We start from the raw sequence: 57671 nt of genomic DNA on the forward strand, positions 1-57671 counted from the left end.
GTGCGCGGGCCCGCGTGGTGGGACCCCGCACGACGATGGCGAACCCCACAACCCGCACTCACCCACGCGCTCACCGGGTAGCACCCGTCCATGCGGTGTGCGGAGTCACGCGAGCGAGGCGGCAGGACCCGGAACCGACCGACAACCGGGCACCGACCGACAACCGGGCACCGACAGGCGACTGGGTGCCGGCACGCGACTCGGGTCGCCACGCGACCGGCGGCCGACACGCGACCGGGGCCGACTGAGGGCTGCGGACCGACTGAGGGCTGCGGGCCGACTGGAGATCGGGGATCGACAGGGCAGCGGCCGCAGCGTCAGAGGGTGAATCCGACCTTCAGACCGTGGTCGCCGTGCCCGTCGTCATGTTCGCAGCCGACCGGCCACGGGTGCGACCCGATGTGTCATGCTAGGGGCCGACCCGGGGGGATCGACACATCATGACCAGGCCGCTGGCAGGACCACAGACACTGTTGCGCACGCTGAACGGCCGCGCAATCCTCGAGGCGCTCGCGCGCAGCGGTCCTCGCACCCGCGCCGAGCTCATGTCGGCGACCGGGCTGTCCCGCACCGCGGTCACGCAGGTGCTGCGGATGCTCGAGACGGCGGGAGCAGTCGCACCCGCCGGCGTCGACCGCGACACTCGAGGACCAGCGGCCGTCCGCGTCGCGCTGCATCCGCACCTCGGGTACGCGGCAGCGATCCACGTCGATCATCACGCGGCACACGTCGTGCTCGTCGATGCCACCGGGACCGTCCGCGCTGAGGCGCACGGAGACTTCAGGACGAACGACGACCGAGTCGCCTGCATCGCCGGCCTCGTCGACGAATGCCGTCGCGCAGCCAAGGGGCCGGTGCACATGGCGGTCGTCGCCGTGCCCGGTGCTGTGACGACCGACGGCGGCATCCGCAACGATGAGGGCCCCGACGGCGGGCAGTTCCACACCGCGCTCACCGCGACCCTCGGCTGCGAGGTGCGCATCGAGAACGACGTCAACCTCGCCGCCCTCGCCGAACTCACCGAGAGCACAGCCGGGTCGCTGTCGAGCTTCGCGCTCCTGCTTCTGGTCGACGACGGGCTCGGCGCCGGAATCGTCATCGACGGTGCACTGCACCGTGGCGCATCCGGTCTCGCCGGAGAGGTCATGTACCTGCCGCAGAGTCCGTTGCCGATCGGCGCTCCGGTCGTGAGCGATGTCGTAGTCAGCGACCTCGCCCTGGCCAACGATCGCGATCCGCGTGCCGCGCTCGGTGACCACCTCGAGGCTGCGGCCGCGGGCGACGAGGCCGCCCTGAAGATCGTCGCCGAGGTCGCCAGGAGGCTGGTGCTGATCGCCGGCACCATGACGCTCGTGCTCGACCCCGAAGCATTCATCCTCAGCGGTGACGCCGCGCACCCAGTGCTCGCGGAGGCGATGGTGCGGGTCGCAGAGGAGTTCGCGCCACTGCTCACCGTGCGCTTCCTCGTCGCCTCCTTCGGCGTGGAAGCGCCGCTCGTCGGTGCCGTGCGCGAAGCCGCCTCCGGCCTCCGTGCCATGCTCTTCACCCGCGTGCTCGCCGCATGACCGGGGCGCCGGCCCGAACCGGCGCTTCGCGGCGCAGCATCCACCCCGCAGACAGGAGTCGACGATGACCGAACCCTCCGACCTCACCGACCGCCTCGGGCTCGCCCCCGGCGCCAGGGCGATCATCCTCAACGCCGACGACTTCGGCATGTGCCACGCGGCGAACACCGCGATCATCGAGCTGTTGGATGCCGGGCACATCGACTCGACAACGGTCATGGTGCCGTGCTCCTGGTCGCCAGAGGCGCTCGCCTTCGCCGCCGCTCGCACCGAGCTCGACGTCGGCGTGCACCTGGTGCTCACGAGCGAATGGTCCCGCTACCGCTGGCGGCCGCTGACCGGCGGCGCCAGCAGCCTGGTCGACCCAGCCGGATACTTCCCGATCGACGTCGTCGCGGTCGAGCAGCGCGCCGACGCCGGCGAGGTCGCCGCGGAACTCGCCGCGCAGCTGCAGACCGCGCTCGATGCGGGTGTCGACGTGACGCACCTCGACAACCACATGGGGTCGGTCTACGGACTCGCCACCGGCCGCGACTTCCTCGACGAGGTCTTCACGCTCGCAGCCCGCCACGGTCTGCCCTTCCGCCTGCCGCGTCGCATGGACGGTATCGGAGCCGACCCGACCATGCAGGCGACGCTCGACCGGGCGTCGGCCGCGGCGGCAGCGCTCGGCGTCGAGATCATCGACCGACTCTGGTCGCACCCCTTCGAGCTGGTCGGCGAGGGGACGCCCGACGAGGAGACCTACGAGCAGGTGCGCGACGGATTCGTCGCATTGCTGCGTGCGGTGCCCGCCGGAGTCACCGAGATCTACCTGCATCCGATGGTCGACGGGGACGAGCTGCAGGCTGCCGTCGACTACGGCTCGGCCAAGCGCGGGTACGAACTGCGACTGCTCGCCGACCCGGTCGTGCAGCAGGCGATCGAGGATGAGGCGCTGGTGCGCATCGGCTGGCGCGACCTCCGCGACCTGCAACGGGCCGGCGGCTCCAGGTGACCTCGCTCACCACGCGCATCCGCGACCGCCGCCTCGACGCGGCGCCGACCCTGCAGCAGTCCATCGCGTTCGGAGCATCCGGATTCCCGACGCAGCTGATGGCGCAGACCTTCTCGGCCTTCATCGTCTACTTCTACGTCTCGCACCTCGCGGTGCCGGCCGGCTGGGTGGCGGTCGCGATGATCGCGCACGGCATCCTGAATGCGCTGCTGAACCCTGTCGTCGGTGCACTGTCCGATCGGATCCGAACGCCGTGGGGCCGACGCATCCCGTGGATAGGGATCGGCATCGTGCCGCTCGTCGTCGCGTTCGCGTTGATCTGGATGCCGCCGGAGCTGCCCGTCGGCGGACTCATCGCCTGGTTCCTCATCGTCGTCGCGGTCTACGACATCGCCTTCGTCGTGGTCGTGCTGAACATCTCCGCCCTGTTCCCCGAGATCTTCCGCACCACCGCCGAGCGCTCGCGCGGCAACGTCCCGCGGCAGATCTTCGCGATCCTCGGCATGGTGCTCGGCACCGCCGGTGCGCCTGCGCTGTACGACTCGATCGGGTGGGCTGGGATGGCGCTCGTGCTGTCGGCAGTGTGCCTGGCGCTGCTGGTCTGGTCGTTCTTCGGCGGCATGATCGAGCGACGGGTGCCCGAGGCGGCATCCGAGGCCATGCGCTTCCGCGACCAGCTGACGTACACCTTCGCGAACCGGGCCTTCGTGCCATACGTGCTCGGATCGCTGTTCGTCCAGACGTCGATCGCGGTGATCCTCGCGTCGGTCCCGTTCTACGTGCGGTACTCGCTGCATGCCGCCGAGGGTGAGAGCAGCCTGCTGCTCGGCGCGATCTTCATCACCGCGATCCCCTCGATCCTGCTGTGGAGCGCCGTCGTGCGCCGCACCAGCCCCCGCACCGCCGTGCTGTGGAGCGTCGCCGTGTTCGGGATCGCCGTGCTCGGCTACCTGATCCCGTCGAGCGTGCTCGGCGCCGCATTGGTGGGCGTCGGGGTCGGGGTGGGCGTCGGCGGTCTGCTGCAGCTGCTCGAGGTCATGCTCGCGCAGATCATCGACGACGATGCCGTCCGCACCGGGCACCGCCGCGAGGGCGCGTACTTCGGCGTGAACGGCTTCGTCGTGCGCGGCTCCGTCGTGCTGCAGGCGATCGTCGCCGCGGTGGTGCTCACGGCATCCGGTTTCGATGCCGCCCTCGAGGATGCGCAGCCGGAGAGCGTCGACGGCGGCATCCGCTTGATGCTCGCCGTCATCCCGCTGGGGTTCACGGCGCTCGCCTGGCTCTGCTTCTGGCTCTACCCGATCCGCGCGCGCGACCTCTGAAGGTCAACCGGCGTTGCGCCGAGCCTCCCAGCCCGTGCGCACCATCTCGTCGACCGTGTAGCGCATCGTCCAGTCGAGGTCGCGGGCGGCGAGCTCGCCGGTCGCGACGATCCGGTCGGGGTCGCCGGGGCGACGCGGACCGATCTCGGGGGTGAAGTCGATGCCGGTCACGCGGGCGACGGCGTCCATGATCTGCTTCACGCTGAGCCCGTCGCCGGAACCCAGGTTGTAGGCGGCCTCGATCGGCTCGCCGGCCGACAGACGCTTCGCCGCGGCCACGTGCGCCGCCGCGATGTCGCCGACGTGCACGTAGTCGCGCACGTTCGTGCCGTCCTCCGTCGCGTAGTCGTCGCCGAAGATCTTCGGGGTGTTGCCCGCGATCAGCGCCTCGAACACGATCGGGAACAGGTTGTGCGGGCTCACGTCGTAGACGGTCGGGTCGGCCGAGCCGACCACGTTGAAGTACCGCAGCGAGGTGTGGCGCAGCGGTGCGGCCGAGTCGGCGGTCGCGATCGCCTGGTCGCGCAGCAGCCATTCGCCGATCAGCTTGGACTCGCCGTACGGGCTCGCGGGCTTCTTGGCGGTCTCCTCGACGACCAGCGCGACATCGGGCGTGCCGAACACGGCAGCGGATGACGAGAACACGATGTTCGTGACGCCGGCCGCGTCCATCGCCTCGAGGATGACGCGGGTGCCCTCGACGTTCTGCGCGTAGGTGTGCAGCGGACGCTGCACCGAGACGCCGGCGTACTTGTACCCGGCGACGTGGATCACACCGTCGGCGTCGTGCTCGCGGAGCGTCTGCTCGACGAGCTCGCGGTCGAGGATGCTGCCCTGCACGAAGGCGACGCCCTCTGGGACGAACGACGCGACGCCGCTGGAGAGGTCGTCGAGCACGACCGGGGTGAGCCCGGCATCCGCGAGCGCGCGGACGACGTGGGCACCGATGTAGCCGGCGCCGCCGGTGACGATCCAGGACATTGCGTTCCTCTCCTGCCGCGCTCAGGCGCGGACCGGTCCATTCTCTCAGGCGTCACGCTGTGCGCCCGCTGAGGGCACGACAGTGAACAGGTGCGGGGCCGCGAAGCCGCGCTCGGTGAATGCCGCGGCCACGGCATCCGACACCGCATCCACCGAGTCCTGCTCGATCAGTGCGATCGCCGCGCCGCCGAAGCCGCCGCCCGTCATCCGCGCGCCGATCGCACCCGCTGCGAGCGCCGCCTCGACGGCGGTGTCGAGCTCGGGCACCGAGATCTCGAAGTCGTCGCGCATGGATGCGTGCGACGCCACCAGCAGATCGCCGATGCCTCTGGCGCCCTGCTCGCGCAGCACCCGCACGGTGTCGAGCACGCGCTGGTTCTCGGTCACGATGTGCCGCACCCGGCGGAAGGTGACGTCGTCCATGAGCTCTTCGGCGCGGCCGAGGTCGGCGACCGAGACGTCGCGCAGGCTCGGCACGCCCATGATCGCGGCACCTCGCTCGCACGATGCCCGGCGTTCGCGATAGCCGCCGGTGGAGTGCGCGTGCTGCACCTGCGTGTCTATCACCAGGATGGCCAGGCCAGCCGGGGCGGCGCCGACCACGACCGGCAGCGCCTCGAGCGAGCGGCAGTCGAGGAAGATCGCCGCATCCGGCTCGCCGAGCATCGACGCCATCTGGTCCATGATGCCGGTGGGCGCGCCGACCGCCTCGTTCTCGGCTCGGCGGCCGATGCGGGCGAGGGCCACTCGGTCGAGACCGGCACCCCAGATGTCGTTCAGTGCGGATGCCGCCGCGCCCTCGATCGCGGCGGACGAGGAGAGTCCTGCGCCGACCGCTACATCGGAGGCGATCGCGATGTCGACCCCGGATGCTGAGGCGCCGGCCTGCTGCAGCGCCCAGGCGACGCCGAGCGGATATGCGGCCCACTCCGGGACGGCCGGCTGCTGCGCGTCGCCGGATCCCTGAGCCCGTCGAACGGTCGGGAACAACGACTCGAGTTCGTCGATGCCGACCTCGACCGCGTCGGGCGCGAACGTCGAAGCCACGCGGATGCGGTCGTCGTCGCGTCGGCCGACCGCGGCGACCGTGCGGTGCGGGATCGCGAAGGGCAGCACGAAGCCCTCGTTGTAGTCCGTGTGCTCGCCGATCAGGTTGACCCTGCCCGGCGCCGACCAGAGCCCGTCGGGGGCATGCCCGGCGAGCGTCTCGTAGAGGGCGCGAGCGTCCTGCTGGGCGGCGGTCTGCTGTGTCTGCTGCTCGGTCATGCGTTGGCCTCCGGACCCTCCGACGGGCTCAGGGCCCCGTCCTCCTCGGCGCGGGCGATCGCCTCGCGGATGCGTGCTGCCCCCAGTTCGGGGGGGACTTCGGCGGCCCAGGCCCACATCGCGGCTTCGGAGCCTGCGAGGAATTTGAGCTTGTCCGCTGCGCGCCGAGGGCTCGTGAGCTGCAGGTGCAGACGAACGGTGTCGCGACCCACGTGCACGGGAGCCTGGTGCCACGCGGCGATGTAGGGGGTCGGGGTGTCGTAGAGCGCATCGACGCCGCGGAGCAGTCGCAGGTAGAGCGGCGCGAGCTCGTCGCGCTCGGCGTCGCTCGTCGCGGCGAAGTCGGGCACGTGGCGGTGCGGCATCAGGTGCACCTCGAGCGGCCAGCGCGCGGCGAACGGCACGAAGGCCGTCCAGTACTCGCCGCGGAACACGACGCGCTCCGACGCCTGCTCGAACTCGAGCACCCGCTGGAACAGGTCGGGTGCGGTGCGGTCGATCGAGTCGAGCAGCCGGGTCGTGCGCGGCGTCACGTACGGGTAGGCGTACAGCTGGCCGTGCGGATGCGGCAGCGTCACGCCGATCGCCTCGCCGCGGTTCTCGAACGGGAAGACCTGCTCGACGCCCGGCAACTGCGACAGCGCAGCCGTGCGGTCTGCCCATGCTTCGATCACGGTGCGCGCACGGACCACCGACTGGGTGCCGAACGAGCCGGTGTGCTCGGGACTGAAGCACACGACCTCGCAGCGGCCGACAGAGGTGCGGCTGCGCCCGAGCCCGAGGGCGTCGAGGTCGTCGAGGCCGCGCGGAGGATTGGATGCCGCCGGCGCGGTGCCGAGCGCCTCTGCGAGGGCGGGGCCGAACGCGGGGGAGCGGTTCTCGAACACGGCGACGTCGTACATCGACGGCACTTCCGATGGGTTCGTCGGCGTCTGCGGGGCGAGCGGATCGGCATCGGCACCGGGCATCATGACGCGGTTCTGCCGGTTCGCGGCGACCGTGATCCAGTCGCCGGTGAGCACGTCGAGCCGCATCGACGCCGTGTCGGGGCGGGGATCGAGCTCGCGCGCGTCGACGGCACGATCCGGGCCAAGCGCGGTGTCGGGGTCGTCGTAGTAGATGATGTCGCGGCCGTCGGCGAGGACGGTCGAGCGCTTGACGATGCCGGCGCTGAGGGCTTCGGTGCGCAACTCAGGAGATTCAGGCGTGTTCACGTAAACATGGTACGCACATCGCCGTGATAACGTCAACATTGCCGCGTACTGCACGCGCTGAGTTCTGAAACCTGCTGAGGTGTGAACGCCGCTGAGCGGCGAACGGAGGATGCCGGTGCCCGAGGAGTCGTCTCCCACGTCACCCGATCCGCGGCGCGGGCGCCCCGCGAGCGGCCGCATCTCGATGGCTGCCGTCGCCGCACTCGCCGGCGTCTCCGGGCAAACCGTCTCACGCGTCGTGAACGACAGCCCTCGCGTCGATCCGGCCACTCGGGAACGCGTCGAGCGCGCGATGGCGGAGCTCGGCTACCGGCCGAATCGAGCGGCGCGAGCGCTGCGCACCGGTCGGTCGCAGACCATCGGGCTGGTCGTCACGACGCTCGCCACCGTCGGCAACTCGCGCATGCTGCAGGCCACTGCGGAAGCAGCGGCCGAACGGGGCTACGCCCTCACGCTCGTCACGGCCGCATCCGGCGTGGCCGACGCGTTCGAGCGCCTCGCCGAGCAGGAGGTCGACGGCGCGATCGTGCTGAACGAGGCCTCGGCCCAGGTGTCCGCTGCCGAGCGTCCGCCAGGGCTCCGCCTGGTCGTGGTCGATGCGCCGACGGACGCCGGTGTCGTCGCCGTGCACAGCGACCACCGCGGTGGTGCCGCAGCCGCGACCACCCACCTGCTCGGACTCGGCCACCCCACGGTGCACCACCTCGCCGGGCCGGCCGACTCGTTCGCCGCGATCGAGCGCGAGGACGGCTGGCGCGAGGCCCTCGCCGCCGCCGGTGTCGAGGCTCCGGAGGTCGTGCGCGGGGACTGGAGTGCGGACGCCGGGTTCGCCGCCGGAGGGGCGCTGGCCACAGCATCCGCCGTCTTCTGCGCCAACGACCAGATGGCGCTCGGTCTGCTCCGCGCGCTCTCCGAGGCTGGCCGCCGGGTCCCCGGGGATGTCAGCGTGGTCGGCTTCGACGATGTGCCGGATGCCGCGAACTACCGTCCGCCGCTGACGACGATCCGGCAGGACTTCACGGCCCTCGCGCACCGTGCCGTCGGGGCGCTGGTGGCGGAGATCGAGGGAGCCGACGGCACGGACGCGTCGGCATCCGTCATCCCCACCGTGCTGATCGAGCGCGCCAGCAGCGCCGGACGCTAGCCCGGATCGAGACTCGTGTTTGCACTCGATCGATCTCTCTGCGATGATCTCGGAAAGCGCTTACCCGAACGGGAAGCGCAGACCGCACGACAGGACGGACGACAGATGTCACAGGCGACGACCCGCGAGATCGGGATCATCATGAACGGCGTCTCCGGACGCATGGGCTATCGGCAGCACCTGGTGCGCTCGATCCTCGCGATCCGCGAGCAGGGCGGCATCGAGCTCGCAGACGGATCCCGCGTCACGGTGAAGCCGATCCTGGTCGGGCGCAACGAGGCCAAGCTCGCCGAGCTCGCAGCACTGCACGGCATCGAGGACTACACGACCGATCTCGACGCGGCGCTGGCAGATCCGGCGTGGGAGATCTACGCCGACTTCCTCGTGACCAAGGCCCGTGCGTCCGCGATCCGCAAGGCGATCGCCGCCGGCAAGGCCATCTACACCGAGAAGCCCACCGCCGAGTCGCTCGACGAGGCGCTCGAACTCGCGCGGCTCGCCCAGGCGGCCGGCGTGAAGACCGGCGTCGTGCACGACAAGCTCTACCTGCCGGGTCTGCAGAAGCTCAAGCGCCTGATCGACTCCGGCTTCTTCGGCCGGATCCTGTCGGTCCGCGGCGAGTTCGGATACTGGGTCTTCGAGGGTGACTGGCAGCCGGCGCAGCGCCCGAGCTGGAACTACCGCACGGAGGACGGCGGCGGCATCATCAGCGACATGTTCCCGCACTGGAACTACGTGCTGGAGAACCTGTTCGGCGAGGTGAAGAGCGTGTACGCGCAGGCCGCGACGCACATTCCGGAGCGCTGGGACGAGCAGAACGAGAAGTACACCGCGACCGCTGAGGACGCGGCCTACGGCATCTTCGAGATCGAGGGCGGCATCATCGCCGAGATCAACTCGAGCTGGACCGTGCGCGTGAACCGCGACGAGCTCGTCGAGTTCCAGGTCGACGGCACGCACGGCTCGGCCGTGGTCGGACTCTTCGGCGCGAAGATCCAGCCGCGCAACGCCACTCCGAAGCCGGTGTGGAACCCCGACCTCGAAGACACCCGCGACTACGACGCCGACTGGCAGCAGGTGCCGACGAACGACGTGTTCCTCAACGGGTTCCGTCAGCAGTGGGAGGAGTACCTCGCCTCCTACGTCGCGGGCACCGACTACCCGTTCGATCTGCTCGCCGGTGCCCGCGGGGTGCAGTTCGCCGAGGCCGGTCTCACCTCGAGTGTCGAGGGCCGGAAGATCGCCCTGTCGGCGCTGAGCCTGGACTGATCCGATGAGCACGCTCCGACTCCTCGCCGCAGACGGGGCGGTGACGGATGCCGCGCTGCACGAGGGCGGCTCGTTCACGCGCCCGACCTCCGCGCTGCGCAGCCGCGTCGCCTACGCAGCGGCGCACGTCGTGCCGAAGGTGCACGCGGACAACACCCCCGGGCAGCCGGCCGACATCGACTGGGACTCCACCCTGGCGTTCCGACGCAACGTCTACTCCTGGGGGCTCGGCGTCGCCGACGCGATGGACACCGCCCAACGGAACATGGGGCTGGATGCCGCCGCCACGCGCGAGCTGATCACCCGCAGCGCCGAGGTGGCGCGCGAGGAGGGCGGCTCCGTCGTGGTGGGCGTCAACACCGACCACGTCGACGAGACGCACATCTCGCTCGACCGGGTGATCGACGCCTACACGCAGCAGCTGCACTTCACGGAGGAGCAGGGCGCAGGCCCGGTGCTGATGGCGTCGCGTCATCTCGCGAGGGTGGCGACGGATGCCGCGGACTACCGCCGCGTCTACCGCGAGGTGCTGTCGCGGGCGACTGCCCCGGTCGTGCTGCACTGGCTGGGCACTGCCTTCGATCCGGAGCTGGCCGGCTACTTCGGGGCGCCCGACTGGCAGGCGGCCTCCGAGGTGCTGCTCGAGGTCATCGGGGAGAACCCCGGCAAGGTCGCGGGCGTGAAGATGAGTCTGCTGAACGCCGAGTCCGAGATCTCCGTGCGCGAGCGCCTTCCGGAGGGTGTGCGCATGTTCACCGGCGACGACTTCAACTACGTGCGTCTGATCGGCGGCGACGGCACCGATGGGCCAGGTGGCGCGTACTCGGACGCGCTGCTCGGCGCCTTCGCGGCGATCACCCCCGTCGCGTCGGCGGCGATCCAGGCACTCGATGCCGGCGATCACGCGCGCTACCTCGAGATCCTCGGACCGACCGAGGAACTGAGCCGCCAGGTGTTCGCCGCGCCGACGTTCTACTACAAGACGGGCGTGGCGTTCCTGTCGTGGCTGAACGGACACCAGCCGGCGTTCCAGATGGTCGGCGGTCTGCACTCTGCTCGCAGCCTGCCGCACCTCAGCCGCATCGTCGAGCTCGCGAACGCCTCGCTCGCGCTCGAAGCGCCGGAGCTCGCCCGCGAACGCTGGCACGGGCTGCTGCGCCTGAACGGAGTCGACGCATGACTGTCGAACGGGTCCCTGAGCCTGTCGAAGGGCCTGACTCCCGCGGATGGGTTCCTGAGCCTGTCGAAGGGCCCGATCCCCGCCTCTCGATCAACCAGGCGACCATCAAGCATGCGGACCTCGCGACCGCGCTGCGGGTCACCGCGGATGCCGGCATCCAGGCCATCGGACTCTGGCGGGAGCCGGTGAACGACGTCGGCCTCGACGTCGCCGCGCGGATGCTGTCGGACTCCGGGCTGCGTGTCACGACGCACTGCCGGGGCGGGTTCTTCACCCTTCCGGCGGGCCGGACGCGAGACGCCGCGCTCGACGACAACCGCCGGGCGATCGAGGAGACCGCGACGCTCGCGGCGGCCGGGGCTGCCGGGTCGACCGCCGTGCTCGTGCTCGTCGCCGGTGGGCTGCCCGATGGCTCGCGCGACCTGATCGGCGCGCGCGAACGCGTGCGCGATGCGATCGGAGTGCTCGCGCCCGAGGCGAAGGCCGCCGGTGTGACGCTCGCGATCGAACCGTTGCATCCGATGTACGCGTCGGACCGTGCCGTCGTGTCGACGCTCGGCCAGGCACTCGACATCGCCGCCGACTTCGAGGCAGACGTGGTCGGCGCTGCGGTCGACACCTTCCACATCTGGTGGGACCCGCAGGTGCTCGAGCAGATCGCCCGTGCCGGTCGCGCAGGGCGCATCGCGACGTATCAGGTGTGCGACTGGAAGACCCCGCTCGCCGCCGATGCGCTGCTCTCGCGGCACTACACGGGCGATGGCGTGATCGACTTCGGTTCGCTCACCCGCGCTGTGATCGACACCGGATACGACCGAGACATCGAGGTCGAGATCTTCAACGCCGACATCTGGGCGGATGCTCCGGAGCGCGTCGTCCGCCGCACCGCGGCGAGCTTCGGCGCCGCGGTGTCGCCGCACCTGCGCTGAGCCGCAGGCGGGTCGCTGCGCCGCAGGGAGCCAGGGTGTGACGGGCTCAGAGCCCAGGCGTCGCAGGAACCCGAGCACCGGTCGCAGCGGATTGAGAGGATGAACGCATGACGACGATCAGGCCGGGCCTCTGCTCGGTGACCTTCCGCGCCCTGCGGCCGCAGCGCATCGTGGAGCTGGCGGCGGATGCCGGACTCGCGGCCATCGAGTGGGGCAGCGATGAGCACGTCCCTCCGGGTGACGAAGCCTACGCCGAGTACGTGGCTCGGCTGACCACGGATGCCGGGCTCGAAGTCGCCTCCTACGGCTCGTACTTCCGGTGCGGCGTCGACGAGCAGATCACGCCGGTCCTCGACAGTGCCCAGGCGCTCGGCGCCGATCGGGTGCGCGTCTGGGCCGGGGCGCTCGGCTCCAACGAGGCTGCCCCGCAGGACTGGGGCGCCGTCGTCGAACGGCTGCAGGCGGCGGCATCCGAAGCATCACAGCGGGGGATCGGTCTCGCACTCGAGTTCCACTCCGGCACGCTCGCCGACACGGCGCCGACGACACGGCGGCTGCTCGCCGACGTCGGGAGCCCCGCACTGTCGACGTACTGGCAGCCGACGGTCGGAGCATCCGTCGACGCCGTGCTCGAGGAGTACCGGGCGATCGCGGCGCACACGAGCGCAGCGCACGTGTTCTCCTGGTGGCCGGCGCACGAACGGTTGCCGCTGCGGGCGCGCGATGCGCTGTGGACACGGTTCTTCGCCGAGGCGCTGACCGCGGACGCTCCGCCGCGCGACGCGATGCTGGAGTTCGTCCCGGGCGATGATCCGGCGGCGCTCGCGGTCGAGGCCGCATCGTTGCGGGCGTACCTCGGACTGACGAAGTGACCGTGGCCCGCCCAGTAGGCTCTGGGGCATGACCGCGTCGACCTCGCCCGCTGACGGCGCGCCAGGACAGCAGTCGTCTGCGCAGGCGTCAGCGTCGCCGCGCCGCCCTCGTGTCGAACGTGGCGGAGCGCCCACGCTCGACGACGTCGCCCGCGCGGCCGGGGTCTCGTTGGCCACGGCGTCCAGGGTCCTGAACGGCTCCGACCGCAAGGTCGCCGACTCGTTCAGCGAGCGGGTCAAGAAGGCCGCCGCCGAGCTCGGGTATACCGCCAACATGTCGGCGCAGGCGACCGCGCGCGGCACGTCTCCGGTGATCGCCCTGCTGGTCGCCGACATCGCCGACCCCTACTTCGGCATGATCGCGTCCGGCGTCGCCCGCGGTGCCGATGAGCAGGGTCTCGTCGTGACGATCTCGATCACCGAGCGCGACCCGGCCCGCGAAGCGCGGATCGTGCGCGCCCTGCGCGGCCAGCGCCCGCAGGGGCTGATCCTCGCGGCATCCCGCACCGGCGAATCGATGGAGGCGGAGACCGCCCGCGAGCTCGCCGAGTACGCGCGCCTCGGTGGGCGCACGGTCGCCTTCGGCGCTGACGGCGCGGGCGACCGCCAGGTGCGCATCGACAACCACGGCGGGGCCGAGGCCCTCGGGCGACGCATGGGCGAGCTCGGCTATCGCTCGGCGATCGCGATCAGCGCGGCCACAGGAGTGCGCACCTCGGATGAGCGTCTCACCGGGTTCCGGGCCGGCTTCGAGTCCACCGGCGGCTCGGTCGACCGCGTGCTCCGCGGAGACTTCCGGCGGGAGTCGGGCGCTGCGGCCATGGCGGCGGCGCTGACCGACGGCGTCGCCCCAGGCACTCTCGTGTTCGGCATCAGCGATGTGGTCGCGATCGGCGCGATGGCGGCGATCCGCGACGCCGGACGCGAGGTCGGTGCAGACATCGCCGTCTGCGGCTTCGACGATGTGCCGTCGAGCAGCGATGTCTCGCCGGCGCTGACCACGGTTCGAGTGCCGCTGAGCGAGGTCGGCTACCAGGCGTTCCGTGCCACGGTCGACGCCGAATGGACCCAACCGCCACTGCCCCTCGACATCGTCGTGCGGGCGAGCACGCCGAGCATCGCATGACAGGGTGCGCAGCATGACAGGAGTCGACGAATGACCAGGATCGTGCTGGCGCCCGACAGCTTCAAGGGCACGATCACGGCAGCGGATGCTGCTGCAGCCCTCGCCGAGGGCTGGCGCTCGGTCGACCAGGCGGCGGCGTTCGTGCACCGACCGATGGCAGACGGCGGCGAAGGCACCGTGGCGGCGTTCGCTGCGGCCGTCCCCGGCGCGCGAGCGATGCCGGTCACGGTCGACGGCCCGGCCGGCGGTCGCATCGAGACCTCGTGGCTGCTGCTGCCTGCCACTCCGGATGCTCCGCGCGGCACTGCCGTCGTCGACCTGGGCTCCACCTCCGGCATCGAGCTGCTCGACGCGCTGCGCCCATGGGATGCCGACACGACCGGCTTCGGCCAGGCCATCGCGGCGGCGCTCGATCACGGCGTCTCGCGGCTCGTGGTCGGGATCGGTTCGAGTGCATCGACCGACGGCGGCACCGGGATGCTGTCGGCGCTCGGCGCGCGATTCCTCGATGCCGCCGGCGCACCGGTGGCACCTGGGGCGCGCGGCCTGGCGGACATCGTCGCGGTGGATCTCACGGGTCTCCGTCCCGCTCCGGAGGTGCGGGTGCTCACCGACGTGACGAATCCGCTGACCGGTCCGCGCGGCGCCGCAGCCGTCTTCGGGCCGCAGAAGGGGCTCGCCGCGCCTCACGACATCGCGCACGTCGACGACGGGCTCGCGCGCCTCGCCGCCATCCTCGACTTCGATGCGACGCTGCCGGGCAGCGGCGCGGCCGGCGGCACCGGCGCGGCGCTCGTGGTCTGGGGCGGCGTGCTCGCGCCGGGTGCGGCCGAGGTCGCCGAGCTCATCGGTCTCGCTGCGGCCATCGCCGACGCCGACGTCGTGATCACGGGCGAGGGGTCATATGACGGCCAGTCGGGAGACGGAAAGGTCCCGTCGTTCCTCGCCTCGCTCGCCGCGGCCGCCGGGGCGCGGGCGATGCTCGCCGCCGGGCGCATCACGCCGGATGCTGACACCGCGCTGTTCGCGGCATCCGTGTCGCTCACCGACCTCGCCGGGTCATCGGATGCCGCGCTCGCTGAGCCTGCCCGGTGGCTCACCGCCGCCGGTGCGGCGCTGGCGCGCGCGCACTGAACCCAGCGGACTCAGCCACTGAACCCAGCGGACTCAGCCGCCGAGCGCAGCGGACTCAGCCGCCGAGCGCAGCGGACTCAGCCGCCGAGCGCGGCGGAGACGACGGCGCGGGCCTCGGCCTGCACCTCGGCGAGATGCTCGGGGCCGCGCAGGCTCTCGGCGTACAGCTTGTACACGTCTTCCGTGCCCGACGGGCGAGCGGCGAACCACGCGTGCTCGGTCTGCACCTTCAGGCCGCCGATCGCGGCACCGTTGCCCGGCGCATGCGAGAGCTTCGCGGTGATCTCCTCGCCGGCGAGGGTCGTCGCCGACACCGACTCGGGGGCGAGCTTGCCGAGCGTGGCCTTCTGCTCGGGGGTCGCGGGAGCATCCACCCGCTGGTAGGCCGATGAGCCGAAGGCGGCCTCGAGCTCCGCGTACCGCTCCGACGGTGTCTTGCCCGTCACTGCGATGATCTCGGCCGCGAGCAGGCACAGCAGGATGCCGTCCTTGTCGGTCGACCAGACGCTGCCGTCCCTGCGCAGGAACGAGGCGCCGGCGGACTCCTCGCCGCCGAAGGCGACGGAGCCGTCGAGCAGACCCGGCACGAACCACTTGAACCCGACCGGCACCTCGAGCAGGCGGCGGCCGAGGGACTCGGCCACGCGGTCGATGATCATCGACGAGACGAGCGTCTTGCCGATCGCGGCGTCGCGCGGCCATTCGGAGCGGTGCGAGAACAGGTAGTCGATCGCGACGGCGAGGTAGTGGTTCGGGTTCATGAGACCCGCATCCGGGGTGACGATGCCGTGGCGATCGGCATCCGCGTCGTTGCCGGTGAGGACGTCGTAGTCGCCCTTCTTCGCGACCAGCGATGCCATCGCGGAGGGGGAGGACGGATCCATCCGGATCTTCTCGTCCCAGTCGAGCGTCATGAAGCGCCAGGTCGGGTCGACCTCGGGGTTCACGACCGTCAGCTCGAGGTCGTGCATCTCCTTGATGAGTGCCCAGTACTCGACGGATGCTCCGCCGAGGGGGTCGGCGCCGATTCGCACGCCGGCACGGCGGATCGCGTCGATGTCGATGATCGACGGGAGGTCGCGCACGTAAGCGTCTCGGAAGTCGTAGCCGGTGATGGCATCCCAGTCCACGTCGGCGAAGCGCTCGCGCTTGACGCCCTCGAGGCCGTTCGCGATCAGCTCGTTGGCCCGGTCGGCGATCCAGCCGGTGGCGTCGGTGTCTGCGGGTCCGCCGTGCGGCGGGTTGTACTTGAAGCCGCCGTCGCGCGGGGGGTTGTGCGATGGGGTGACCACGATGCCGTCGGCGCGGCCGGCGTTCCCCTCTCCCGCTCCCTGAGCCTGTCGGAGGGCTCGGTTGTACGTGAGGATCGCGTGGCTGAGCGCCGGCGTCGGCACCCAGGAGTCGCGGGAGTCGACACGGACGTCGACGCCGTTCGCGAGCAGCACCTCGATCGCGCTGCGCTCGGCGGGCAGCGAGAGGGCGTGGGTGTCGCGGCCGAGGAACAGCGGGCCGGTGATGCCCTGCGTCGCGCGGTAGTCGACGATCGCCTGCGTGGTGGCGAGGATGTGGTTCTCGTTGAAGCTGCCGGACAGCGAGGATCCGCGATGCCCGCTCGTGCCGAAGGCGACGCGCTCGGCGGCGACATCCGGGCGCGGAACGCGGTCGTAGTAGGCGGCGATCAACTCGTCGACATCGATGAGGTCAGTGTCCTCCGCGGGGAGGCCGGCACGGCTCGTCATGCAGACAGTCTGCCCCCGATCGCGCCAGAGGCGAAACTTCGATTCCCGTGTTCGACGGGAGGGCTAAGGTGAAACGCGTGACTGAACGCCGCACCTACAGCTATCTCGGACCAGCCGGCACCTTCACGGAGGCGGCGCTCGAGCAGGTCGCTGAGGCCCGTGGCCAGAACTGGCGACCGGTGCACAACGTCGGCGAGGCCCTCGCAGATGTGCTGGAAGGCCGCAGCGACGCCGCGATGATCGCGATCGAGAACTCGATCGAGGGCGGCGTCTCCACGACGCAGGACGCGCTGGCGACACTGCCGGGCCTCCGCATCATCGGCGAGTACCTGGTGCGCGTGAACTTCGTGCTGGTCGCACCGCGCGGCACGACCCTCGACGAGGTGACGGTCATCGCCGCGCACCCGGTCGCCTACGCGCAGTGCCACGGCTGGCTCGGCGCGAACATCCCGGCGCACTCGCATGTGCCGGCATCCAGCAACGTCGCCTCGGCCATCGGCGTGCTCGACGGCACGCTCCCGGCGCAGGCCGCGATCGCCGCTCCCGGCGTCGTGAAGCACCTCGACGTCGAGGTGCTGGCCGAGGACATCGGCGACAACGCCCAGGCCGTGACGCGCTTCGTGCTCGTCACGCGCACGACCACCGCGCCGGCCCCCACCGGCGCCGACAAGACCTCGCTGATCGTCGAGCTGCCGAACGATCATCCCGGTTCGCTCCTCGAGATGCTCGAGCAGTTCTCGACCCGCGGCATCAACCTCTCGCTCATCCAGTCGCGTCCCATCGGCGACGAGCTCGGCCGGTACCGCTTCGTCCTCGACGCCGACGGGCACATCGAGCACGAGCGGATGGCGGATGCTCTGCTCGGCATCCGTCGGTTCAGCCCGCGCGTGGTGTTCCTGGGTTCGTATCCCCGCGCCGACCGCCAGATCGTGCACTACCCCGAGCGCTATGCCGACGACATCTTCGTCGAGGCGCGGGACTGGCTGCGCGGCATCCTCAGCGGCGAACCGACCGAGTAGCCGCGAGCCGTCTCCGCCGGCTCGTGCTCCTGGAACCGGTTCAGTGCTCCTGGAACATCGGCCAGGCGCTGCCCGGCGTCATGTGCGAGTGCAGCGCGCCCTTCGCGGATGCGAGGCTCGGATACGTGCCGGTCGCGGTATCCGCTCCCGCCATCGTGACCTGATACTCGTCGTCCACGTGGCGGATGCTGCCGACCACGCCGTTCGTGCCGTAGGCGACCCAGAGTGCGAGTGTCTTGGTGGTGGTACCGGTGGTGGTGCTCATCGTCGAACTCCTCTCTGAGCCTGAGGCTACGCCCGCCGCACGAGCTTGACCAGGCCTTGACAGCCGGACGCGGTGCGGGGGAGCGCCGAGGGCATCAGAGCGCCGCGGCCACCAGCTCCAGGGTCTGGGAACGGGCGGATGCCGACGACATCCCCTCCGAGTCGTAGTACCCGGCGACCGGGGAGAGCATGACCTCGTCGACGCCGAAGCGGGTGGCGAACTCGCGGACCTCGGCGGCGACGGACTCGCCAGTGCCGACGAACCAGCGGGAGCGCGCGCCCTGCACGACCTGCTCGGTGGCGGCATCCGCCTCGGCGGCGATCGCGGCGATCGCCTCTTCCACGGTCTCGAGTGCGGTGAGGGGCTTGTTCAGGCGCAGCCGCGACATCATCCGCAGCTGCGGCAGGGCGCGTGCCTCCGCCTCCTCGACGGTCGGCGACGCGACGGCGTTCACGGTGAGGAAGGTGCGCGGCTCCGGGTGCTCCTCGTTCGGCTGGTAGCCGGAACGGTACAGGTCGAGGGCGCGCTCGACGCCCTGCCCGGAGAAGTGGTTCGCGAAGACGTACGGCAGGCCGTGGGATGCCGCGAGCTGCGCCGAGTAGTCGCTCGAGCCGAGCAACCAGACCTCCGGGGCCCCGGTCGCCGCCGGTGTGGCGTGCACGGTGTACTCGCCGCCGGAGGTGAAGCGCACGGTCGCGCCCTCGCCGGAGACGAGCGCGGTGATGTCCTGCACATGGCGGGGGAACTGCTCGACATCGCTGGTCGTGCCGGCCTGCCGCAGCAGCTGTGTGATCACCGGGTCGCTGCCCGGCGCGCGGCCGAGACCGAGGTCGATGCGTCCTGGCGCGATGGCCTCGAGCGCGGCGAACTGCTCTGCGACGATGAGCGGCGCGTGGTTCGGCAGCATCACGCCGCCCGAGCCCAGGCGCATGCGCTCGGTGCGCGTCGCCGCGGCGGCGATCAGCACCGGGGGAGTCGTCGATGCGACGGCCGGCATGTTGTGGTGCTCGGCGAACCAGTAGCGGCGGTAGCCCAGCCGATCAGCGGTCTCGGCGAGCGACAGGGAGGAGGCGATCGCCTCGGCGCTGGTCTGACCGGTTCGCACCGGGACGAGGTCGAGGACGGAGAGTGCTGTTTCAGACATCCCTGGTGGCAACGCGGGCGCGCGGCCGGACATTCCCCCGCTACCGTTGGGGCATGGAAGCAGGCATCTTCTACGTCCTCGTCGGAGCCGTCGCCGTGGCAGCGTTCGCGCGCTGGCGAGGCTGGCCTGCGCCGCTGCTGGTGACGGTGGTGGCGCTCGCGGCATCCTTCCTGCCCATCGTGCCCGACCTCGACATCGACGGGCACGTGCTGCTCAGCCTGGTGCTGCCGCCGCTGCTGTACTCCGCAGCACTCGACGTCTCGTTCGTCGGCTTCAAGCGCAGCCTCCCCCAGATCCGTCGCCTCGGCATCTGGCTCGTGCTGCTCACGGCGCTCGCGGTCGGCTTCATCGCCTGGTGGATCATGCCATCGCTGACCCTGCCGGGCGCGCTGCTGCTCGGAGCGATCGTCGCGCCGCCGGACGCCGTCTCGGCGGCGGCGATCGGACGCAAGCTCGGGCTGCCCAGACGCATCATGACCGTGCTCTCCGGCGAGAGTCTGATCAACGACGCCACCTCGCTCACGCTGTACCGGGTGTTCGCGGCGATCCTCGCCGGCGCGACGCTCACGGTCTGGGACGGCGTCTGGCAGTTCCTGCTCGCGGTCGTGATCGGCGTCGTGATCGGCCTCGTGTTCGGCATCGTGCTGCACCAGCTGCGCATGCGCATCACCGACCCCGTCGTGATCGGCACCTTCGGCCTGCTGGCGCCGTTCGGCGCATATGCGATCGCCGAGCATCTGCAGGGCTCCGGCGTGATCGCCGTCGTCGCGATGGGCCTCTACGTCGGCTACAACTCCCCGCGGACCGACTACACGACGCGTCAGCAGGAGAAGCCGCTGTGGCTCTCGGCCGACCTGCTGCTCGAGAGCTTCGTGTTCGCGTACATCGGTCTGCAGTTCCCGCGGGTGCTGCGCGACCTCGGCAGCGAATCGGTCGAGCAGATCCTGCTGCTCTCGCTCGCGGTGCTGCTGGTCGTGCTGATCGTGCGTCCGCTCTACATCTATCCCACCAGCGCGTGGGCGAACTTCCAGGACCGCAAGCGGCTGCAACGCTGGGACCGCGGCATCGAGAACGGGGAGTTCGAGAAGCGGCACGGCAAGTCACGGCGGTTCGGGCAGTTCACCGCCGACGAGCTGCGCACGCACATCGTGCGCGATCAGATGGCCGGACTGCAGCTCACCTGGAGGGACAGCGCGGTGATCTCCTGGGCGGGAATGCGCGGCGTCGTCACCTTGGCGATCGCGCTCGCCGCAGCCGACCTCGCGACGCTCGACGACAAGTCCTCGCACGCGATCGTCGTCGTCGCCTTCGTGGTGACGGTCGGCACGCTGCTGCTGCAGGGGCTGACGCTGCCCATGCTGATCCGCCGCCTCGGCATCGAGGGCGACGTGGATCAGGAGCAGGACGCGAAGGCGCTCGAAGCCGTCAAGGAGAAGAGCCGCGAGGCCGGCAAGGCGTTCCTCGCGGAGAAGCGTGTGGAGTGGGAGGCGAAGTACGGCGCTGTCGATCTCGGCGTGTTCGACGCGTTCACGAAGCGGATGAGCCGCGTCGAGAAGGACACGGATGCCGCGCAGGAGGTCGAGGATGCCGTGCCGCGTCCGTCGTACGAGGACCTGGTCGCCCTGTCGAAGGGCTGGCTGCAGGTGCGTCGCGAGATCCTGCTGCAGGAGCGCGACGCCGGCGACCTCGATGAAGAGCTGATGCGCGAGCTGATCGCCGCGATGGATGCCGAGGAGCTCGCGCTCGACACCCGCGGCGCGACCCGCGAGCAGGGCCGCGCGTAACCCCGCACTCTCCCGACTGCTGCGCCGAGCGGCCCTCTTGTGTGCGAGCGGCCCCCGTAGGTGCAGCACCGAGGGGGCCGGGTCGCACGCAAGGGGGTGGCTCGGCAGGACGGGCGCACGAGCAGGAAGCGCGCCGGGAACGCGAGAGCGCCCCGCCCGGATGGGGCGAGGCGCTCATGAGGGAGCGTCAGCGGGTGCCGGCGGGCTCCGGAGCGGGTGCGGATGCCGCGGCATCCGTCTCGTCATCCGCATCGTCGTCGGCGAACGGCAGGCCCTCGCGAGGTGCGTTGTACAGCGCCTCGTCGAGGATGCCCTCGCGCTTCGCGACGATCGTCGGCACGAGCGCCTGCCCTGCGACGTTGACCGCGGTGCGGCCCATGTCGAGGATCGGGTCGATCGCGAGCAGCAGGCCGACGCCCTCGAGCGGCAGACCGAGGGTCGACAGCGTGAGCGTGAGCATCACGACCGCGCCGGTCGTGCCGGCGGTGGCGGCGGAGCCGACGACCGAGACGAGCACGATCAGCAGGTACTGCACGAAGTTCAGCTCGATGCCGAAGAACTGCGCCACGAAGATCGCGGCGATGGCCGGGTAGATCGCGGCGCAGCCGTCCATCTTGGTCGTCGCGCCGAAGGGCACGGCGAACGAGGCGTAGGAGCGGGGCACGCCGAGGTTGCGCTCGGTCACGCGCTCGGTGAGCGGCAGCGTGCCGATCGAGGAGCGGCTGACGAACGCCAGCTGCACGGCCGGCCACACCCCCGAGAAGTACTGCTTGATCGACAGGCCGTGGGTCTTCACCAGGATCGGGTAGACGACGAACAGCACGAGCGCGAGGCCGGTGTAGATCGCGATCGCGAACCAGCCGAGGGCCGCGAGCTTCTCCCAGCCGTACTTGATGACGGCGGCGCCGATCAGGCCGAAGGTACCGAGCGGCGCGATGCGGATGATCCACCACAGCACGCGCTGGATGACCTTGAGCAGCGACTCGGTGAAGGCCAGGAACGGCTCGGCCTTCTTCCCGGCCTTGAGCGCGGCGATGCCGACGGCCACCGCGACCACGATGACCTGCAGGATGTTGAAGTTCACGCTGGACGAGAACGTGCCGTCTGCGACGCCGGGGCTGGTGCTGACGCTCAGGCCGAGGAAGTTCTGCGGGATGAGACCGAGCAGGAAGTTCCACCAGGTGCCGACCGTGTACGGCTCACCGGGGGTGAGACCCTCGCCGGCTCTCGCGCCCGGCTGGATCACGAGGCCGAGCACGATGCCGATCGTGACCGCGATGAACGCGGTGATCGCGAACCACAGCAGCGTCTGGCCGGCGAGGCGAGCGGCGTTCTGGACGCGGCGCAGGTTGGAGATGCTCGCGACGATCGCGGTGAAGATCAGCGGAACGACGGCCGCACGCAGCAGCGTGACGTAGGAGCTGCCGATGGTGTCGAGTGTCGCGGACAGCCCGTTCGGGTTGTCGGCGGTGGCGCCGAGCTGGCGGCCGATGAGACCGGCGGCGATGCCGAGGACGAGGGCAGCGAGGATCTGGAAGCCGAACGAGGTCAGCAGCTTCCGGATCGGTCCGCGGGTGTCTGGCGCCTTCTGGGCGCGGACGGTGGTGCTCATGGTGGGGGACTCCAGGAAAGATCGTGGCGCGCCGAATGCACGCCAGAACGCTCAACGCTACGAGCGCCATTCCATTCCCTGGGCGGAGATGACGAAGGATGACGGATGCCGGCCGGCATCCGTCATCCTTCGGCGGGGCGCCTCGTGCTACTTGCTGAGGCACTCCTCCTGCTTGTCCTTGAGGATCTTCGTCGTCAGGGCCTTGTCGGCTTCGTCCTTCTGCTTGTCCTCGCCGTCAGCGATGTAGGCGAGTGTCTCGTTGCTCAGCTCCGAGTCGACCAGCGCATCGGCGAAGCAGCTGGCGATCGGGTCGGTGAGGACATCGCCGAGCCCTTGATCCTCGTAGACCTTCTGGATGCCGTCGGCGACCTCATCGGAAGTCGGTCGGGTCGAACCGCCGCAAGCGGCGAGCGAGAAGGCGAGTGCCGCGATCGGCAGGGCCATGAGCAGGCGGGTGGAGTTGCGGAGTTTCGGGTTCGTGAGCGTCATGGCTTCACGGTATCGGCTCACAGCCGATTGATAGCGACGGATGCATGGGGAGATATCCCCATCGAGGATCCCTGTCGTGTGCGCGCCGGCTCTGCCACGATGGCGTCATGTTCATCGTGACGACCAACGACGTGCCCGGGTACCGCATCACGCAGGTGCTCGGCGAGGTGATGGGGCTGACCGTGCGGTCGACCGACTTCGGGCAGGGCTTCACCGCAGGCTTCCGGTCGCTCGGCGGCGGCGAGATCCCGGAGTACACGCAGGTCATGTACGAGGCGCGGCAGGTGGTGATGGGGCGCATGTGGGACCAGGCGGTGCAGCGCGGCGCCAACGCGATCGTCGCGATGCGGTTCGATGCGGGATCGATCGCGAACTTCACGGAGATCTGCGCCTACGGCACAGCCGTGGTCGTCGAGCCCCTCGCCCCGGCATCCCCGCCGCCCGCCGCCTGACCAGCCTCACTGCCGCTCCGGTCGCAGTTCGCGCCGCCTGACCGCCGCCCTGGCGGCACCAAGTGCGACCGCAACAGGGCACAGGGCGTCAGCGCGCGAGCACCAGCAGGTCGCCGACCTCGCACTGCAGCGCGTCGCAGATCGCCCGCAGCGTGGAGTATCGGATCGCGCGGGCGCGGTCGTTCTTCAGCACCGACAGGTTCACGATGCTCACGCCCACCATGCTGCTCAGCTGCGTGAGCGTCATGCCGCGTTCCGCGAGCAGCTCGTCGAGACGGCAGTGGATGCCGGTGAGCTCGTCGTCGTTCTCGGCGGGGCTCACACCAGGCCCTCCGTCTCCTTCTGCAGCTTCTCGCCGATCACGAACGCCGTGCCGATGACGGCGATGATGAACGCGGCGAGGATGAAGGTGAACGGTTCGACGCTGATCACGGCATTGTCGATGCCGATGTCGGTGACGGCGGCGACCGCGGCGTTGGCGAGCATGTTGTCGAAGAACTGCACGGCGGCGAAGCCGACCAGACCGGTGATCCCGGCGGTCATCACGAGCACGGTGTTGCGGCGGCTGAACACGCGTCCGCTCAGGATGCCGCGGGCGAGCAGGATCAGGCATCCGATCACCACGACGATCGTGAGGATCTGCACCACCTGGCCGATGATCCCGGCTGCCGTCGCGATGGGCGGCAGCGTGGATGCCGTGAGCGTGGCACGATCGAGTTCGGCGGTGACGCCGTCGCCCGTCGTCAGCGGAACCCGGACCTGTGTATCCATGAACTCGACGAGCACGGGCACGTCGGTGCCGCGGGCGAGTTCGACGATGCGGAGCGTCGAGAAGACGACGAAGTACACCGCGATCGCGAGGCCGGCGATGCAGAAGCCGATGAGCGCGCTCTTGTCGCCACGGGTCAGAACACCCGGTTTCGTGGAGTTCATGATCGCTCCTTATCGATAGTCGTTGTTAGCGATAAACGTTAACATAACGAGAATCGATACGTCGGTCAAGCGGCGACCTGCGAAGACGGCCGAGCCGCCGCCGCACCGTCACGCCCACGGCGAACACGGGCATACCTGCCGTTCCCGGTGGTTACTCTCGATGTACAGGCGCGAGAAGCGTCTTCGCCCCAGTGCGAATAAGGAGTCACAGCATGTTCGAGAGATTCACGGACCGAGCCCGTCGTGTGGTCGTCCTCGCCCAAGAAGAGGCGAAGATGCTCAACCACAACTACATCGGAACCGAGCACATCCTGCTCGGTCTCATCCACGAGGGCGAGGGCGTCGCCGCCAAGGCCCTCGAAAGCCTGGGCATCTCGCTCGACGCCGTGCGCGAGCAGGTGCAGGACATCATCGGCCAGGGTCAGCAGCAGCCGACCGGCCACATCCCCTTCACGCCTCGTGCGAAGAAGGTGCTCGAGCTGAGCCTCCGCGAGGCCCTGCAGCTCGGCCACAACTACATCGGCACCGAGCACATCCTGCTCGGTCTCATCCGTGAGGGTGAGGGCGTCGCAGCGCAGGTGCTCGTCAAGCTCGGCGCCGACCTGAACAAGGTCCGCCAGCAGGTCATCCAGCTGCTCTCCGGGGCGCCAGGACGCGAGCCGGCAGCCGTCGGCGCGCAGAGCAACGACACCCCGAGTGCCCAGGGCGGCTCGCAGGTGCTCGACCAGTTCGGACGCAACCTCACGCAGGCCGCGCGCGACAACAAGCTCGACCCGGTGATCGGCCGCGAGAAGGAGATCGAGCGGGTCATGCAGATCCTGTCTCGCCGCTCCAAGAACAACCCGGTCCTGATCGGTGAGCCCGGCGTCGGCAAGACCGCCGTCGTCGAAGGCCTCGCCCAGGCGATCGTCAAGGGCGATGTGCCCGAGACGCTGAAGGACAAGCAGCTCTACTCGCTCGACCTCGGCTCGCTCATCGCCGGTTCCCGCTACCGCGGTGACTTCGAGGAGCGCCTGAAGAAGGTCACCAAGGAGATCCGCACGCGCGGCGACATCATCGTCTTCATCGACGAGATCCACACCCTCGTGGGTGCGGGTGCCGCCGAGGGCGCGATCGACGCGGCCAGCATCCTGAAGCCGCTGCTCGCCCGCGGTGAGCTGCAGACCATCGGTGCGACCACGCTCGACGAGTACCGCAAGCACTTCGAGAAGGATGCTGCGCTCGAGCGCCGCTTCCAGCCCATCCAGGTGGCCGAGCCGAGCCTGCCTCACGCGATCAACATCCTCAAGGGGCTGCGCGACCGCTACGAGGCGCACCACAAGGTGCAGATCACGGACGGCGCGATCGTCGCGGCGGCGAACCTCGCCGACCGCTACGTCTCCGACCGCTTCCTCCCGGACAAGGCCATCGACCTGATCGACGAGGCCGGCGCACGCCTGCGTCTGTCGATCCTGTCGAGCCCGCCCGAGCTGCGTGAGTTCGACGAGAAGATCGCCAAGGTCCGCGAGCAGAAGGAGCAGGCCTCCGAGGAGCAGGACTTCGAGAAGGCGGCATCGCTGCGCGACGAGGAGAAGAACCTCCTCGCCGAGCGCCTCCGCCTCGAGAAGCAGTGGCGTTCGGGTGACGTCGCGACCCGTGCGGTCGTCGACGAGGGCCTGATCGCCGAGGTGCTCGCACAGGCCACCGGCATCCCGGTGTTCAAGCTCACCGAGGAGGAGTCCAGCCGACTCGTCTTCATGGAGAAGGCCCTGCACCAGCGTGTGATCGGTCAGGAGGAGGCCATCGCGGCCCTCTCGAAGACGATCCGTCGCCAGCGCGCCGGGCTCAAGGACCCGAAGCGCCCCTCCGGCTCGTTCATCTTCGCCGGCCCGACCGGTGTCGGAAAGACCGAGCTCGCGAAGGCGCTCGCGGAGTTCCTGTTCGACGACGAAGCTGCGCTGATCTCGCTCGACATGAGCGAGTTCGGTGAGAAGCACACCGTCTCGCGTCTGTTCGGTGCCCCTCCCGGATTCGTCGGATTCGAAGAGGGTGGCCAGCTCACCGAGAAGGTGCGCCGCAAGCCGTTCAGCGTCGTGCTCTTCGACGAGATCGAGAAGGCGCACCCGGACATCTTCAACTCGCTCCTCCAGATCCTGGAAGAGGGACGTCTGACCGATGGCCAGGGTCGCGTGATCGACTTCAAGAACACCGTCATCATCATGACCACCAACCTCGGTGCTCGTGACATCGCCGGTGGTCCGGTCGGCTTCCAGATCGAGGGCAGCAACTCGACGACCTACGAGCGGATGAAGGGCAAGGTCAACGAAGAGCTCAAGCGCAACTTCAAGCCCGAGTTCCTCAACCGTGTCGACGACATCATCGTGTTCCCGCAGCTCTCCAAGAGCGAGCTGGTGCAGATCGTCGATCTGTTCACGAAGCGGCTGGGTGAGCGTCTGCTCGACCGCGACATGACGATCGAGCTGTCGCTGGCCGCCAAGGAGCGCCTCATCGAGATCGGGTTCGACCCGGCCCTCGGCGCCCGACCGCTGCGTCGCGCGATGCAGCACGAGATCGAGGACCGTCTGTCGGAGAAGATCCTGCACGGCGAGCTCAACCCCGGCGATCACGTGAAGGTCGACGAGAAGGACGGCGAGTTTCTCTTCGAGCACGGACCGCGCGGCGAGCAGGTCTCGGTCGGCGTGAACACCGGCGGAGAGATCTCGGCGACTCCCGACCTGGCCATCGCCAGCGGCGAGTGATTCGCGGCTCCTGAGCGAGCGAAGGGCAAGACCCGACTGAAGGGGCGGATGCTGCGGCATCCGCCCCTTCAGCGTTTCTCGCAGCTGCGGGTTCTAGGCTTGACGTGTGAGCGAGTACATCGTCCGACCGGCGCGCAGCGCCGACGTCATCGGCATCCGGAGTCTGCTGCAGCCGATGGTCGAGCAGCGCATCCTGCTCGGCAAGGACCTCGCGGTGCTCTACGGCTCCGTGCAGGAGTTCGTGGTCGCCGAGGCTAACGGACAGATGATCGGATGCGGCGCGCTGCACGTGATCTGGGAGGACCTCGGCGAGGTGCGCACGCTCCTGGTACGCGAGGACTGGCTGCACCACGGCGTGGGCCGCGCGATCGTCGACCGCCTGGAGGAGACCGCCGTCGGCCTCGGTCTGTCGCGGCTGTTCTGCCTGACGTTCGAGGTCGAGTTCTTCGGGCGCCGCGGCTACACGCCGATCGGTGAGCAGGTCGTCGACCCCGACGTGTACTCCCAGCTGCTGCGCAGCGGCGACGCCGGTGTCGAGGAGTTCCTCGATCTCGCACACGTCAAGCCGAACACGCTCGGCAACACCCGGATGCTCAAGCAGCTCTGACGCTGCGGGCACTCCCGGTTCGACGATCCATCGAATCGTCCATGTTCTTCGCCGTTCATGCCATGGGTGTCCTCTCCGACCGGCGATAACTTCGTTGCAGGGCTACGCGTCCTGACGTCCGCTGCAGGGTGCAGGCGTCACGCACCTGCACGGAGGTTCAACGGATGAACAGTGATCGACCCGACGTCGGATCGACCATGGCGAGAGACGAGGATCGCCGTCAGACGGCCGACCGGATCGTTCTTCCCGAGCCGCCATCGGCTCTCCGTGCCGCCTTCGATCGCGGCGAGGCGGTCGCGTGGAGCGAGCCGCTCAACATCCTCACCTACGACGCCGCCGAGCCGAGCATCCATCCGATGTACCTCGACCATCGCGTGTATCAGGGCTCGAGCGGGAAGGTGTATCCGATCCCGTTCACGGAGCAGATCGCCGACGAGGGCGTCGTGCGAGCGTGGCAGGCCGTGCACCTCGAGAACGAGTACGTACGTCTGGTCGTGCTCCCCGAGCTCGGCGGACGCATCCACATCGGCTACGACAAGACCACCGGCCACGACTTCTTCTACCGCAACAACGTCATCAAGCCGGCGCTCGTCGGCCTCGCCGGTCCCTGGATCAGCGGGGGCGTGGAGTTCAACTGGCCGCAGCACCATCGCCCAGGCACCTATCTCCCGGTCGAGACCGCGATCGAGCAGGGCGACGACGGCTCCGTCACGGTCTGGTGCCACGACCACGACCCGTTCACCAGGATGTCTGCGCAGCACGGCGTCCGTCTGCGTCCTGGCAGCTCTGTCGTCGAACTCGCCGTCCGGCTGCACAACCGCACCAGCGAGCGGCAGTCGTTCCTGTGGTGGGCGAATGTCGCGGCGCGCGTGCACGACGACTACCAGTCGTTCTTCCCGCAGGACGTGCGCTACGTCGCCGACCACGCGCGCCGCGCGCTCACCGCCTTCCCGGAAGCCGATCGTCCCTACTACGGCGTCGACTACCCGGCCCTCGCCGCCGAGCACGAGGGTGCCGACCGCATCGACTTCTACCGGAACATCCCCGTTCCGACCTCGTACATGATCGTCGACTCGCAGCAGGACTTCTTCGGCGGCTACGACCACGCCGCCGGGGCGGGATTCGTGCACTGGGCCGAGCGCCGCCTCGCCCCGGGCAAGAAGCAGTGGACGTGGGGCGATGCGCCCTTCGGGCACGCCTGGGACCACCAGCTCACCGACGGCGACGGGCCGTACGTCGAGCTCATGGCCGGCGTCTACACCGACAATCAGCCCGACTTCTCGTGGCTGCTGCCGGGGGAGACGAAGGTGTTCAGCCAGTACTGGTACCCGATCCCGGCGATCGGCGCCGCGCATCAGGCGACGACGGATGCCGCCGTGCACGTCGAGCGCGATGGCCGCGTGACCGCGCGCTTCGCCGTCACGAGCCGGCAGGATGGCGCCACTCTGCGGATCCTCGCCGACGGTGCGGTCGTCGCGACCACCACGGCCGATCTGGTCCCCGGGGTGCCGGTGACGCTCCGGACGGACGTCGAGCCGTCGGGCGCCATCGCAGTCGAGCTCGTCGATGCCGATGGCAGCATGCTGGTGCGATGGACGACGACGGATGCCGCGGATGACGAGCCCTGGGTCGCCGACGAGCCGCCGTTGCCGGAGGCGATCGACAGCGTCGAGGAGCTCTACCTCACGGGGCTCCACCTGCAGCAGAACCGTCACCCGACCCGTTCTCCGCTGCCGTACTGGCGGGCCGCGCTCGACCGCGACGCGGGCGACGCACGCACGAATCTGGCCCTTGCGGATCGGGCGTACCGGTCGGGGCGCTTCACCGCGGCGCTCGAGCATGCACAGCGGGCGATCGCGCGCCTGACGCGTCGCAATGCGAATCCGACCGATACCGAGGCGTTCTACCTCGCGGGCCTCATCCTCGCCCGCCTCGGCCGTGAGACCGAGGCGCAGCAGATGTTCGGGAAAGCGGGATGGGATGGGACGTGGGCCGCGGCATCCGGTGTCGAGCTCGTCCGGTCGCTGCTGCGCACCGCGCGACAGCGGGCGGCGCTCCGAGTGCTCGACACGCTCGACGGCATCGTCGGGCACGACACGCGCCGCATCGCCCTGCGTGCCATCCTGCTGCGGACGCGCGGGGACGGTGCGGCGAGCAGTGCGATCGCGCATGCGGCGCTCGTCGCCGACCCGCTCGATGCGACGCTTCGCGTTCTGGCGGGGCGCGACGTGGATGCCGACGCGGGACTGCTGCTCGACGTCGCCCTCGATCTGAAGCTGGCCGGTGCCGCCGACGATGCCCTTCGACTCATCGAGCGCGTCATCGCAGCACCGATTCGGCGCTCGGGGAACGTCAGACCGCTCGCCGCGTACATCGCGGCCGAGATCCACGAGGGCCGAGGCGAGCAGGAGGCCGCTGCCGGTGCGCGGTCGCGGGCGGGGGAGATGGACCTGCGGTGGGCGTTCCCTTCCGGGCTCGACGCACTGCAGGCGCTGGAGAGCGCGGTTCGGGCCGAACCGGATGATGCGGTCGCGCTGTCGCTGCTCGGCATGCTCCTCTACGCCCACGGTCGCCGACACGACGCGGCCTCCGTCTGGAACCGTGCGATCGAGAGCGGTCGGCAGGACCCGGTGCTGTTCCGCAACGCGGCGCTCGCGGCCTACAACGTCGAGCACGACGAGGACAAGGCCTGGCGGCTGTACACGCAGGCGGTCGAGGCCGCTCCGACGGACGCCCGTATCCGGTACGAGCAGGATCAGCTCGCTGCGAGGCTCGGCCACCCTGCAGCCCGGCGCCTCGCCGCACTGCGGCCGGTGGAGGACCTCGTCCTGACGCGCGACGACTTCGCGATCGCGTACGTGCGGCTCCTCGTCGCCGAGGGTGGTGCGGCTGAGGCGCACAGGATCCTCCGCACTCGTCCGTTCCACCCCTGGGAGGGCGGCGAAGGACAGGCGCTGGCCGCGTGGGATCTCACGCTCGCGGCACTCGGACTGCCGCTGGCCGATCCGCCGGCGACGCTCGGCGAGGCTCGAGCTGCGTACGTGCCGCCGGCTGCCGTGCGCGAGGACGGGGTGACCGACTACTTCGCCACCAGCCTGCCCGAGCTGCTGCTGTTCAATCAGGAGGGTGAGGACGACTGACCATGCAGGTGCCGCTCTCGGGGACGCAGTCCGTGCTGCGATCCGGAGCGTACGAGGCACGGATCGCGAGCGTGGGTGCCACCCTGCGGACGCTGCAGTGCGACGGCGCCGACCTCATCGTGCCGTTCGCGGAGAACGAGATCCGGCCGTCGATGCGCGGAGCAGTGCTCGCGCCATGGCCGAATCGTCTCGCTGACGGCGCGTACGAATTCGGCGGTCAGGTCCATGGCCTGGTGCAGAACGAGCCGGAGACCCGCACTGCGGCCCACGGGCTCGTGGCCTGGACCGATTTCGACGTGGTCTCGGCGTCGGCGGATCATGTCGTGCTCAGCGGGGTGATCGCACCGCAGCCCGGGTATCCGTGGCGGATCCGCGTCGATGCGGAGTTCCGCCTCGACGCGGGCGGCCTCGCTCAGGAGATCACCGCCACGAACGAGAGCGCGACGGCTGCGCCGATCGGGCTGGGCGGACACCCGTACCTGACGGTCGGGCCGCCACGAGAGCGCGGCATCGACGGCATGGCGCTGGAACTGGTCGCCGAGGAGATCCTGCTCGTCTCCGAGGATCGGATGCTGCCCGAGCGCGGCGTGCGGGTCTCGGATGCGGCGGCGGGTGGCCGGGACTTCCGAGCGCCGCGACGCATCGGGCGCACCGAGATCAATCACGCGTACACGCTGCTCGGACGACGGGAGGGGCTCGCACAGGCACGCCTCACCGGTGGTGACGGGGTCGGGGTGGAGGTCGAATGGGATGAACGCTGCCCGTGGGTGCAGGTCTACACGACCGATCACGGTGCCGGCCCGGACCTCCGCAGCGGGATCGCCGTCGAGCCGATGACCTGCCCGCCTGACGCATTCAACTCGAAACGCGACCTGCTCGTCGTCCCACCCGGCGGATCGGCCTCGGCGGGATGGACCATCCGGCGCATCGGCCGCTGATCGCTCAGCCCTTGTGCAGCGAGCGGTACGCGGTCGGATTGACGCCGTGCAGTCGCCGGAAGTGGCGAGAGAAGTACAGCGGATCCGCGTAGCCGACCGCAGCGGCGATCTCCCGCACCGAGAGCGAGGTGGTGTCGAGCAGGTTCCGCGCATGCGCCATCCGCAATGACGTGTGGAACGCCGCCGGTCCGCTTCCCGTGGCCTGCCGGAACAGGGCGCTCAGATGCGACGGCGACATGCCGACGAGCGCGGCGAGCTCGCCCACCTGGATGTTCCCGTCGACGCGCGCCTCGAGATAGCGCATGGCGCGTTCGAGCGCGGATCCTTCACTCGGCAGGATGCTGTCGGCCGCGATCCGCGTGAGCAGATTCCAGGCGATGCCCGACGCCATCAGCAGCTGGGGTGGTGAGAGCCTGCGCTCCAGCGAGGTGACGAGCTCGTCGAACAGGGCGACGACGCGGTCCATCGAACGGAGTCGGGTCACCGGACTCTGCCGTCCCAGCGTCTGCACCGCGAGCTCGGCGGCATCCGTCCCGCGCACGTGCATCCACCAGATGGTCCAGGGATCGTCCTCCGAGGCTTCATAGGAGTGCGGCGCGCCCGCACTGATCGCGATCGAGCTGGATGCCGTCAGGGGATACGCCTCTCCGGCGATCGTCACGGTGCCGCGTCCACCCACGCAGAGCAGGATGACGGTCTCGGCGCAGCCGCGCGGGCGGATACGGCGGTGGCCACGAGCCGCCGGGAAGTACCCCGCGTCGGTGACGAGCAGGCGCCGAGTGCCTGCGGCACCCAGCGCGGCATCCACCTGCGGTCGGGGCAGGACGCACAGTCGCTGGTGGTCGAACCCCTCCATGCGATAGTGGGGTTCGAACGGGATCGGCGTCTCGTCCATGATGCCTCTCAGGAGGGTGGCGGCCGGGAATGCTCCGGTGGCAGGGTGGTCGTGCCAGGCTAGCCGCTGACTCGTCGCGACGGTCGACAGGACGGCCCGCCGGCGTGGTCGAGGTCCCGGAGAAAAGTCCATATGTTCCGTGAGATCGTCCTCAAGCGACGCGACGCGATCGATGTACGTTCGATCTGTTCCACACAGCATCCGGTCACGACGACCGGTCATCGCACGAAGACGAAGGAGTCTCAATGTTCGCCACACGCAGCCGCCTCTGGGCGCGAACTGCTGCGGGCGGGGTCGCCGTTCTGGCACTGGCCGCGCTCACCGCCTGCTCGTCCGGGATGGAGACCGCCGAGCCGGCCGCCGGCGGAGGCGGAACCTCCGACGGTCCGCTCACCATCGCCCTGATCCAGAAGCAGGGCGACCAGCAGTACTTCATCGACGAGGCGGACGGCGCGAAGGAAGCCGCGAAGGCGGACGGAGACGTGACGATCAACGTCGTCGATGTCAGCACCGACTCGAACAAAGCGATCTCCGAGGTCGAGGCTGCGATCGCGCAGGGCGTCGACGCCATCATCATCGTCGTGCCGGACACCCAGATCGGTCCGCAGGTGATCCAGCTCGCAACCGACGCCGGCATCCCGATCATGGCCGCCGACGACCCGATCGTCGACGCGAAGGGCGCCGCCGCGGCCTTCACCGGCTTCGACGGCACCTCGATGGGCGAGAAGGTCGGCGCAGACGCCGCCCGTCTCTACCAGGAGGCCGGCTGGGCCGCCGCTGACACACGCATCCTCTCGGCGTACAAGCAGGATCAGCCGAACTGCGTCGAGCGGGTCGACGGCGCCGTGGCCGCGTTCGCCGAGGCCGTCCCGGACGGTCCCGAGGTCATCGAGGTCGGCACCGACAACTCGGCCACGGACGCGCAGGACAAGGCAGGAGCCATCATCACGGCCAACGCCGGCGTCAAGCACTGGGTGGTCTGGGGCTGCAACGACGAGAACGAGACGGGCGTCGTGACCGCGCTGCAGAACTCCGGCGTCGCCCCGGCTGACATCGTCGGCGTCGGCCTCGGCGCGTACCTCACCTGCAAGGACTGGAACGCCGGGCAGGAGACGGGCAACAAGTCGGCCCTCTTCATCTCCGGTGTCGAGGTCGGCAAGGCCGCAGTCACCTCCATGATCGACCTGCTCCGAAACGGCACCGAACTGCCGCCGAAGACGGTCGCGAACACCGAGATCGTCGACGCGTCCAACTGGGAGGCGAAGGGCGTCGTCTGCACCTGACGCTGTTCCGAGGCGGCCGCGCGAGCGGCCGCCTCACCCGTCTGCGACCGCATCACGAGAAGAGGAAAGCATGACTGAGCACGCTGCCGCGCTGCGGGCGAACGCGATCACCAAGTCGTTCGGTCCGGTCCACGCCCTGCGTGGCGTGGAGCTCGAGCTCCACGCCGGCGAGGTCACCGCCCTGATGGGGGAGAACGGGGCCGGGAAGTCGACCCTCTTGAAGATCCTGGGCGGCGACTACCAGCCGGACGGCGGCGAACTGCAGCTGGCGGGGGAGACGATGCAGTTCGCCGGCCCCGCGGACGCCCGGGACGCCGGACTGCGGATCATCGCCCAGGAACCGGAGATCGTGCCCTGGGTCTCGGTCGCCGAGAACATCTACATCGGTGCGCTCGGCACGCTCGGGTTCCGTCGCACCCAGCTCGAGCGCACAGCGACGGAGGAGCTGCGTCGCTGGGGTTTCGATCGAGTCATCGACGCCAGGACGCTCGGGGCCGACCTCTCGCCGGCGCAACGGCAGATCGTCGAGATCATGCGGGCAGTGATCGCGCAGCCGAAGGTCATCTGCTTCGACGAGCCGACGTCCTCGCTCGGCGACGAGGAGGTCGCGCTGCTGTTCGCGCTGATCCGGCGGCTGAAGGACGACGGCGTCGCGATCGGCTACGTCTCGCACCGGATGGGCGAGATCTTCCAGCTCGCCGACCGCATCACCGTGCTGCGCGACGGTGCGTATGTGGGCACCAAAGCCGTCGGAGAGACAGACCACGACGAACTCGTCCGCATGATGGTCGGGCGTGACCTCACCCAGTTCTTCCATCGTGAGCCGGCGGCACTCGGCGACGTGGTGCTCGAGCTCGAGCACGTGTCCAACGACATCGTGCACGACATCTCGTTGACGGTCCGCGCCGGTGAGGTGGTCGGCGTCGCCGGGCTCGTCGGTGCGGGGCGGAGCGAGCTCATGAAGACGATCGCCGGGGATCTGCTGGTCGCCGACGGACAGATCAGGATGCACGGAGCCGTGCGCCGGTTCCGCAGCCCCCAGGACAGCATCCGGGCCGGAATCGGCTTCGCTCCGGAGGAACGGAAGGCCGAGGCGCTGCTCCTCGACCGCAGCGTCCGCGACAACACCGCCCTCGCCGTGCTGAAGTCGCTCTCGCGATGGATCTTCGTGAAGGATGCCGCAGAATCGGCGCTCGCGAAGAACTACATCGATTCCCTCCGCATCCGGACCCCGAGTCCGGAACAGCTGGTGGGGCGTCTCTCCGGAGGCAACCAGCAGAAGGTGGTGCTCGCCAGATGGCTCGCCACCAATCCGAGGCTGCTCCTGCTCGACGAGCCCACTCGAGGCATCGACGTCGGAGCGAAGGCGGAGATCTACGCGATCATCGATCGCCTGGCGCACGAGGGGGTCGCGGTCATCGTGGTCTCCAGTGAGCTCCCAGAGGTGCTCGGCATCTCGGATCGCATCTATGTCATGGCCCACGGGCGAATCACGGGAGAGCTCCCGCGCGCCGAGGCAACCGAAGAGAGCATTCTCGCGCTCGCGATGGACGAGGAGGTCGCCGCATGAGCGACGACGCACTGAAGGACGGCGCTGTCAAGACGGCGACCACGACCATGACCGCCCCGGCACCGACTGCGGCAGGCTCATCAGCGGTGAAGAGATTCATCACCGGTGTGGGCGCGCAGAACATCTCGCTCATCATCGCGATCGTGCTGGTCGTCGCGGTGATCGGGCTGCAGAACCCGCTGTTCTTCAGCGTCGCGAACCTCAAGGTGATCGGCACCGCGATCTCGATCATGGGACTGCTGGCGGTGGTGCAGACGATCGTGATCATCCTCGGCGCCCTCGACATCTCGGTCGGGTCCATCGCCGGTCTCACCTCGGTGACCTCGGCGATGCTGTTCACGGCAGCCGGACCGGCTGTCGGCGTCGTCGGAGCGATCGGCATCGGCATCCTGTGCGGTCTCGTCAACGGCTGCATCATCGTCTTCGGCCGTGTGAATCCGGTCATCGCCACGCTGGCCACGCTCGCCGCGTTCAAGGGCATCGCGCAGCTGATCTCGGATGGACGCGCGCAGGGCTATACGGGCGCCGACCCGTTCTTCGTCTTCCTCGCCAGGGGAGGCGTCGCCGGCATCCCGACGCTCATCCTGGTGCTGCTCGTCGTCGCGCTGCTCGCGCACATCGTGCTGCGGTACACCTCGTGGGGCCGGAACATCTACGCGGTCGGCGGGAACAACATCGCCTCGCGGCTCGCCGGCATCAACATCAACCGCTACATCATCGGTGTCTACATGGTCACCGGAGCGATCGCAGCCATCGCCGGGATCCTGATCACCGCCAGGACGGGGTCAGGTCAGCCGATCTCCGGGTCCGAGGGCTTGGAGCTGCAGGCGATCACGGCTGCGGCCCTCGGTGGTGCGGCCCTGAAAGGCGGCAAGGGAACGATCTCCGGAACGATCCTCGCCGTGATCCTGCTCGGCGTGCTCACCAACGGCATGACGATCCTGGGCGTCAACTCGTTCTGGCAGAACGTCGCCCAGGGAGCCCTGCTGGTGATCGCGGTCGTGATCCAGCAGCTCCGCTCTGGCGAACGTCGGATCGGAATTCCGGGCTGACCTCCTGTCGCACGGCCGATCGCGTGATCGATCGCCTAGCCTGGTGATATGCCTCGCCACTCCGCCGCCGTCTACCGTCGGCGTCGGGTGGTCCTGCTCGGCGGCCTGATCCTGCTGGTCGCAGCGATCGGCGTCGGCGTCTGGCTGCTGGTGGCCCAGCCGTGGGCGCATGCTGCCGGCCCCGCACCGACCTCGTCGGCATCGCCCAACCCGACCGCGGGTGAGACGCCGACGTCTGATCCCGTCACCGATCCCGCATCGCCTGCCCCGACGACCGACGTGTCGGAGTCCGAGACTCCGGCGGTCGTCGCCTGCGAGGCCAAGGACATCGTGGTCGCCGCCGTCACCGACGCCGACTCCTACCAGGCCGGCGTGCTCCCGAAGATCTCGATCTCGCTCACCAACACCGGACCGACGGACTGCACGATGGACGTGGGGTCGACCACACAGGCATTCACGGTGATGAGCGGCTCCGACGTGTGGTGGCGCTCGACCGACTGCCAGGAGAACCCGAGCAGCATGATCGCGACGCTCCCCGCCGGCACCACCGTGACCAGCAAGGATCCGGTGACCTGGGATCGCACGCGCTCGAGCGTCGAGACGTGCGGGCAGGAGAACCGGCAGCGAGCCCCCGGCGGCGGTGCGTCGTACCACGTCGAGGTCTCGATCGGCGGGTTCACCAGCGCGAGCACCAAGCAGATCCTGCTCAACTGACCGACGTTTCTCTCGCAGATCGAAGCAATTCTGCGGTGACGCCTACGAATATCGACGTGATTGCCGATTTCCTCTTCGGATGGTTCTGATTTCCCTGGTATTCACCAGCCGAGGCTGACAGTTCGTGTTCTTTGGGATACCATTGAGTGACTCTCGGGAATATGCGGCCCATGCCATCCCCAGTGGCGTCGAATTACAGCGTCCCCAGCGCTTCGACACTTGCCGTTCGAGAGTCCGAGGGCCCTCTCGAGTACCCCAGTCCCCAATGTGGGACTCGAGAGGGCCCCTATCGTTTCCGCCTCCCGGCTGCCGGGCATGCATCGTCTGCCTAAGCTGGATGCATGGCAGCGAAGAAGGCGAAGTCCTCCAAGAAGAAGCCCGCCCCCGAGGAGTTCCGCTCCGAGGCGCTCGCGCTGGCGCTCGAGAAGCAGGACATCGCCGCCGTCGCCCTCGCGTTGCGCAACGGCATCACGGTCGTGCCGCTCATCGCGCCGGGTGTGCGGGACAACCCCTTGGACAGCGGTGAGGTCTGGACCTACCGCGACCGCGGGACCGGCGAGCTCGCGCTGCTGCTCTTCAGCGATGCGAAGAACAAGCCGGACAACCTGCCTCCCGGCGTCGGCATCTACTCGGCTGCGTGGCTGCGGAAGTTCCTCGCCACGCACCCGATCACCACGGTGTTCCTCGACATCGCGGGGCCGCACCCGATGCAGGCCGATCCGGCGGAGCTGCTCAAGGCGCTCGACGCGTAGCCCTTCGACGGGGTCAGGGACCCGGGGCTCAGAACGGCGGGATGTCGCCCTCTGGCCGGCGCGACGTGTTGCGCACCTTGACGTCTTCGAGCGCGGCCCGGAGGGTCTTGGAACGGTCGTCGACCACCTGCACGTATCCGAGCCGCGCTGCCTCGGACCGGCGCTGCGCCGACTGCGTCACCGGCCGGATCTCGCCGGCGAGGCTGAGCTCGCCGACCACGGCGACCGTCCGCGGTATCGACGTGTTCTTGATCGACCCGGCGATCGCGATCGCGATCGCGAGGTCGGCCGCCGGTTCGGTGAAGCGCACCCCGCCGACGGTCGACACATACACGTCGAGCTCGCTCGTCGGGATGTTCGCGCGCTTCTCGAGGATCGCGAGCACCATGGCCACGCGAGAGAAGTCGACGCCGTTCACGATCCGTCGCGGGTTGGGGGCCTTGCTCGGCACGGTCAGCGCCTGCACCTCGACCGGCAGCGCCCGGCGTCCCTCGAGTGAGATCGCGACGCACGTGCCGGGTTCGGTCGCGCCCTGGGAGAGGAAGAGGCCGGAAGGGTCTGGCACCTCGGCGATGCCGTCGCCGGTCATCTCGAAGCAGCCGACCTCATCGGTAGGGCCGTAGCGGTTCTTCAGCGCGCGGATGAAGCGCAGCGACGTCTGGCGGTCGCCCTCAAAGTGGCACACCACGTCGACGAGGTGCTCGAGCACTCGAGGACCTGCGACCTGGCCGTCTTTCGTGACGTGGCCGACGATGATGACGGGCAGCCCGCGTTCCTTCGCCACCCGGATCAGTGCCGACGCGACTTCGCGCACCTGGCTCGGCTGTCCGGCGGCGCCGTCGATCAACGACGACGACACCGTCTGCACCGAGTCGACGATCACGAGCTGCGGCTGCACCTCGTCGATGTGCCCGAGGATCGTCGCCAGATCGGTCTCGCTCGCGAGATACAGCTCGTCGTGCAGGGCCCCGGTGCGCTCGCCTCGCAGCCGCACCTGCGCCTGCGACTCCTCGGCGCTCGCGTAGAGCACGCGTCGACCAGCGCGTGCGGCCTGCGCAGCGACCTCGAGCAGCAGCGTGGACTTGCCGACACCTGGCTCACCGCTCAGCAGGATCGCAGCGCCGGGCACGATGCCGCCGCCCAGCACGCGGTCGAACTCGCCGACGCCGCTCGTGCGACGGGGCGCATCGAGCGTGGTGATCTGGGTGATCGGGCGTGCCGCGCGATCGGCGGTGGGGGGCATGGCGGTCACGCGCTGCAGGATGCCCGTCTTCACGGCCTGCTCCTGCACGGTTCCCCATTGCTGGCACTCGGCGCAGCGCCCGACCCACTTCGCGGTCGTCCACCCGCATTCCGTGCAGACGTACGCCGGGGGAGCGGGTTTTCGGGTGGCCATGCAGCAAGGCTATCGCCGGCATCCGACATCCCTATCGGGGGCAGCATTATTCACGGCCCGACCGCTCGATGTGCGCGGAGCCCTGGGCCATGATGGAGTCATGGCCAATGCCGGGCCCGTCTGCGGGCCGATCTCGACCTTCTCGCGGGTGCAGCTTCTGCACCTGCTCTTCGAGGCGAGCGCTGCGCATGACCGTCCTGAGCGCACGATCGGCGAACTCTGCGAGGCCACCGGTCTGCACCCCAACACGGTGCGCGAGCACCTGCAGCGGCTGATCGAGGGCGGCTACGTCATCCAGGCGACCGAGCACCGCACCACTCGCGGACGCCCCCGCACCCTCTACAGCGCGGCGACCGGTGCCGCACACGCCTCCAGCCCCATCGCCCGCGACAAGGTCTCGGCGGCAGCGCGCCGCGGCGACCTGCTCCGCCGGGTGCTCCCTGCTTCGGCATCCGCTCTGGGTCGCGACGCGACCTATCAGCTGGACGCCCTGATCGAACACTTGGAGGAGAGCGGCTTCGAGCCCGTCGTCGATGACGAGCAGCTCACTGTCGACCTCAGCCCCTGCCCGCACGCCGCGGGCCGCGCCGAAGACCGTCCGATGCTGTGCACCGTGCACCTCGGCCTCATGCAGGGGGTGCTCACCGAAGCCGGTGGGCCGCTCGCTGCCGAGGCAGTCCGCACCTCCGCCCGCCCGGCGGATTGCACCGTGCAGCTGCGACTGACGGAGATGACCGCCGCCTAGGCGAGCATCTGACTTATTCACGGCCGGCAGCGCCACGAGCGCGGCTGGCCCGTCGTTAGCGTGGCACCAGACGCCGGTCAGTGCACGGCACAGAAAGAGGAGTGGCTCATGGAATGGCTTGATCCGCTGGTCCTTTCCCGATGGCAGTTCGGGCTGACCACCGTCTACCACTACCTGTTCGTGCCGCTGACGATCGGCATGGCGCTGGTCGCCGCGATCTTCCAGACCGCGTGGGTGCGCACCGGCAAGGTGCAGTACCTGCACCTGACGCGCTTCTTCGGCAAGATCTTCCTGATCAACTTCGCCATGGGCGTGGTGACCGGCATCGTGCAGGAGTTCCAGTTCGGCATGAACTGGTCGGACTACTCCCGCTTCGTCGGCGATGTGTTCGGCGCCCCGCTCGCGTTCGAGGGGCTGCTGGCTTTCTTCTTCGAGGCCACGTTCATCGGTCTCTGGATCTTCGGCTGGGACAAGCTCCCGCAGAAGCTGCACCTCGCCACGATCTGGTGCGTCTCGATCGGCAGCATCCTGTCGGCGTACTTCATCATCGCGGCCAACGCGTTCATGCAGAACCCGGTCGGCTACGTCTTCAACCCCGAGACGAATCGTGCGGAGCTCACCGACTTCTGGGCCCTGCTGACGAACCCGGTGGCGCTCGCCGCCTTCCCGCACACGATCTTCGGCGCACTGATGTTCGCCGCCGGTGTCGTGATCTCGGTCTCGGCCTGGCACCTGTCCCGCGGGCAGCACTTCGACACCATGCGCATCTCGCTGAAGTTCGGGCTGTGGGCCATGATCTTCTCGACCGCCGGCGTCGTGCTCACCGGTGACCAGCTCGGGCTCGCGATGTACGCGGCTCAGCCGATGAAGATGGCGGCGGCCGAGGCGACGTTCAATACCGTCTGCGGACCGGATGCATCCTTCAGCCTCTTCACGCTCGGCACACCGGACGGCAGTTCCGAGCTCTTCTCGATCCGTGTCCCGTACCTGCTGTCACTGCTGTCGACGCACACGCTCGACGCGTGCGTGCACGGCATCAACGACCTGAACGCCGAGTACAGCCAGACGTATGCCGACACCGGCATGACCGACTTCGCCCCGATCCTCTGGGTCACGTACTGGGCGTTCCGCTGGATGATCGGCCTCGGCATGGCCGCCGGCCTCGTCGCCGTGATCGGCCTGTGGCTGACCCGCAAGAGCGCCAAGAAGGAGCCGGCGCAGTGGATGTGGAAGCTCGCGATCTGGTCGTTCCCGCTCGCGCTCGCCGCCAACATCATGGGCTGGGTCTTCACCGAGATGGGCAGACAGCCGTGGATCGTGTTCGGGTTGATGACCACACAGGACGGTGTCTCGCCAGGGGTCTCCGGCCTCGAGGTGCTGATCTCCCTCATCGCGTTCACGGCGATCTACGCGGCCCTCGCGGTCGTCGAGATCCGCCTCATCATCAGAGCGGCCCAGAAGGGGCCTGACACCGAAGAGCAACCGCATGACGAGACGGCCCAGCTGCCGTCGGTCGTGTACTGAGAGGGAGGAGCATCATGGATCTCGCAACGCTCTGGTTCTGGATCGTCGGCTTCTTCTTCGTCGGCTACTTCGTGCTCGACGGCTTCGACTTCGGCGTCGGCATGTCGTTGCCGTTCCTCGGGAAGAACGACGTGTCGCGCCGCCAGGTCATCAACACGATCGGCCCGATCTGGGACCTCAACGAGACCTGGGTCATCGTCGCGGGCGCCTGCCTGTTCGCGTCGTTCCCCGAGTGGTACGCCTCGCTGTTCAGCGGCTTCTACCTGCCGCTGCTGCTGATCCTGCTGGCCCTGATCCTGCGCGGCGTCTCGTTCGAGTACCGGCATCAGCGCGAGAGCGCGAAGTGGAAGCGCGGGTTCGACCGGATGATCGTGATCGGCTCGGCGGTGCCGGCCTTCCTCTGGGGCGTCGCGTTCGGCAACATCGTGCAGGGTGTCGCGCTCGACGAGAACCACATCTACGTCGGCGGCTTCTTCGCGCTGCTGAACCCGTACTCGCTGCTGGTCGGCGTCACGACGCTGCTGCTGTTCTTCCTGCACGGCGTGCTGTTCGTGGCGCTGAAGACCGACGGCCCGGTGCACGAGGATGCCCGTCGCCTCGCGGCGAAAGCCGGGGTGCCCACGGTTCTCGCCGCAGCGGCGACCGTCGTCTGGACCGTCGTGATGGCGATGCAGCGCGAGGCTCCGCTGCTGTGGCTCGTGATCGCCGCCGGCACCGTCGCCGCCGTCACGCTGCTCGCAGCGCTGGTGCTGTCGCTGCGCCGGCTCGACGGCTGGGCGTTCTTCTCCGGGATGCTCACCGTGCTGTTCGCCGTGGTGATGCTGTTCACGGCGCTGTTCCCGAACGTGCTGCCGTCGACGATCGACCCCGCGTACAGCCTGACGATCCAGAACGCATCGAGCACGGAGTACACGCTGACGATCATGACGTGGACCGCCGTGATCGCGCTGCCGCTCGTGCTTCTGTACCAGGGTTGGACATACTGGGTGTTCCGCAAGCGGGTCACCCGCGCATCGATCGAGGGAGCACCGGCGCACGCGTGAAACCCGTCGATCCGAGACTGCTGCGATACGCGCGTGCCGCGAGGGGCTTCCTCGCGGCATCCGCGCTGATCGGCGTCGTGCAGACGGCGGTCGTGATCGTGTTCGCGTGGCTGCTGACGGATGCCGTCACCGGCGCGATCGCCGGGCGTGACGTCACGGCATCCCTGCTCTGGCTGCTCGCCGTGGCACTGCTGCGGGGGCTGCTGATCGCCGCATCGGATGCCGCCGGCACCCGTGCGGCTGCGAAGACCGGGATGCAGCTGCGCGCCGCCCTGATCGCGGCGATCGGCAGACTCGGACCAGGATGGCTCGCGCAGCGCAACCGCACAGCGCTGGCGCTCACCGCCGGGCACGGACTCGAGGCGCTGGACTCGTACTTCGCGAGGTACATCCCGCAGCTCGTGCTGACGGTGATCGCGACGCCGGTGCTGCTGCTGGTGATGTGGTGGCAGGACTGGCCGAGCGGGCTGACCGCCGCGATCACGCTGCCGCTGATACCGCTGTTCCTCATCCTGATAGGCATCGCGACGCGCACCGTGCAGCAGAAGCAGTGGCAGACGCTGCAGCAGCTCGCCGCGCGGTTCGCCGACACCGTGCAGGGACTCTCGACGCTTCGGCTGTTCGGGCGCGAGCGGCGTGCCGCCGACCGGATCGAGGCGACGTCGGACGACTACCGCCGCGAGACCATGAAGGTGCTGCGATTCTCGTTCCTCTCCGGCTTCTCGATGGAGCTGCTCGCATCCCTCGCAGTGGCGCTGATCGCGGTGTCGGTCGGATTCCGGCTGCTGTCCGGCGACCTCACCCTCGAGGTCGGGCTGTTCGTGCTGCTGCTCGCGCCGGAGGCGTTCCTGCCGATCCGCCAGGTGGGTGTGCAGTTCCACGCTGCGGCCGAGGGCGTCGCGGCGACCGAGGACATCTTCGCGGTGCTGGATGAGGCCGGGGCCGGGGCTGGGGCCGGGGCTGGCGGTGGGGCTGGGGGTGGCGGTGGGGGTCGCGACGTGCAGGATGATCGGCGACGTGCAGGAGGAAACGCCGCAGGTTCGTCCGACGGTTCGCCATCGTTCCTGCGGGTGGCCGAGACGGCGGATGCCGCGGAGACGGCGGATGCCGCGCTCGTCGTCGATGGCCTGCGCGTGCGCGAGCTGCCGCCGGTGTCGTTCACGGCCGGAGCCGGCACCATCACCTTGATCGAGGGTCCGAGCGGCGCCGGCAAGTCGAGTCTGCTCGCCGCGCTCCGCGGCGCGGTGCCGTTCGAGGGTGCCGCGACCTTCGGCGGCGCCGAGGTGCGGATGCTCGCGGGGGCCGACTGGCTCGCGTGGGCCGGGCAGGCCCCCGGGCTCATGCGGGGCACTGTCGGCGAGAACGTCGCGCTCGGCGATGCGACCCCTGACGCCGCGCGCGTGCGGGTCGCCCTCGATGACGCCCGCGCCGAGGGCGTGGATGCCGCGCTCGAACTCGGCGTGCAGGGCAGCGGACTCTCCGGCGGGCAGGCGCAGCGCGTCGCCGTGGCCAGAGCGCTGTATCGCCACGACGGTGATCCGCGCCGGGTGCTGCTGCTCGATGAGCCGTCCAGCGCGCTCGACCCCGAGACCGAGGCCAGGCTGTGGCAGTCGCTGCGGACACGGGCGGATGCCGGCGCGCTGATCGTGCTCGTCTCGCACCGCCGATCGGCGCGCGAGGTCGCCGATCAGGTCGTAGCGCTGGGGGTGACGGTGTGACCCTTCGACAGGCTCAGGGACCCAGCGCGGCAGGAGCGCAGGGACCCAACGGAGCGGGAGCGCAGGGACCCAACGCGGCAGGAGCGCAGGGGCCCGGCGGGGCGGGAGCGCCCGCGCCGACGAGGTCGGCTCGCATCGCCGAGGTGCTGCGGCTCGCGCAGCCGTCGGTCCGGCGCTTCCTGCCCGGCCTGCTGTGGGGAGCGCTGTCCGCCGGCGCGGCAGTGAGTCTGCTCGCCGTGAGCGGCTGGCTGATCGTGAGTGCCTCGATCGTCGACTCGCTCGTGCCGCTGTCGATCGCCGTGGTCGGCGTGCGCTTCTTCGCGGTCTCGCGCGCTGTGACCCGCTACCTGGAGCGGCTGAGCGGACACGATGCCGCGCTGCGCCAACTCGCCTCCACGCGCGCCGACATGGTGCGCCGACTCATTCCGCTTTCCCCCGCAGGTCTCGGACGCACCGACCGCGGACAGGTGCTGTCGGCGCTCGTCGACGACGTCGAGAACCTGCAGAACCTGCCGCTGCGGGTGGTGCAGCCGCTCGCGGTCGCCGGCCTCGTCGCGCTCGGCGCCGTCGGCTTCATCGCCTTCGTCTCGGTGCCGGCCGCACTCACGCTGCTCGCCTGCCTGGTGCTCGCCGCAGTGGTCGCGATCGGGATGGGCTGGCTCTTCGGATCCCGCGCCGAGGCCCTCGTCTCCTCCCGTCGCGCCGAGCTGTCGGCTGCGCTGGTCGATTACATCGGCAGCCTCGATGTGCTGCTCGCCTATGGCGCAGAGGAGCAGGCACGCGCACGAGTGACGGCAGCGGATGCCGCGCTTCGCAGCGTCGTCTCGCGGGCGTCGTCGGCCCAGGCGATCGCGGCGGGCGTGGTGTCGGCCGTCGCCGGTGCTGCCTCGGTGTGGGCACTCGCCGTGGCGGCGCCAGGGCTCGCCACCGGCGTGATCGACGGTCCGTGGCTGGCCGTTGCCGTGCTGGTGCCGATGGTCGTGTTCGAGGTGTTCGGGGCGGTGCCGATCGCCGCGGCATCCTGGCGCAGTGTCCGGTCGAGCGCAGCGCGCATCGTCGACGTGCTGCCGGAGCGGATGCCGACGGAGCTGCGCTCGGACGATGGGGCGGATGCTGCGATCGACGGCACCCCTGCGCTGCGGCTGCGGGACGTGCGGGCGACCTGGCCTGGCGGTGTTCCCGCGCTGCGCGGCGTCGACCTCGATCTGCTGCCGGGCGAGCGGGTGCTCGTCGCTGGGCCGAGTGGTGCGGGCAAGAGCTCGCTCGCGGCGGTGCTGGTCGGGTTCCTGGCCGCAGAGGGGGAGTACACGCTCGGCGGCGCGGATGCATCCGGATTGTCGGGGCCGGCATTGCGGCGCATCGTCGGGCTGTGCGAGCAGAGCCCGCAGCTGTTCGACGAGGACATCCGCCAGAACCTGCTCTTCGCTCGCGACACCGCCACGGATGCCGAGCTGCTCGACGTGCTCGACCGGGTCGGGCTCGCTGACTGGGCCCGCGAGCGCGGTGGCCTCGACGCGCGGGTCGGCGATCGCGGTGCGCTGGTGTCTGGCGGACAGGCGCAGCGCATCGCCCTGGCCAGGGCGTTGCTGCGCGGATTCCCGGTGCTGGTGCTCGATGAGCCGACGGCCGGCGTCGATCCCGATGCCTCCGACGCGCTGCTGCGCGACCTGCTGCGGGCGGCCGGCGATCAGTCGGTGCTGCTCATCTCGCACGTCGCGCCGCCCGATGGGACGGTCGACCGCGTCATCCGTCTCGATGCCGGTCGCACCGTCTGAGCGCTCGCGCTAGCGGCAGCTTCTCTCCGGCAGGTGTCGCTCGTGGCCGCATCCGCGCCGATGTGCCGACCGTTCGCGACCCCTCGTCTCGGTGAGGTGTCGCATTCGGTCGCTTCGGCGCGGGCGAAGCGGCCAGGTGCGACCCTGCGAGATCTCGCCGGCGGTAGTGCAGGTGCAGCGAGCGCTAGCTGTACAGCGGCGTCGGGGGCTCCATCACGATGCCCTGCGCCTCGAACGCGCGGCGGCGCTCCTCGATGCGGCGGTGCATCTCGACCTGGGCGGCGTCGACGAACTGCGGGTCGAGGTCGACGGTCGGCGGATGCGGGTCGCCGTGGTTCGCTGCGATGTAGGCGTCGAGTTCCGGACCGGAGGTCCACGACGTGATCAGGGCGTACCGAGGGGCGACGCCGCGGTGCCAGACCGCATGCCAGAAGCGCTGCGTGTCGACGATGATGCGCGAGCCCTCGCGGAGCGGCAGGCGGATCTCGGTCGCCGGGTCGAAGCGGTCGCTGCGCAGGATCAGCATCGAGTCGGGGTCATCCGTGAGGTTGTAGTAGCCGCGGACGACCCAGCCGGAGTCCTCGTCGTTGAGTCGGTTGTTGTCGTCCTGATGCAGGTTGTAGATCGCGTCGGCATACTCGTTGGGCTGCAGCTCGATCACGCGGCAGCGTCCGATCGCTGCGCCAGGCTCGAGCGCCCGAGCCTGCAGCGTCGGGGCGATCGCGACCTGCGATTCGACCCAGACGCCGTGCTTGTCGGTGCGCGGCGGAGTGTGGTTCCAGAAGCCGTTGCACTCGAGGTCGCCCGCATAGCTGGCGAGCGGCGCGAAGCGGGTGATGCCCGAGGAGCGCCAGCCGACGTACTCGAGGTCGAGCCATTCGGCGGGGTCTCGGGACTGGTCGTGGTCATCGAGGACGACGTATCCGGTCTCGGCCAGTGCTTCGGAGGTGATGTAACCCATCGCGGAGCATCCTTCCTTCGGGTGCTTAGGCCATCCTAAGCCGGATGCCGCCCTCGCGCCCAGGTCTCCGCCGTCGATAGCCCCCCTGCCGAGCGGCCCCCTTGCGTGCGACCCGGCCCTCTGTGTGCGTCACTCAAGGGGGTGGCTCGCATACAGAGGGGCCGGTCGGCAAGAAGGGGCGGCGGTGAGAGGAGACGTCGGCGCGACTAGCCTGAGGGCATGACGCAACCACAGGGCGCCCTTCTCGTGGGCAGTGTGAACTTCGACGATGCCGAGACGACGATGCGCACGGCATCCGCGCTGCTCGGCGGGCACCTTCGCCGCATCCCCGACGGCGAGGTCGGCAAGCGGTTCCACTGGATCATGTTCCAGCCCGACGTGCTCGGCCAGGCCGATGGACTCGAGCGTGTCGGCGCCGACCCGATCCCGTTCCCTGCCGGTATCGACGCGCGCGGGCTCCGCATCGCGGAGGGGACGGATGCCGCCGGCATCCGCCTACCGGCTCTCGGCTACGCCTCGGCCGCGATCGAGTCGTACGCGGTGTTCCGCCGGCTTCGCGAAGAAGGAGCGATCGCCGCCGGCATCCGCTTCGAGGTCGCACTCCCGACGCCTCTCGCGATCATCTCGTCGTTCTTCGGCGGCGACGACCGTGCGGCCTTCGAGCCCGTGTACACCGCGGCGATGCTGCGCGAACTCGATGAGATCCTGGCCGCGATCCCGCACGAGGAGCTGTCGGTGCAGTGGGACGTCGCGAGCGAGATGGGCATCATCGAAGGTGCGTCCGGTTACGGTGCGCTGATGGATGCCTGGTGGGACGGCGACGTGTTCGACGGTCTCGTCTCGCGCCTCGCCACCCTGGTCGACGCCGTGCCGGCTGCCGTCGAGGTCGGCGTGCACCTCTGCTACGGCGACGCCGGCGAGCGGCACTTCGTCGAGCCGACGGATGCCGCGAACCTGGTCCGCTACGCGAACGCGGTAGTGGAAGCATCCGCCCGAAGCCTCAGCTGGCTGCACCTGCCGGTGCCGATCGAGCGCGACGACGAAGCGTACTTCGCTCCGCTCGCCGACCTCGTGCCGGTCGCCGAGTTGTACCTCGGACTCGTGCACCGCGAGGACGGCGCCGAGGGTGCGGCCCGCCGCATCGCGGCCGCGACGCCGTTCGCCCCCGAGTTCGGCGTCGCCACCGAATGCGGCATCGGGCGCGCCCCCGCAGGATCCACCGAGGGCATCCTGCAGACGCACGCCGAGGTCGCCGCAGCCTGGTGAGACACGGCCTCCGGTGCCGATTCGCGCCGCCGCCCCGCGTCGCGTAAGCTTGTCCGCGGTGACGTGTCCGAGCGGCCGAAGGTGCAACTCTCGAAAAGTTGTGTAGGGTAACCCCCTACCGTGGGTTCAAATCCCACCGTCACCGCCACCACGAAGGCCCCGAATCCCTTGGAAACACTGGGATGCGGGGCCTTCGTCATGCACCGGGTGAGGCCAGCGTCTGGCGGCCAGGCCGCGACCGTCGTTCCGCTTCAGCCGAGCAGTGTCACCCCGAAGCCGGAGACGACGGTTCGCAGTTCGGCGAGGTAGCGCTGCGCCTGGTCGGTCAGCGGGATCGCGGAGTGGCCGATCCAGCCGATCTCGATGTGCTCGTCGACGTCGAGCGGGATGGCGACGATCTCGGGGTCGAGGTCATCGCTGATGATTCCTGTCGAGATGGTGTAGCCATCGAGCCCGATCATGAGGTTGAAGATGGTCGCGCGGTCGGAGACTCGGATCTCCTGAGGGCTCGAGAGCGTGGAGAGGATCTCCTCTGCGAAGTAGAAGGAGTTGTTCGCACCCTGGTCGAAGGTGAGTCGCGGGACATGAGCGAGATCGTCGAGGGTCACGTGATCCCGAGAGGCGAGCGGATTCTTGCGGGAGATGAAGATGTGCGGCTCGGCGACGAAGAGCGGGCGGAACGCGAGTCCGGAGTCGCGGAGCAGCTTGTCGATGACGTTCCGATTGAAGTCGTTGCGGTAGAGGATTCCCAGCTCGCTGCGGAGCGTGCGGACGTCTTCGATGATCTCCCAGGTCCGTGTCTCGCGCAGCGAGAACTCGTATTCGGCAGCAGCGCTCGCCTTCACCATGCGCACCATCGCGTCGACCGCGAACGAGTAGTGCTGCGTCGACACCCCGAGCAGGCGCCGGGACGGCGGCCGACCGAGGTAGCGCTGTTCGAGGAGCGCGACCTGCTCGACGACCTGGCGGGCGTACCCGAGGAACTCCACACCGTCGGTGGTGAGCGTCACGCCGCGCGCCGAGCGGAGGAGCAGCGCGTGGCCGACTCGCCCCTCGAGGTCTTTCATCGCCGCCGACATGGTGGGCTGGGAGACGTAGAGCAGGTCGGCGGCCGCACTGATCGACCCCTCCGCGGCCACTTCGATGTAGTACGTGAGCTGCTGAAGGGTGATCCCGCTCGAGCGTCTTGCCATAGCTGAAGACTATGTCATGGGATAGTCGCAACACATTTCTCGATAGAGGCGTTCCGGCTGCACCATTGAGTAACCCATTTTCGCGAGGCCGAGTCCGGCCGGTCAGCTCACCGATTGGCACCTCATGTCACACGAATTCACGTTCCGCATCACGACGACCCGTTTCGACGAGGACTATTCGCCGTCGGACAACTCCCGGATCACCACGAACTTCGCCAACCTCGCGCGGGGCGAGCACCGTCAGCAGAATCTCCGCAATGCCCTGACGATGATCGACCGCCGGTTCAACGACCTCGCAGGCTGGGACAACCCGAACGGGGATCGCTACACCGTCGAACTCGAGATCGTCTCGGTCGCGGTCCAGTTCGCCGCCGAAGGCGAGGATCAGGAGTTCCCGCTGCTCGAGGTCCTGGACATCCAGATCCTCGACCGTCTCACCGGAACGCGCAGCCACGGGATCGTGGGGAACAACTTCTCCTCCTACGTGCGCGACTACGACTTCAGCGTGCGGCTGCCGGCCGCGAGTGAAGCAGCGGGCGGGTTCGCCGTTCCCGCCGACTTCGGCGATCTGCACGGCAAGCTCTTCCAGCACTTCCTCGACTCGGAGAGCTATCGGGAGCGCTTCACGGTGTCGCCCGTGATCTGCATCAGCGTCTCGACGAGCAAGGTCTACCGCCGCACCGAGAATCACCACCCGATCCTCGGTGTCGAGTACGAGCAGAAGGACCCATCGCTGACCGACGAGTACTTCGGCAAGATGGGTCTCTCGGTCCGGTACTTCATGCCGCGTGGCAGCGTCGCGCCCCTGGCCTTCTACTTCCGCGGCGACCTGCTCGGCGACTACACGAACCTCCAGCTCATCGGCACGATCAGCACGATGGAGACGTTCCAGAAGATCTACCGACCGGAGATCTACAACGCCAACTCGGCCGCAGCGAAGGTCTATCAGCCGAGCCTCGAGCAGCAGGACTACTCGGTGACGAAGATCGCCTACGACCGCGACGAGCGCAGCCGGCTCGCGGCCGAGCAGGGGAAGTATGCGCACGAGCACCTCATGAAGCCGCACGGCGACCTCCTCGAGCAGTGGGCCGCCGGCTCCCTCGTGCCTGTCGGATGACCAACGGAGAATCACCCACGATGAACACGCTTCTTCCCACATCCATCGTCGGCAGCCTGCCGAAGCCGTCCTGGCTCGCCCAGCCCGAGACCCTCTGGTCTCCCTGGAAGCTGGAGGGTGACGCGCTGGTCGAGGGCACGCAGGATGCGCTGCGCATCGCCGTCCAGGAGCAGCACCTCGCGGGCATCGACATCGTGAGCGACGGGGAACAGACACGCCAGCACTTCGTCACGACGTTCATCGAGCATCTCTCCGGCGTCGATTTCGATCAGCGCGAGACGGTCCGCATCCGCGACCGGTACGACGCCAGTGTGCCGACGGTCGTCGGTGCAGTGAGCCGTGAGAAGCCCGTGTTCGTCGACGACGCGAAGTTCCTCCGTCAGCAGACCGATCAGCCCATCAAGTGGGCGCTGCCCGGCCCGATGACGATGATCGACACGCTCTCCGATCGCCACTACAAGAGCCGCGAGAAGCTCGCCTGGGAGTTCGCGACGATCCTCAATCAGGAGGCGCGAGAACTCGAGGCGGCTGGCGTCGACATCATCCAGTTCGATGAGCCGGCCTTCAACGTCTTCTTCGACGACGTGCGGGACTGGGGTGTGGCGGTGCTCGAGCGGGCGGCCGAAGGGCTGCGCGCCGAGACCGTCGTGCACATCTGCTACGGCTACGGCATCAAGGCGAACACGGACTGGAAGGCGACTCTCGGCGCTGAGTGGCGGCAGTACGAGACCTCGTTCCCGCTGCTGCAGCGCTCGAGCATCGACACCATCTCGCTCGAGAGCCACCACTCCCACGTCCCGCTGGAGCTCATCGAGCTCATCCGGGGCAAGCGGGTGATGCTCGGAGCCATCGACGTCGCCAGCGACACGATCGAGACCCCGGAAGAGGTCGCAGACACCCTCCGCAATGCGCTCCGCTTCGTCGACGCGGACAAGCTCATCCCGAGCACGAACTGCGGCCTCGCGCCGCTGCCTCGCGACGTCGCGCGCGGCAAGCTGCGTGCGCTCAGCGCAGGTGCCGCGCTCCTTCGAGACGAGCTCGCGGCCGAGACGCACTGACCTCCGGCAGCAGCAGCCGATCAGTCAGGCAGCCCGCTTCGCCGACGGAGACGGGGATGCCGTCGTCATCTCAGTCCGCGTCTGCCGAGAACACGGGGCTGAGGAAACGGCGCTCGTACCGGCGGATGCACTGCGTCCTCCTCGCGAGCTCGAACGCCGCCACGCACTCCGGATCGGTCTTGGAGGCCGTCCGATAGATCTCGTACTCGGCCAGGGAGGGGAACGTGAACAGCGCGAACGCCTCGTCGCTGTCGCCCTCGCTCGGCATGAAGTAGCCGTGGTGGGTTCCGCCGTGCTTCGCCACGAGTCGGATCCAGGTGCGTCCGTACTCGGTGAAGTCGTCGAGCTTGTCCGGGTCGATCTCATAGCGCAGGTGAACCGTGATCATGTCGTTCATCCTCTCAGAGCACGGGGGTCGCTTCGGGAGATCGTTCGATCCACATGCTCGGCGACGTGGGCGCATGGGTGTCAGCCAGCGGTGGTGATCCGCACGCGGGTCGATCAGCTCTCGACCGCGAGCGCTCCGACGATCTCGACGAGCGTGCGTCCGTCGGCGAAGCGGTACCACTCCACGGCATCCTCGCCGGTGAGCTGCGCGACGAACCCGTCGGGACCGGTCACCGACCAGCGAGCCGTCCCTGGCGGCCACGACGACATGGTGCTCATCGGCGGCCCCTCGATCGGCGCCGACGGTGGCAGCGGTGACAGTCCGCGCTCCTCGCGCCCCAGTGCGCCGACGGCAGTCGCGATCCAGCGCTCGGCGAATGACACGGGCCGGAGGGAGGCGATCGGTGCCGCAGTGCCTTCGCGGTAGACGAGCGTCATCGAGTCCGAGCGGACGACGACCCACCGCTCGCTCCGGACGACGAGACGACAGCGGGTATCCGAATGCAGGTCGATCGTCGCGCCCAGTCGCACGAGTGCCTCGACGCCGACGGGTGAGAGCAGCTTCTCCGGAACCTCGCGCTCGCGGCGGCGCTGCTCCTGCTCCAGGCGCTCGGCCGCGAGTGGCGCGTACGCCGCGCTCAGGGCATCCCGGTCGGCCGCGCCCCCGGCAGCCAGACGCTCGTGCAGCCACTGCGGGTCGATCTGGAGGAAGTAGCGGAAGACGACCCTGATCGGCGTCGCGCCCACTCGCACCCGGCGGTTCCTCACGAGGAGCCGAACGCCGTGATCGATCGACCACACCGCCGACACAATGCCGTCCACGACGGCCACCCACGACCACCCGCGGCTGTGGATCTCGGGATGCGTCGCCTCGAGGAGGTCCGCGAGCCGGATTCCATCGTGGAACGACCGGCGGTGCGCATGGGAGGCCATGTCGTCGCCCATCGCGACGCTGTCGCGGTCGACGTCCACGAGCAAGGGGGCGCTGACCATGACGACGATGCTATCTCGGGTGCTCCTGCCTCGAGACGTTCACCTGTGAGCCGCCTGGGAGAAACTTGATGGTTCGCTGTGAGCTGATATATTGCTCAACGTTGTCCATTTATCAATTCGGGGGAAAAAAGTGAAGAAGACGCAATCACGGTGGTTGACGAGTGCCGTCGCAACACTGGGAGCAGGCGCCTTGGCGTTCGGAGGAGCGGCTGTTCCAGCCGCCGCGGATGACGTCCCGGACGCCACGCTCGAGCTGCAGAGCTCCGCGACGAAGTACGAGCGCGCTGCTGCGCAGTCGGGTGAGACTCCCGAGGCGATCAAGAAGCTCGAGCAGGCCGGCCTCATCAGCGTCGCCGATCACGGCTTCTTCTACTACAACGACCAGTCGCACGAATCGGCCGATCTGAAGAACCTGGCGCTTCGTGCCGCGCCCGAGGGCGCAGCGATCCCCGGAACCCCCGCCGGCGGGTCCCGTCCGGGTGCTCCGGTCACCGTCTACCTCGACTTCGATGGCGAGACGCTCGAAGGAACGCTCTGGAACGTCGACTCCGAGATCGAGAGCCTCGATTTCGCACCCGCCGCGCTGGTGACCGACCGCGCGGCCGTCTGGGCCGCCGTGGCCGAGGACTACGCGCCGTTCAACGTGAACGTGACGACCACGCGTCCGAGCGACGACCAGCTCTACAAGACCACCGCAGACGACAACGTCTACGGTTCGCACGTCATCATCACGGACTCGTACGACGAGGTGCTCCCGGCTGCGGCCGGCAACGGCGGCATCGCCTGGCTCGGCGGCACCGGCTCCGAGTTCCTGAGCGGCGCGCTCGTGTTCACCGAGGGCACCGGTGGGTCCCCCAAGGCGATCGCCGAGATCGCGACCCACGAGTCCGGACACAACTTCGGTCTCGAGCACGACGGCATCTCCGGTGCCGGCGGCGGAGAGTACTACGCGCCGGAGAGCGGCGTCTGGGGCACGATCATGGGTGCCGCGTACTACGTGCCGCTCAGCCAGTGGTCGGCCGGGGGATACGCCGGAGCGACGAATGCCCAGGACGACCTCGCCGCGATCACCGATCGTTCGGCGGTCGCCGCGGTCTTCATCAGCGCTTCGCTTCCCGACGGCACGCCGTACACCGCATCGGGTGTGTGCGTGCAGTCCGGAAACCCGTCGAACCCGCAGCCCGGCGACATCTTCTTCGCGCTCGGCGCGAACGGCGACTGCGAGCCCGCAGGCGCCCAGCTCACGCTGAACTTCTCGTACGCCGATCGCGCCGACTACGCCGCCGACAACGTCGGCAACACGCCGGCGGCGGCGCAGCCGCTCGACAACGCCGATGGCACCTTCGCCGCGGCTGAGGTCATCGTGCGCACCACCGACGTCGACGTGTACGCCGTCACGACCGCCGGTGGCGAGCTCACCGCGACGGTCGAGGTCGCCGACATCTCCCCGAACCTCGATGCGAAGCTGACGGTCACCGATGCTGCAGGCACCGTCCTCACGACGGACGACCCCGCGTCGGCTCGCGTCTCGGACTCGGTCGCAAGCGGCCTCGGCGCCTCGGTCACGGTTGCCGACCTGGTGGCGGGAACCTACTACCTCACGGTCGAGGGCGTCGGTGCGGGTGACCCCACGACGGCCACTGCTGACAACGCCAACGGCTACGTCCGGTACGGCAGCCTCGGCAACTACCGCCTCTCCGGCTCCGCTGAGGCGTTCGACTCCGCTCCCCTCGTGATCGAGACCCCGGCCAACGGCTCCGCTGTCACCGGCGGCGAGGAGATCGACGTCACCGGCACTGCGACGCCGAACGCGACCGTCACCCTGTCGGTCGGCGGCACGGTCGTCGACACGATCACCGCTGACGAGAACGGCGATTGGGCCGGCACCGTCACGGCCAACGAGTTCGGCAGCACCGAGATCGTCGCAGCGCAGACCGTCGGCACGATCGTCATCCCCGGTACGCAGTCCGTGACCGTCGTCGCCCCGGCGGCGCCGATCGCTGCACCGGCCATCACGGGTCCGACCTCCGGGTCGACCGTCGATGACACCACGCCGACCATCTCCGGCACCGGTGTCGCAGGCGCCGTGGTGACGGTCACGATCCGCAACGCCGACGGCGCTGCGGTCGCCACCGCACAGGTCACCGTGGCCGAGAACGGCACCTGGTCGGTCGCAGTGGCATCCGCCCTCGCGAACGGCACCTACACCGCGACCGCGGTGCAGAACCTCGGGACCGAGATCTCGGAGATCAGCAACTCCGTCACGTTCACGATCCAGGCGGCACCGGGCACCGGTGGCGGCGGCACGGATGGCAACCTGGCCTCGACCGGCATGGGCTTCGACGCCACGCCGATCGCCGGCATGGCAGTCGTCCTGCTCCTCATCGGTGGCGGCGTCGTCCTCTACGCGCGACGGAAGGCGCTGTCGCTCGAAGCCTGACCCGCGCTGAGGTCTGGATATCGCGGGGCGGGGATCATGATCCCCGCCCCGTTCCCATCTCCGATCCCACCGCCATCCAGGAGACGGGTTCCGTTCACGGCGGATCGATGATTCGCTGGACGCACAGCCGAAGAGAGGAGCCGCACGTGAGCGAGTCACTCGGACGACCGAGCAGGAGGCGCCCCCTCATCATCGCCATCGTCATCATGGTGGTGATCGTGGCCGGCATCCTCATCGTGGGAGTGCTGTCGATGAACCAGGGGAGCGCGGCGCCCGGCGCGGACGCATCCGCCTCTCCGCAGGCCACGGCGAGCCCGACCACCCCGACCGATCCCGACGACAGCACTGAAGGCGGCACCGTGGAACCCACACCGGCATTCGGATCCGTCCTCCCCGAGGCCATGGGCGGCCAGGAGGCGATCGATGCGCTCGGCGACGACCTGCAGGCGGTCGCCGACCGGAACGGGAAGACCGTCGAAGAGCTCACCGCGCTCCTGCTCCGCGACGCCACCGCCAAGGTCTCCCCGAGCGGCTTCATCGTCTACAGCGACAGCTTCGAGAACGACGAGTAGCTCTCGGACGCTACGCGTGCGCCCGCAGCGCCAACCAGGCGGCCGCTCGGTCGTCGGCGCTCGACATCGAGAGTCCGGTGATGTGCTCGATCCGCCGCACTCGCGCGGCGAGGGTCTGCCGGTGGACGCCGAGGCGTGCGGCAGCGGCGCCCCAGGCTCCGTTGTCGGCCAGGAAGCCCCGCAGCGTCTCGACGAGATCGTCGTCGCGGAGCGGCTCGATCAGCGCGGCAAGTCGGCGTGCATCGGACGGTGCGAGCCGGTCGAGCACCAGGTCGATGGTCGGCATGCTGCGGTAGCGCACCACGGCGCGCGCCTCGGCGACGGCGACGTCGTTGGCGCGGCGAGCCTCCTCCGCTGAGCCCGCGAGCGCGTCGACGGGAGCGGGGGAGCCGAGTCCGAGATGCAGCGGCACCGAGAACGTCGACGCGCGTCGGGCGATCTCCTCGATGTGCTCCTCGCGTGCGAACCCGGACACCAGGCCGTGCGCGGCAGTGAGCAGATGCGGGGCGCCGAGGTCTTCGAGCCAGTGGATGACCACCCGCTCTGCGTCGACGCTGGACGACCGCGCCGACAGGGCGAATGCGGCGAGCGAGCGATCCCGCACACCCCACTCCTTCGCCAGCGAGAGGGCGGTCGGGCCGCCCTCTTCGAGGACGCGCATCATCGTGGCCCGACCGAGTCGTTCGGTGCGGCTGCCGTCGTGGGTGCGCAGCAGCAGGTCGAGCAGCGCTGCCGCCTGCGAGCTGAGGTCTCGCGCTCGACTCGTCGAACCGCTCCGCGCGGTCACGACCAGGAATGCCGACATGTCCTCGTCGGTGCCCACCGGATGCACCTGCAGTGCCCGACTCCGCACCCGCACCGGTCGGTTGAACGCGACCGCCACCGCATCCCCGATGTGCAGCGCCCCGGCGCCGGCCGAGGCGATCGGCTGCGCATCGCGGTCGAGCAGCACCGCCCAGCCGTCGAGGCGTCGTGCGAGTTCGGCGACCACGCCGGCGACGCCGCTGCGGCGGGCTGCGAGTGCGAGGACCTTGGTGGCGGCGAGCACCGCACGGTCCTCGGCCGCGGCATCCGTCGCGAGCAGGGCTTGGAGCGTCGGCAGCACGACGACCGGCTCCATGTCCGGGTCCACGATCGCGGTGAGGCCGTCCGGCACCGTGTCGAACGGACCGGTCGCGACCACGACGGCCGACCGAAGCTGGTCGCGTCGATCGCTGCTGTGGAGCGCTGATGCGATCTCGCCGGGATCACCGACGACGAGCGTCGCGAACTGCGGATGCGGCACGACCGCGAAGTCGACCAGCGGGACGACGCTCGACACGGGAGCCTTGGCGCCCAGCGCGCCGCCGTCGACCAGG

The 57671-nt window shown here is 69.3% G+C and carries 49 protein-coding genes and 1 tRNA gene (1 of these 50 running past the window's edge); 33 read left to right on the plus strand and 17 right to left on the minus strand.

The genetic code is table 11. From position 1 onward, the window contains the following. The first annotated feature begins 440 nt into the window (after window positions 1–440). The 3 genes from V7Z82_RS13675 to V7Z82_RS13685 all read left to right on the plus strand — a co-directional run bounded on the left by V7Z82_RS13675 (window position 441) and on the right by V7Z82_RS13685 (window position 3884). A complete protein-coding gene (locus tag V7Z82_RS13675) occupies window positions 441–1565 on the plus strand; it encodes an ROK family transcriptional regulator (RefSeq protein WP_334152086.1) in 1125 nt (374 codons plus the stop codon). 64 nt (window positions 1566–1629) lie between these two features. Beyond that, complete coding sequence (locus V7Z82_RS13680; RefSeq protein ID WP_334152087.1) at window positions 1630–2562, plus strand: polysaccharide deacetylase family protein; 933 nt, start codon at window positions 1630–1632, stop codon at window positions 2560–2562. Further along, on the plus strand, window positions 2559–3884 hold the full coding sequence (locus V7Z82_RS13685; RefSeq protein WP_334152088.1) for an MFS transporter: 1326 nt from the start codon (window positions 2559–2561) through the stop codon (window positions 3882–3884). The genes V7Z82_RS13680 and V7Z82_RS13685 overlap by 4 nt, the downstream gene beginning before the upstream one ends. Before the next feature lie 3 nt (window positions 3885–3887). On the opposite strand, the gene galE is transcribed toward V7Z82_RS13685, so the two are convergent. From galE to galT, 3 genes are read right to left on the minus strand one after another with little or no spacing between them, the layout of a single operon-like run. Beyond that, window positions 3888–4865, minus strand: a complete 978-nt coding sequence (gene galE / locus V7Z82_RS13690) for a UDP-glucose 4-epimerase GalE (RefSeq protein WP_334152089.1) — start codon at window positions 4863–4865, stop codon at window positions 3888–3890. A gap of 45 nt (window positions 4866–4910) precedes the next feature. Next, window positions 4911–6131 (minus strand): galactokinase, encoded by a 1221-nt coding sequence (gene galK, locus V7Z82_RS13695; protein ID WP_334152090.1) that lies wholly within the window; start codon window positions 6129–6131, stop codon window positions 4911–4913. After that, on the minus strand, window positions 6128–7345 hold the full coding sequence (galT, locus tag V7Z82_RS13700) for a galactose-1-phosphate uridylyltransferase (RefSeq protein WP_334152091.1): 1218 nt from the start codon (window positions 7343–7345) through the stop codon (window positions 6128–6130). Before galT ends, galK begins: the two co-directional genes overlap by 4 nt. A gap of 184 nt (window positions 7346–7529) precedes the next feature. Here galT and V7Z82_RS13705 point away from each other — a divergent pair, with 184 nt between their 5' ends. From V7Z82_RS13705 to V7Z82_RS13735, 7 genes are all read left to right on the plus strand, one after another. After that, the gene (locus tag V7Z82_RS13705; protein WP_334152235.1) at window positions 7530–8489 is read left to right on the plus strand and encodes a LacI family DNA-binding transcriptional regulator; all 960 of its coding nucleotides are present in this window, start codon (window positions 7530–7532) and stop codon (window positions 8487–8489) included. A gap of 105 nt (window positions 8490–8594) precedes the next feature. Beyond that, window positions 8595–9758: a Gfo/Idh/MocA family protein gene (locus V7Z82_RS13710; RefSeq protein ID WP_334152092.1), complete on the plus strand. Its 1164-nt coding sequence runs from the start codon at window positions 8595–8597 to the stop codon at window positions 9756–9758. A 4-nt stretch (window positions 9759–9762) separates the two neighbouring features. Then, entirely contained in the window at window positions 9763–10938 is a 1176-nt protein-coding gene (locus V7Z82_RS13715; protein WP_334152093.1) for a dihydrodipicolinate synthase family protein, read from the plus strand. Beyond that, window positions 10935–11867, plus strand: a complete 933-nt coding sequence (locus tag V7Z82_RS13720) for a sugar phosphate isomerase/epimerase family protein (RefSeq protein WP_334152094.1) — start codon at window positions 10935–10937, stop codon at window positions 11865–11867. The genes V7Z82_RS13715 and V7Z82_RS13720 overlap by 4 nt, the downstream gene beginning before the upstream one ends. A gap of 107 nt (window positions 11868–11974) precedes the next feature. After that, entirely contained in the window at window positions 11975–12739 is a 765-nt protein-coding gene (locus tag V7Z82_RS13725) for a sugar phosphate isomerase/epimerase family protein (protein ID WP_334152095.1), read from the plus strand. 28 nt (window positions 12740–12767) lie between these two features. After that, window positions 12768–13865, plus strand: a complete 1098-nt coding sequence (locus tag V7Z82_RS13730; protein WP_334152096.1) for a LacI family DNA-binding transcriptional regulator — start codon at window positions 12768–12770, stop codon at window positions 13863–13865. Window positions 13866–13895: 30 nt separating this feature from the next. Then, complete coding sequence (locus V7Z82_RS13735; RefSeq protein ID WP_334152097.1) at window positions 13896–14999, plus strand: glycerate kinase; 1104 nt, start codon at window positions 13896–13898, stop codon at window positions 14997–14999. A 77-nt stretch (window positions 15000–15076) separates the two neighbouring features. Here the strand turns inward: V7Z82_RS13735 and pgm are convergent, their stop codons facing one another. After that, the gene (gene pgm, locus V7Z82_RS13740) at window positions 15077–16738 is read right to left on the minus strand and encodes a phosphoglucomutase (alpha-D-glucose-1,6-bisphosphate-dependent) (protein ID WP_334152098.1); all 1662 of its coding nucleotides are present in this window, start codon (window positions 16736–16738) and stop codon (window positions 15077–15079) included. 68 nt (window positions 16739–16806) lie between these two features. Here pgm and pheA point away from each other — a divergent pair, with 68 nt between their 5' ends. After that, window positions 16807–17757 carry a prephenate dehydratase gene (pheA, locus tag V7Z82_RS13745; RefSeq protein WP_334152099.1) on the plus strand — a complete coding sequence of 317 codons (951 nt, stop codon included), beginning with the start codon at window positions 16807–16809 and terminating at the stop codon, window positions 17755–17757. Between the two features lie 40 nt (window positions 17758–17797). On the opposite strand, the gene V7Z82_RS13750 is transcribed toward pheA, so the two are convergent. Both V7Z82_RS13750 and V7Z82_RS13755 read right to left on the minus strand, forming a co-directional pair. Continuing rightward, the gene (locus tag V7Z82_RS13750; RefSeq protein ID WP_334152100.1) at window positions 17798–18022 is read right to left on the minus strand and encodes a methyltransferase; all 225 of its coding nucleotides are present in this window, start codon (window positions 18020–18022) and stop codon (window positions 17798–17800) included. Between the two features lie 94 nt (window positions 18023–18116). Continuing rightward, the gene (locus V7Z82_RS13755; protein WP_334152101.1) at window positions 18117–19166 is read right to left on the minus strand and encodes an LLM class flavin-dependent oxidoreductase; all 1050 of its coding nucleotides are present in this window, start codon (window positions 19164–19166) and stop codon (window positions 18117–18119) included. Window positions 19167–19219: 53 nt separating this feature from the next. Here V7Z82_RS13755 and V7Z82_RS13760 point away from each other — a divergent pair, with 53 nt between their 5' ends. Next, on the plus strand, window positions 19220–20950 hold the full coding sequence (locus V7Z82_RS13760; RefSeq protein ID WP_334152102.1) for a sodium:proton antiporter: 1731 nt from the start codon (window positions 19220–19222) through the stop codon (window positions 20948–20950). Between the two features lie 187 nt (window positions 20951–21137). On the opposite strand, the gene V7Z82_RS13765 is transcribed toward V7Z82_RS13760, so the two are convergent. Further along, a complete protein-coding gene (locus tag V7Z82_RS13765; protein WP_334152103.1) occupies window positions 21138–22562 on the minus strand; it encodes a dicarboxylate/amino acid:cation symporter in 1425 nt (474 codons plus the stop codon). Between the two features lie 147 nt (window positions 22563–22709). Next, window positions 22710–23051 (minus strand): hypothetical protein, encoded by a 342-nt coding sequence (locus V7Z82_RS13770; protein ID WP_334152104.1) that lies wholly within the window; start codon window positions 23049–23051, stop codon window positions 22710–22712. Window positions 23052–23158: 107 nt separating this feature from the next. Here V7Z82_RS13770 and V7Z82_RS13775 point away from each other — a divergent pair, with 107 nt between their 5' ends. Then, on the plus strand, window positions 23159–23503 hold the full coding sequence (locus V7Z82_RS13775) for a YbjQ family protein (RefSeq protein WP_334152105.1): 345 nt from the start codon (window positions 23159–23161) through the stop codon (window positions 23501–23503). A gap of 88 nt (window positions 23504–23591) precedes the next feature. Here V7Z82_RS13775 and V7Z82_RS13780 read toward each other — a convergent pair whose 3' ends face one another. Continuing rightward, window positions 23592–23825 carry a helix-turn-helix domain-containing protein gene (locus V7Z82_RS13780; protein ID WP_334152106.1) on the minus strand — a complete coding sequence of 78 codons (234 nt, stop codon included), beginning with the start codon at window positions 23823–23825 and terminating at the stop codon, window positions 23592–23594. Further along, a complete protein-coding gene (locus V7Z82_RS13785; protein WP_334152107.1) occupies window positions 23822–24436 on the minus strand; it encodes a hypothetical protein in 615 nt (204 codons plus the stop codon). The genes V7Z82_RS13780 and V7Z82_RS13785 overlap by 4 nt, the downstream gene beginning before the upstream one ends. Window positions 24437–24648: 212 nt before the next feature. Between V7Z82_RS13785 and V7Z82_RS13790 the strand changes: the two genes are divergently transcribed. From V7Z82_RS13790 to V7Z82_RS13805, 4 genes are all read left to right on the plus strand, one after another. Next, a complete protein-coding gene (locus V7Z82_RS13790) occupies window positions 24649–27174 on the plus strand; it encodes an ATP-dependent Clp protease ATP-binding subunit (RefSeq protein ID WP_334152108.1) in 2526 nt (841 codons plus the stop codon). Between the two features lie 106 nt (window positions 27175–27280). Beyond that, window positions 27281–27781 (plus strand): amino-acid N-acetyltransferase, encoded by a 501-nt coding sequence (locus V7Z82_RS13795; protein ID WP_334152109.1) that lies wholly within the window; start codon window positions 27281–27283, stop codon window positions 27779–27781. A gap of 164 nt (window positions 27782–27945) precedes the next feature. Next, entirely contained in the window at window positions 27946–30921 is a 2976-nt protein-coding gene (locus V7Z82_RS13800) for a DUF5107 domain-containing protein (RefSeq protein ID WP_334152110.1), read from the plus strand. Window positions 30922–30923: 2 nt separating this feature from the next. Further along, the gene (locus V7Z82_RS13805; RefSeq protein WP_334152111.1) at window positions 30924–31859 is read left to right on the plus strand and encodes an aldose 1-epimerase family protein; all 936 of its coding nucleotides are present in this window, start codon (window positions 30924–30926) and stop codon (window positions 31857–31859) included. 4 nt (window positions 31860–31863) lie between these two features. Here V7Z82_RS13805 and V7Z82_RS13810 read toward each other — a convergent pair whose 3' ends face one another. After that, window positions 31864–32754, minus strand: coding sequence for an AraC family transcriptional regulator (locus V7Z82_RS13810; RefSeq protein ID WP_334152112.1), 891 nt, complete (start codon window positions 32752–32754; stop codon window positions 31864–31866). Between the two features lie 245 nt (window positions 32755–32999). Between V7Z82_RS13810 and V7Z82_RS13815 the strand changes: the two genes are divergently transcribed. The 5 genes from V7Z82_RS13815 to V7Z82_RS13835 all read left to right on the plus strand — a co-directional run bounded on the left by V7Z82_RS13815 (window position 33000) and on the right by V7Z82_RS13835 (window position 38125). Continuing rightward, window positions 33000–34037: a substrate-binding domain-containing protein gene (locus tag V7Z82_RS13815; RefSeq protein WP_334152113.1), complete on the plus strand. Its 1038-nt coding sequence runs from the start codon at window positions 33000–33002 to the stop codon at window positions 34035–34037. Window positions 34038–34107: 70 nt separating this feature from the next. After that, on the plus strand, window positions 34108–35607 hold the full coding sequence (locus tag V7Z82_RS13820; protein ID WP_334152114.1) for a sugar ABC transporter ATP-binding protein: 1500 nt from the start codon (window positions 34108–34110) through the stop codon (window positions 35605–35607). Then, complete coding sequence (locus V7Z82_RS13825) at window positions 35604–36659, plus strand: ABC transporter permease (RefSeq protein WP_334152115.1); 1056 nt, start codon at window positions 35604–35606, stop codon at window positions 36657–36659. Before V7Z82_RS13820 ends, V7Z82_RS13825 begins: the two co-directional genes overlap by 4 nt. 48 nt (window positions 36660–36707) lie before the next feature. After that, window positions 36708–37373: a hypothetical protein gene (locus V7Z82_RS13830; protein WP_334152116.1), complete on the plus strand. Its 666-nt coding sequence runs from the start codon at window positions 36708–36710 to the stop codon at window positions 37371–37373. Between the two features lie 341 nt (window positions 37374–37714). Further along, on the plus strand, window positions 37715–38125 hold the full coding sequence (locus V7Z82_RS13835; RefSeq protein ID WP_334152117.1) for a dehydrogenase: 411 nt from the start codon (window positions 37715–37717) through the stop codon (window positions 38123–38125). 28 nt (window positions 38126–38153) lie between these two features. Here the strand turns inward: V7Z82_RS13835 and radA are convergent, their stop codons facing one another. Further along, window positions 38154–39521, minus strand: a complete 1368-nt coding sequence (gene radA, locus V7Z82_RS13840; RefSeq protein ID WP_334152118.1) for a DNA repair protein RadA — start codon at window positions 39519–39521, stop codon at window positions 38154–38156. Between the two features lie 100 nt (window positions 39522–39621). Between radA and V7Z82_RS13845 the strand changes: the two genes are divergently transcribed. The 5 genes from V7Z82_RS13845 to cydC all read left to right on the plus strand — a co-directional run bounded on the left by V7Z82_RS13845 (window position 39622) and on the right by cydC (window position 46326). After that, window positions 39622–40266, plus strand: a complete 645-nt coding sequence (locus V7Z82_RS13845; RefSeq protein ID WP_334152119.1) for a helix-turn-helix transcriptional regulator — start codon at window positions 39622–39624, stop codon at window positions 40264–40266. A gap of 108 nt (window positions 40267–40374) precedes the next feature. Continuing rightward, window positions 40375–41790: a cytochrome ubiquinol oxidase subunit I gene (locus V7Z82_RS13850; RefSeq protein ID WP_334152120.1), complete on the plus strand. Its 1416-nt coding sequence runs from the start codon at window positions 40375–40377 to the stop codon at window positions 41788–41790. A 14-nt stretch (window positions 41791–41804) separates the two neighbouring features. Further along, the gene (gene cydB, locus V7Z82_RS13855; RefSeq protein ID WP_334152121.1) at window positions 41805–42833 is read left to right on the plus strand and encodes a cytochrome d ubiquinol oxidase subunit II; all 1029 of its coding nucleotides are present in this window, start codon (window positions 41805–41807) and stop codon (window positions 42831–42833) included. Then, entirely contained in the window at window positions 42830–44551 is a 1722-nt protein-coding gene (gene cydD / locus V7Z82_RS13860; protein WP_334152122.1) for a thiol reductant ABC exporter subunit CydD, read from the plus strand. Before cydB ends, cydD begins: the two co-directional genes overlap by 4 nt. Before the next feature lie 134 nt (window positions 44552–44685). After that, on the plus strand, window positions 44686–46326 hold the full coding sequence (cydC, locus tag V7Z82_RS13865) for a thiol reductant ABC exporter subunit CydC (RefSeq protein WP_442927639.1): 1641 nt from the start codon (window positions 44686–44688) through the stop codon (window positions 46324–46326). Window positions 46327–46510: 184 nt separating this feature from the next. Here the strand turns inward: cydC and V7Z82_RS13870 are convergent, their stop codons facing one another. Next, entirely contained in the window at window positions 46511–47287 is a 777-nt protein-coding gene (locus V7Z82_RS13870; protein WP_334152123.1) for a hypothetical protein, read from the minus strand. 219 nt (window positions 47288–47506) lie between these two features. Here V7Z82_RS13870 and V7Z82_RS13875 point away from each other — a divergent pair, with 219 nt between their 5' ends. Both V7Z82_RS13875 and V7Z82_RS13880 read left to right on the plus strand, forming a co-directional pair. After that, window positions 47507–48553, plus strand: coding sequence for a hypothetical protein (locus V7Z82_RS13875; RefSeq protein ID WP_334152124.1), 1047 nt, complete (start codon window positions 47507–47509; stop codon window positions 48551–48553). Between the two features lie 57 nt (window positions 48554–48610). Continuing rightward, window positions 48611–48701, plus strand: a tRNA-Ser gene (locus tag V7Z82_RS13880). 103 nt (window positions 48702–48804) lie between these two features. Here the strand turns inward: V7Z82_RS13880 and V7Z82_RS13885 are convergent. Next, window positions 48805–49746: a LysR family transcriptional regulator gene (locus V7Z82_RS13885; RefSeq protein ID WP_334152125.1), complete on the minus strand. Its 942-nt coding sequence runs from the start codon at window positions 49744–49746 to the stop codon at window positions 48805–48807. Between the two features lie 124 nt (window positions 49747–49870). Here V7Z82_RS13885 and V7Z82_RS13890 point away from each other — a divergent pair, with 124 nt between their 5' ends. Then, entirely contained in the window at window positions 49871–50863 is a 993-nt protein-coding gene (locus V7Z82_RS13890) for a DUF1852 domain-containing protein (RefSeq protein WP_334152126.1), read from the plus strand. A gap of 20 nt (window positions 50864–50883) precedes the next feature. Continuing rightward, window positions 50884–51921 carry a methionine synthase gene (locus V7Z82_RS13895; RefSeq protein ID WP_334152127.1) on the plus strand — a complete coding sequence of 346 codons (1038 nt, stop codon included), beginning with the start codon at window positions 50884–50886 and terminating at the stop codon, window positions 51919–51921. A gap of 70 nt (window positions 51922–51991) precedes the next feature. Here the strand turns inward: V7Z82_RS13895 and V7Z82_RS13900 are convergent, their stop codons facing one another. Together V7Z82_RS13900 and V7Z82_RS13905 are read right to left on the minus strand one after the other, a co-directional pair. After that, window positions 51992–52309, minus strand: a complete 318-nt coding sequence (locus V7Z82_RS13900) for an NIPSNAP family protein (protein WP_334152128.1) — start codon at window positions 52307–52309, stop codon at window positions 51992–51994. A 113-nt stretch (window positions 52310–52422) separates the two neighbouring features. Beyond that, window positions 52423–53301, minus strand: coding sequence for a hypothetical protein (locus V7Z82_RS13905; protein ID WP_334152129.1), 879 nt, complete (start codon window positions 53299–53301; stop codon window positions 52423–52425). Between the two features lie 190 nt (window positions 53302–53491). Between V7Z82_RS13905 and V7Z82_RS13910 the strand changes: the two genes are divergently transcribed. Further along, entirely contained in the window at window positions 53492–55741 is a 2250-nt protein-coding gene (locus V7Z82_RS13910; RefSeq protein WP_334152130.1) for an Ig-like domain-containing protein, read from the plus strand. Window positions 55742–55887: 146 nt separating this feature from the next. After that, window positions 55888–56313 carry a hypothetical protein gene (locus tag V7Z82_RS13915; protein ID WP_334152131.1) on the plus strand — a complete coding sequence of 142 codons (426 nt, stop codon included), beginning with the start codon at window positions 55888–55890 and terminating at the stop codon, window positions 56311–56313. A gap of 10 nt (window positions 56314–56323) precedes the next feature. Here the strand turns inward: V7Z82_RS13915 and V7Z82_RS13920 are convergent, their stop codons facing one another. Then, a protein-coding gene (locus tag V7Z82_RS13920) for a helix-turn-helix domain-containing protein (protein ID WP_334152132.1) crosses the window boundary here: on the minus strand, window positions 56324–57671 show its 3' portion. It continues 44 nt past the right edge of the window; only the last 1348 of its 1392 coding nucleotides appear in the window; its start codon lies beyond the right edge, outside the window — the gene reads right to left on this strand; it ends in the stop codon at window positions 56324–56326.

Source organism: Microbacterium sp. (assembly GCF_036823965.1).
Taxonomy (GTDB): Bacteria; Actinomycetota; Actinomycetes; order Actinomycetales; family Microbacteriaceae; genus Microbacterium.

Bases quoted from the DNA above. Each gene is read 5' to 3' on its own strand.
- V7Z82_RS13675 (WP_334152086.1), top strand. From the start codon at position 441: ATGACCAGGCCGCTGGCAGGACCACAGACACTGTTGCGCACGCTGAAC.
- V7Z82_RS13680 (WP_334152087.1), top strand. From the start codon at position 1,630: ATGACCGAACCCTCCGACCTCACCGACCGCCTCGGGCTCGCCCCCGGC.
- galE (WP_334152089.1), bottom strand. From the start codon at position 4,865: ATGTCCTGGATCGTCACCGGCGGCGCCGGCTACATCGGTGCCCACGTC.
- galK (WP_334152090.1), bottom strand. From the start codon at position 6,131: ATGACCGAGCAGCAGACACAGCAGACCGCCGCCCAGCAGGACGCTCGC.
- V7Z82_RS13705 (WP_334152235.1), top strand. From the start codon at position 7,530: ATGGCTGCCGTCGCCGCACTCGCCGGCGTCTCCGGGCAAACCGTCTCA.
- V7Z82_RS13710 (WP_334152092.1), top strand. From the start codon at position 8,595: ATGTCACAGGCGACGACCCGCGAGATCGGGATCATCATGAACGGCGTC.
- V7Z82_RS13715 (WP_334152093.1), top strand. From the start codon at position 9,763: ATGAGCACGCTCCGACTCCTCGCCGCAGACGGGGCGGTGACGGATGCC.
- V7Z82_RS13720 (WP_334152094.1), top strand. From the start codon at position 10,935: ATGACTGTCGAACGGGTCCCTGAGCCTGTCGAAGGGCCTGACTCCCGC.
- V7Z82_RS13725 (WP_334152095.1), top strand. From the start codon at position 11,975: ATGACGACGATCAGGCCGGGCCTCTGCTCGGTGACCTTCCGCGCCCTG.
- V7Z82_RS13730 (WP_334152096.1), top strand. From the start codon at position 12,768: ATGACCGCGTCGACCTCGCCCGCTGACGGCGCGCCAGGACAGCAGTCG.
- V7Z82_RS13735 (WP_334152097.1), top strand. From the start codon at position 13,896: ATGACCAGGATCGTGCTGGCGCCCGACAGCTTCAAGGGCACGATCACG.
- pgm (WP_334152098.1), bottom strand. From the start codon at position 16,738: ATGACGAGCCGTGCCGGCCTCCCCGCGGAGGACACTGACCTCATCGAT.
- V7Z82_RS13750 (WP_334152100.1), bottom strand. From the start codon at position 18,022: ATGAGCACCACCACCGGTACCACCACCAAGACACTCGCACTCTGGGTC.
- V7Z82_RS13755 (WP_334152101.1), bottom strand. From the start codon at position 19,166: ATGTCTGAAACAGCACTCTCCGTCCTCGACCTCGTCCCGGTGCGAACC.
- V7Z82_RS13760 (WP_334152102.1), top strand. From the start codon at position 19,220: ATGGAAGCAGGCATCTTCTACGTCCTCGTCGGAGCCGTCGCCGTGGCA.
- V7Z82_RS13765 (WP_334152103.1), bottom strand. From the start codon at position 22,562: ATGAGCACCACCGTCCGCGCCCAGAAGGCGCCAGACACCCGCGGACCG.
- V7Z82_RS13770 (WP_334152104.1), bottom strand. From the start codon at position 23,051: ATGACGCTCACGAACCCGAAACTCCGCAACTCCACCCGCCTGCTCATG.
- V7Z82_RS13775 (WP_334152105.1), top strand. From the start codon at position 23,159: ATGTTCATCGTGACGACCAACGACGTGCCCGGGTACCGCATCACGCAG.
- V7Z82_RS13785 (WP_334152107.1), bottom strand. From the start codon at position 24,436: ATGAACTCCACGAAACCGGGTGTTCTGACCCGTGGCGACAAGAGCGCG.
- V7Z82_RS13790 (WP_334152108.1), top strand. From the start codon at position 24,649: ATGTTCGAGAGATTCACGGACCGAGCCCGTCGTGTGGTCGTCCTCGCC.
- V7Z82_RS13800 (WP_334152110.1), top strand. From the start codon at position 27,946: ATGAACAGTGATCGACCCGACGTCGGATCGACCATGGCGAGAGACGAG.
- V7Z82_RS13805 (WP_334152111.1), top strand. From the start codon at position 30,924: ATGCAGGTGCCGCTCTCGGGGACGCAGTCCGTGCTGCGATCCGGAGCG.
- V7Z82_RS13810 (WP_334152112.1), bottom strand. From the start codon at position 32,754: ATGGACGAGACGCCGATCCCGTTCGAACCCCACTATCGCATGGAGGGG.
- V7Z82_RS13815 (WP_334152113.1), top strand. From the start codon at position 33,000: ATGTTCGCCACACGCAGCCGCCTCTGGGCGCGAACTGCTGCGGGCGGG.
- V7Z82_RS13820 (WP_334152114.1), top strand. From the start codon at position 34,108: ATGACTGAGCACGCTGCCGCGCTGCGGGCGAACGCGATCACCAAGTCG.
- V7Z82_RS13825 (WP_334152115.1), top strand. From the start codon at position 35,604: ATGAGCGACGACGCACTGAAGGACGGCGCTGTCAAGACGGCGACCACG.
- V7Z82_RS13830 (WP_334152116.1), top strand. From the start codon at position 36,708: ATGCCTCGCCACTCCGCCGCCGTCTACCGTCGGCGTCGGGTGGTCCTG.
- V7Z82_RS13835 (WP_334152117.1), top strand. From the start codon at position 37,715: ATGGCAGCGAAGAAGGCGAAGTCCTCCAAGAAGAAGCCCGCCCCCGAG.
- radA (WP_334152118.1), bottom strand. From the start codon at position 39,521: ATGGCCACCCGAAAACCCGCTCCCCCGGCGTACGTCTGCACGGAATGC.
- V7Z82_RS13845 (WP_334152119.1), top strand. From the start codon at position 39,622: ATGGCCAATGCCGGGCCCGTCTGCGGGCCGATCTCGACCTTCTCGCGG.
- V7Z82_RS13850 (WP_334152120.1), top strand. From the start codon at position 40,375: ATGGAATGGCTTGATCCGCTGGTCCTTTCCCGATGGCAGTTCGGGCTG.
- cydB (WP_334152121.1), top strand. From the start codon at position 41,805: ATGGATCTCGCAACGCTCTGGTTCTGGATCGTCGGCTTCTTCTTCGTC.
- V7Z82_RS13870 (WP_334152123.1), bottom strand. From the start codon at position 47,287: ATGGGTTACATCACCTCCGAAGCACTGGCCGAGACCGGATACGTCGTC.
- V7Z82_RS13875 (WP_334152124.1), top strand. From the start codon at position 47,507: ATGACGCAACCACAGGGCGCCCTTCTCGTGGGCAGTGTGAACTTCGAC.
- V7Z82_RS13885 (WP_334152125.1), bottom strand. From the start codon at position 49,746: ATGGCAAGACGCTCGAGCGGGATCACCCTTCAGCAGCTCACGTACTAC.
- V7Z82_RS13890 (WP_334152126.1), top strand. From the start codon at position 49,871: ATGTCACACGAATTCACGTTCCGCATCACGACGACCCGTTTCGACGAG.
- V7Z82_RS13895 (WP_334152127.1), top strand. From the start codon at position 50,884: ATGAACACGCTTCTTCCCACATCCATCGTCGGCAGCCTGCCGAAGCCG.
- V7Z82_RS13900 (WP_334152128.1), bottom strand. From the start codon at position 52,309: ATGATCACGGTTCACCTGCGCTATGAGATCGACCCGGACAAGCTCGAC.
- V7Z82_RS13905 (WP_334152129.1), bottom strand. From the start codon at position 53,301: ATGGTCAGCGCCCCCTTGCTCGTGGACGTCGACCGCGACAGCGTCGCG.